Below are 55,995 nucleotides of genomic sequence, written 5' to 3' on the forward strand. Positions count from 1 at the left end.
AATATCCTATAAATCAATAACTTAGATTACAAAATACTCCGCAATCAAGGATATATAAGGTGCTTAGAAGTCAATGTCTACACGGCACCATTTTATTTGCGGAGCAAGTCCTCACCGCTAAACTTACCTCTACTTTTAACGCAGCTTAATAATTAAAAGTTTACGGTTTTGGTGACGTTTTGAGTCTTTTCTGATAATCGTCGATCACTTCGATCATTCTATCTAGGATAGGCGTAAAGTTATTGAAGTTGATTATATTTGCGTTTTTAGCTACAACATTGATGGCAAACGCTGACTTTCCATAATGAGTTGGGTTTTCCATATCATTACGACGACTAAATTCTTTACCGTTAAGTTTCGTTGCCAAGATAGTTTTATCAAAAAAATCCTCAATGGCTGTTTGTTCGCGTTGAGGGCCGAAAGGAGTCGGGATCACGTAAAGGTTATCGAAAACATGGATAAAGTTTGCTCTCCCTGCTGGCTTAGTTTTTTTTGTAATGCCAGCAATGGCTCCATAAATGCTGTCTGCGCCAGAGTCATTATCAATAATAACGATAACCGGATGCTTCGGAGCAGGTGCCTTGAACTTCGTTTTCACGTCTTCGTGATAGTTTTTCAAAAGTTTGCATATGCCGCCAACACCTCCCGTAAGCTCAGTAATCTGACTTATTCGTCGGTCAGCATACTTTAAGAATTGCACCTTAAGTTGCGGGATCTTGCCTGGCACTATCAATTTAGGGTACGAAGGAGCCAGGCTTTTGATGGCGCATCTCAGGTACACATTATCCGTCTTTCCTTCACAAACAATGATTGGCTCATCTGCGGCATAAAACGCGTCAAAATAAAGGAAACGTCTGAAAAGTGTGATGCGACCTGTTGTTGAATCCGGCTCTAATTTATTGTCTTCACGAAGTTTTTTGTTAAATCGATCAACTTGGTCAATATAAGAAAGCATTCCAAGAAGCTGGTTCCGTTTACCTTTTGATCTGTAGACGGATTCATTTCCGGAAATGTCCCGCTTTTTATTGATGAATTCAAACTCCCCCGTATTGAAAAGGGCATGAGCCATTGCACGAACTCTGTTGCGATAAGTCGCAGGAACGTTCACCTTGCGATTTACAGTAAGTCCGGTAACTTCTTGACGCGAATCTTGGTATTGCATTCGAGTCTTTCGGTCGTTAAAGCTAAATCCACTCCTCGCAACAATTTTCTCTAGACTACGACCGGGCATCCATTTATCTCCGCCAGCCGGTATCGCGATCAGACTTGAAAAAATTGGCTTATTCGTACTAAATGTTAAGTCGTCCGCATATCGAGTGTATGTCAATCCCTCACTGAGGGCTAGACGCACAAGGGGAATGTCCATCGTATGCCCGATTAAATTTGATATCACTGGCGAACAAGGACTTCCTTGCGGCAGTTTGTTTTCATGGCAAGCGATTTGTGCGATGACCGTCGCTACATTGGGGTGCAAATTAAAATTTTTGTCCTTCATGAAAAAGCCACGCACTCGACCAAAATTCATACTACCGAAAAAGTCATGCAAGTCCACGTTAAAAACGTAACGACGAGCAACGTGTGGCCGTCCATTCGTCATAATCGTGTGATATCGCTTGAAACCGTGGGCTATACCTAGATTTTTTTCGTTCTCAACATGTCCGTGCGTTACGTTTATCTCGCTGATACACTCTTGAAGAAGGATCGATAATCGATGTTGTAGCAGTTTGAGATTTCGTTCCGGTGCGTGAATTTCCCGTACGCCGCCATGTCGCTTAGGGATGTCGAATTTTTGATAGAGATCCAGCTTGGGTTTCTTGAAAAGTAGAAACGACAACATCCTCGCTGAGATTTTTAGGAGAGGCGCTATTTCTGATAATGACGTTGCTTCTTGTAAATTTCTTAGACTTGGCATGGGTCGCAAACTGAGGAAGGGATTCGCGGATACTCCTATGCGTTCACCGTGAGCTCATCGTCACCGTATAGAGGGATACCGAGGGCATATCCCAGAACATTTTTCTCACATGCCATGATACATGGCAAAAAATCTATCCGCGAATCGATATTGACTTTAACACATTAACAATATTGTTTTGAGAATACTTCTATCTAGCAACGGATGCCATGGAAAAAGCATCATGTCAGCAAAAATCTTAACTTGTCACCATTTACCTTGTCATAACTCATAATTGCTATTACCTCCCCTATATAATGGGATCACTTTAGACGTAGCCTCTCTCTATCACACCAGAAAAACGACATCCCGCTTTTTCCCATATAAATCAATAACTTACTATAACCATGAGCAAACATTGGATAGCACAAGCAGTGTCTCTGCTCAAAACAAGTCGGCAGCCGGTCCCTCATGAAATCAATGAGCTTGACTGGAAAATTAACCTATCAGATAACAAAGACCGGTTAACCGAACATCTGATTGCTTTTACTAACCATCCGAATGGTGGCTATCTAATCTATGGGATTGCCGACACTGGGGCCAGGATGATAGGTGTTGATCAAACTCAGGTCGAAAGTATCATCTCTCGGTTAACCAACTTGGGTCGCGACGCAATCGAGCCTCCTCTCATATTGGATCATGCCGTCGTTGAATATGATGGGGTTCCCTTGCTTTTTGTCTATATTCGCGAACAGACGATCAAGCCAGCACACCGTAAAGGAAAGAGCATCGAAGAGGCTTGGATACGCTCCGGGGGAACGACCAGAAAGGCTTCGCGAGCGGAGGTCGGCTCGCTCATGCTAAATAGCCATGCTCCTCGCTGGGAAGAGCTGCGAGCCACTTCCCTTTTGTCTGCCGATGAAGTCCTTGCTCGCCTTGACTTGGGGGTTATCTCCAAGCTTCTACAACGTCCTTTACCCGGCGACATTAGTGAGTTGATGCACTGGCTGGCAGACGAAAAGATGATTGTGCTCGACGGCAACGGTTACTACATCACGAACCTCGGCGGTATTGCAGCGGCTCGCGAGTTAAATCAATTTGACTTCCTGAGTCGGAAGCCTATACGAGTTATCCGTTATCGCGGCACCAACAAGGTTGATACCATTGATGAGATGCTGGGAAACAAAGGATATGCCGTCGGTTTTGAGGGATTGATTGGCTATCTCAAACGGATGTTGCCACATTCCGAGGTTATTCAGCAGTCGCTCCGGGAGCAGGTAAGTGTCTACCCAGAAATCGCGCTACGAGAACTTATCGCCAACGCCTTGATTCATCAAGATTTTAGTGTAACGGGGGCTGGTCCGATTATCGAAATATACGATGATCGAATTACCTTTATTAATCCTGGCTCGTTACTCCCCAGTAAGCGGCTTGACCGCTTAATTGGTACCACGCCTGAGTCACGTAACGAACTACTCGCGTCGAAATTCCGCTTGTACCGTATTTGTGAGGAAAGGGGTACTGGATTCCAAAAAGTAATATCTGCCGTGGAGCTATTCGGGATGCCACCGGTTTTATTCACACCATTGGAAAACGCATTTCAGGTCACCCTATACGCACCTAGACAATTCGCTGAAATGGGACAAAGCGAACGAATCGAAGCTTGCTATCAACATGCCGTCTTACAGTATGTTTCTAGTCAAACACTGACCAACACCACGCTGCGAACCCGCTTCAAAGTAAGTGAGCGGCAACGTAATCAAATCACCAACCTGATTGCGGATGCAGTCGACGCCGGGCGCATCAAGCGTAAGGACGCTACCAGTGGTAATAAATTTGCTGAATATGTACCCTATTGGGCTTAAAAAAAGAGCATGGCATTTTGATATTTCCATGTAATAAAAATATCGATGTGATCACCCAACTTTTATCCTTCCAGGTGCATCAGAGCGCATTACCCTGATGCAGGATCAATCCCTCCACGCCCCGCTCAGGGCGGGGCTGTGGCGGCGTTGCACGGTGCACTAATACCGGTGCGTTTAACAAAGCCCGCAGGCGTGGTGGGTAGTGCGCGGCGCAGGTACTGGTTGATAAGTGATAAATGGTATTAAAAATGCAACTAAATATATGGAGTAAAAAGAGCGTTCACTGCGGAGGGGGTGGCATGATCGGCGTGCCCATTCCTTTTAGAGTTATCGGAGGACGGAGAGTATCCGTTCCGACAAGCTGGCATGCCGTCATTTATCCAATGAATTGTGCTACGATATACGAAACCTCCCTGAATTTAATCCGATAAGGACTGAAGTCATATTGTCACGACCTAGCGCTCCTTAAGATCGCACACTATTCATGAAATATAATAAATCCGCCTTGGTAGTAAACTCAGGCGACAGCGTCGACGATAAAGCCTCCTTTAACCCCGGACACCTTCTAGATGTGTTACTCGAGATACTCCATTTAAAAAACGACGCAGCGTTGTGTCGCGTACTGTGTGTCAGCCCGCCATTGATAAGTAAAATCCGGAATGGAAGTTTGCAAATTAGCGCAGCATCACTAATCCGTATGCACGAAGAAACTGGGCTAACAGTCGGCGAATTAAGGGGGTTAATGGGCGACCATAGAAAAAATTTCGGTGTCAGCGACTAGAATTCCCGGACTAGAGCCCCATTCAAAAAGAACGCGATTTACCTTTAAATAGAACCAAAAAGATTTCCTGAAAGAACTATTTCCGCATATTCTTTTTCAAAATCATCCCTAGATTCCACGTCACAAAAGCGCCCAGGAAAAACCAACGGCTCATCACAAAAACAGCATTGACTGTCTGGTGCAATGATTTGTCTTTGACGTGCTGCCGCCAAGGAGTGTTGTATGGCCAGCGCGATCACCTGATCGACCGGTTAAATCCACCATCGGTTTCTGCCCTTCAGTAGGGCAGAAATAATTCGATTCAATAACATTATCTTAGTCCCCTGATGTCATCCGCTTTTCAATGTCCGACATTAAAAAAATACATCAACGGCATCCAACATCTTCGCTGTAAACCATCCCGCAATTTCGCTGGCAGCATAATTGCAAGGCTTACGCAGTCCCGTATAGCTTTGGCTGGACAAATTGTACGACGGCATTTGCCATGTCCGCCATCTTCATGACGCCATCTACGGCAACGCGTTCGATCGCGTTACTCGGCATAGAACGATAAGGTGCCTCATCTAGCGACTGGACTAACGCAATCCCGCCATGCTTTTTGATTACCTCCAGTCCGGCAGTTCCATCATCCAGAGCGCCCGACAGCACAATTCCGATTACTCTAGACCCGTAACATGTCGCGGCCGAACGAAACAACACATCAATACAGGGACGTGAGAACTTTTCTTTGCAAGCACACGACAATAGAATTCGGCCATTTTCTACTAAAAGATGCTTGCCAGCTGTTGGCAGATAGATATATCCATTGATGACGGGATCACCATTAACAGGATGTATTGCAGGAAGGGAACCAGTGCGGTTAAGTATCTCTCCCAAAAAACTACGCATATTCGACGGTATGTGCGTAACGATAAGCAAAGCTGCCGGTAGCGTTGACGGCAGGCCGGCTATGAGAATTTTCAATCCCCTCAGACTGCCAGCCGATCCACCAATTACTACTATGTCTCGTCGGGTCATCAACTTTCCTTCATTGCTAACATGGAGGTATCGCCATAACAAGGGCAGCTTATTAAATCGACCCGGCATCATGTTGAAATAATTTGAGCGATATATTAAACAAAGCTTCATCGCATAAAATTATCCATAATTTTAATAATTTAAAATATATACCCACTGAAAGCGCCTTGGTGCCATCGAAGAATAAAATATATTCACCAATCAACAAGAAAGCCATCACTTTGATAAGAATCCCTACTAACATCGACAGGTGACCTCAACAATCTCCTAAACATTATTAAAAAGTCAGTATCAAGCCCGGTCAGTGGGAGGTATGCTTTGTAAGCATCTTAAACATTTGATTTTTCCCGTCGGATGTAGCCGCTTTAGCCGAACCAAACGAAAGAGCCGAAAGCTCTTTCGTTTGAATATTTTGGCCCCCTCGATGTTCAGTAATTACAATTTGCCAAGAAAAACCTGGGGCTCCACGGATAATTTTCAAGGTAAGCAGGTAATTTTCATCGCCACGAATGAATGACATCTTGCCCTCCAAAAACACGATTGAGAAAAAATTTTAGGATCAGATCAGACGAAATCAGGGACGGGATAATGTGCTAGCCGGGGTAAATTGATGGCAGGATTTCGCTTCCACGAACGAGGACGGAATGTGCGTCGATAAATTTTGGGTGCATGTGCTAGTACAAAATTCTGTCACATAAAAGTTTTTCGTACAAGTAATAAATTACTGAGTAAAATCGATGAAGTCGGCGCAACATAACTGCGCCACAACCGTTTTTAGTATGTTGCATTCACCGCTTGAATCCCCCATTGCAGACATTCATCCGTTATACAATCAACGCTGATATCCCTCAAAAGCACTTCCCTGCCCGTACCAATGCGGCCTGTTCTCCATCGTAATCATCCCGACAATCCACGTCACAAAATCGCCCTGGAAAAACCACCGGCTCGTCACAAAAGCAGCAATGACCATCTGGTGCAACGATTTGTTGTTGACGTGTTGCCGCCAGCGAATGCTGTATGGCCAGCGCGATAACCCGATCGGCACGGTCTGCGATGTCGCTCATGCTGATGTCCTTTCGGTAGTCTTCACGTCACCGGTGACCAGTACATAGTCGTCAAACTTCACGACCTCTTGTCCGGCCCAATCATTGATGGCTAAAAACTGCGATTGCAGCGGGACCAGTTCATTGCGGGCGAACACCCGCGCTGCCGGTTCGACGGCTCCGAAGCCGCCGGTGTTATTGGGCATGATGCCGAGCAACTGGGGCGGCACGCGGTGTGCAGCCAGCACGTCGTCGCGGGTCACGCCTTTGATGTTGAAGAATTCATCCTTCGCCGCCACGTCCGAGACCGGCAGAATCTGAATGCCGTCTTTCTTCCCATTCGGTGCATACATGAACAGGTTGCGGAAATTGCCCGGCCCCTTGCTGTCACGCATGGCCTGGCGCAGGTTGTCCACGTCGGCGTTGTTTGCGGCCGCGTCGGTCATGTAAAAGATGAATCCGGCGTGGGAACCGTTCTTGTAATACTTGCGCCGAAATAAGGTCGCTGCTTCGTTGAGCCACGCCGACTGCAATGCACTCAGATATTGCGGCACGCCGTAGACTTCCTGATTCACGTCGGGGTCCATCAGGTGACACAGTGAGCCGGTGCGAAACGCATACTCTTCCTGCCAGCCGCGCACGAAATAATACTGGTCCAGATCGCGCCCGCGCCGCACGTACTTGGCTAACGCATGCGCCAGCGCCAACAGCTTGCCGCTGCGGCTGACCCGTTTCTCCAGGTACGCATTGCCAAAGGTTAAAAAATCCAGCGTCAGCCGTTTGAACGCATCGCGTGACAGTAGAGGTGTCGGCACAAACGTCGAGGTCAGGATGTTGGCTTTGAAGTAGATCGCGCTGCTGTGGTGGACGCTGGAGTTAAACGATTTTGTCAACCCGGCATAATTGACAGGTGGCTCATACCAGCGCCCGTTCGACCAGCATTCCAAACTATCGAGGATCTCGGCGTGATCGAGTACCGGCGTCGGATCGCCAAACGTGAAGGCTTCGAAGCCTGCCGCGGCGTTTGCTGCCTTGTCGCTCGTCGTCGGGATTGCGGTGGTAGCGAGGTCGGTGGCGGTAGCCGTGGCCATGTTGTTGGCACGGGATCGTGCCTGTTGCTTATTGCTCATGAGGTATAAATCTCCATAAAGGATTGGGTATTGGAATGACCGCCTTCAAACGGCTCGTGGTCGAGTGCGTGCATACACGCCCACGCCAGATCGGCATGGCCGGTGGCATCGGTGCGACTTGCTTCGTAGGTAGCTTGCCGACCGCTGGCGGTGAGCGTTTTATGGATCGACATAAAGGCCTGCGCGATATCGATCGATCCGGCGTCGAATTCGAGCCGGGCTTTGCTGATGATGTTTTTAGCTTTGAGGACCATCCGGGTTTTGACTTCGAGCGAATAGGTAATGGCGGTCGCGGCCGGGAAGAACTGGCGCACCAGCGGAAAGACGCCAATGCCCATGCCGGTGGTATCGATGCCGATATATTCGACGTTATAACGGAGCGTCATTTGCCGTATGGCCTCGGCCTGCGCTTCGAAATCCATATCACGCCACTGATGCCGCTCCAGGATGCGGAACTTGCCACCAGCAACCAAGGGCGGGGCCAGCACTACGCACCCGGCACTGTCGCCCGTCAATGACGGGTCGTAGCCGATCCAGACTGCCCGGTTGCCGAAGGGCCGGTTTGCAAAGACTTTGAAATCGGACCACTCGACCCAGGTATCGACCATGCAGCGCTGTAACTCCATCAGCGGAAAGATCGACTGGGTATCGTCGATAAAATTGCACATCAGCAGGTTTTCGAACTGGTCGGGGCTATATTCGAAATTGCGCAATTCGTCGATATCGAACAGATTGCAGCCACCGCGCTCGGCGTCCAGAATGGTGACGATCTGGCGCCAGATTTTGTCCTCGCCAGTGAAGCCCGCCGCCAACCGTTTGTGCGACAGATCGATGGCGATCTGATTGGCCACAGCGCGGCGTTTATTGAACCCGTCGCCGCTCCAGAACGGATAGGCCTGATGGGTAATCGACGACGGTGTCGAAAAGTAGGTCTTGCGCCATTGCTTATGCAGCGCCATGCCGGAGGCGACTTTGTTCAACTCGGCAAAGTTATGCGTCCAGAAAAACTCATCGAAATAAAAGTTGCCGTGATAGCCCTGTGCGGTGCGCGCATTGGTGCCGAGGAAATACAGGTGCGCGCCGTTCGGTAACACAATCGGGTCACCACTCAACTCCACCCCAGCGGCGTCCTTGGCGAATTGAATAATGTATTGCTTAAAGACATGGGCCTGTGCTTTGGACGCCGATAAAAAAATCTGATTGCGCCCGGTCTCAATCGCATCGGCCAGCGCCTCGCGGGCAAAATACCAGGTCGCCCCGATCTGCCGCGATTTGAGAATCACCCGCGTACGCTGGTCACTGTTGCGGTGCCAGACCTTTTGATAATCAAACAGGGAATCCTGAAAGGCGTCCAGCAACTGGATGCGCTGTTCGTCGCTGAATTCATTGCGGATCGGCTTTTTCTTCGGTCCCGCGTTCCGGTTCGCCAGCTTCGGATTGAGATCCACTTCATTGCCGCCGGGTGCTTCATAACGGCGCACGCGGGCAGTCTGCACCACCTGACGCATTAATAAATCGATCTCTTTAAAATCACCGCCGGATTTGCCGTCTTTGCCGATCAGCTGCACTAAGCGGGCGTCCAGTGCCGCTTCCACCTTTTCCAATACGGGCGCACTGTCCCAGCTATCGCGCTGCTTCCAGCTTTCGACCGTGGAACGTTTCAGTTTCAGGTAATCGGCGACGGCCGAAATTTGCCATCCCTGCCAATATAAAAATTTGGCGAGTCGGCGCGGATCCGTTTTGGGATCAGTTTCAGTGAGGGAGAGAGGGGCGATTTCTGACATGCCGCAAGCGTAGGGGTCACGCGCGCGTAATGCTTCTACCAGAGCGCCACTAAGCGCCTTACTAACCCCCTGCAGATTGAATCAGGGCGCGCTGTCGTTGACCATGGCGACATCTGACCACTTTTACGCTGACCAGCGCACACCATGCCTACTAAATCCACATTTTTCCGTGTCGCCATCGAAGGTGCCACCACCGACGGGCGCGAGATCACGCGCCAGCAAATTGCGCAAATGGCGAAGACCTTTAATCCCGACAAATACGGAGCACGAATCTGGATGGAGCATATCCGCAGTGCGCTACCCGATAGTCCGTTTCGTGCCTACGGTGACGTGACCGCCGTCAAAGCCGAAGAAATTCAACTCGATGGCGTGACCAAACTGGCGCTATTTGCGCAGATCGACCCGACCCCGTCGCTGGTGGCCATGAGCAAAGAACGGCAAAAGATTTACACCAGCATTGAGATCAATCCCACCTTTGCTGGCAGCAATGAGGCTTATCTGGTGGGTCTTGGCATCACCGATAGTCCGGCCAGTCTCGGGACCAGCGTCCTGACGTTCGCTTCCACCAGCGCCATTAACCTGTTCGCAGAACGCAAACAACATGCCGATAACGTATTTTCTGAAGCGGTCGAAGTCACGCTCGAATTTGAAGAGAGCGCCAATCCGGTACCCAGTAAATTTACGACGACCATCAACAATATCCTGAAACGTTTTACCCAAAAAGAAAACGGGGACGATGCCCGTTTTAACGATGTCAGCGAAGCCTTAGAAGCCGTCGCGCTGCATGCCAGCGACACGGCGCAATCGTTCACCACCCAATTCACCGCCGCACAAAAGCAGATTGCCGCACTGCAAGAGGAACTGGCGGGCGTAACGTGCGCGTTCGACACGTTCAAACAGCAGATGGAGTCCCAGGACGGTAACCCCTCCAAACGGCCAGCCGCGACCGGTGGCAGCGGCATGGACCAGACCGAGTTTTAAGCGCGCATCGCTAGTGAACGCAAGGTTCCCTTTAAACAAACATTATTGCCGGAGTGTATAAAATGAAAAAAATTACCCGCGTTGCCTTTGACCATTACACCGCCCGCCTGCAAGTATTAAACGACACGGCCAGCGCTGCATCGACCTTTGCCGTCGCCCCGACCATCCAGCAAAAGTTGGAAACCAAGATGCAGGAGTCGAGCGAATTTTTAACCAAAATCAACATCATTGGTGTGACCGAACAGGAAGGAGAAAAGCTGGGTCTCGGCATCTCCGGACCGGTGGCCAGCCGCACCAATACCGCCAATAAAGACCGCCAGACCCGCGACCTGACCACGCTCGACGGTCATAAATACCGCTGCGAAAAGACCAACTTTGACACCCACATCAAGTATCAAACGCTGGATGCATGGGCCAAGTTTGCCGACTTCCAGAGTCGCATTGCCAACGTGATCCTGACCCGTCAGGCGCTCGACCGCATGGTCATCGGCTTTAATGGCGTGAGCATCGCCGCGGACACCGATATCGTCACGTATCCGATGCTGCAGGATGTCAATAAAGGTTGGCTGCAGCACTACCGCGAACAGGCACCGGAACGCGTCATGCAGGAAGGCAACACGCCAGGCAAGCTGTACATCGGCAGCAACGCCGAGATTACCGGCGATTATGTCAATCTGGATGCCGCCGTGTATGACGCGATCAATCTGCTTGATCCGTGGTATCAGAAAGATAATGGCTTAGTGGCTATCGTCGGTCGATCGCTGTTACACGACAAATATTTTCCACTGATCAACATTAATCAGGCTCCGACCGAAACACTCGCCGCCGATATCATCGTCAGCCAGAAGCGTCTCGGTGGCTTGCAGGCAGTCAGCGTCCCATATTTCCCGGACAACGCGATTCTGATCACCCGTTTTGATAACCTGTCGATCTACTGGCAAGAGTCGGCCCGCCGCCGCCGTGTAGTCGACGAAGCCAAGCGCGACCGCATCGAAAACTACGAATCGTCGAATGACGCGTATGTCGTCGAAGATTTTGGCCTCGGTGCGATGATAGAAAACATTGTGCTGGTTGACGCCACGACGCCGAAAGCATAACCATGGGCCACCTTTCCCCCGCATTGCGACACAAGGCCAGGGCGCTGGCCGCGAAAGCGGCAGCCAACTCTCCGGAAGGGCAACTGACCGCAGGCAGCGCCTATGAATTGATGCTCTACAAGCTGGCCGAAGATCGCCGTCGCCTCAAACAGATCCAGTCGGTCAAGCAAAAGATTGCCCTGAAGGCCGAGATCCTGCCCGAATATCAGGACTGGATCGACGGGGTATTAAGCGCGGGGAAAGGCGCACAGGATGACGTACTGACGACCTTGTTAGTCTGGCACATCGATGTCGGCGACTATGCGCAGGCGTTACGCATTGCCGCCTATGCCATCACCCATGCGCTGACCTTACCGGATCAGTACAACCGCGATATTCCGACCCTGCTGATGGACGAGTTTGCGGAGGCGGCCCTATCCGGCCAGATGACACCCGCTGTCGGCCGCACCATCTTGCCCGAAGTCATGACGCAGACCGAACGCCTCGATGCGCCGGATCAGGCGCGGGCCAAATTGCATAAAGCACTGGCCTATGCGCTGCTGGACAAAAGTGCCATCGCCGCCGATAACGTCGCCGATGCCGCACCAGCGGCGATCCATCTGGCCTTGCCGCACCTGACCCGCGCCCTCGCACTTGACAGCCGAGTCGGCGTTAAAAAAGATATTGAACGCCTGACCTGTCGTCTCAAAAAGACCACCGCCACACTGGCAAAGGGTAAGGCGTAATCCCAAGCACCCAACGGCGCACGGCGGCGCGGGTCGATGAGTTGCACATTGATGTGACAGCTCTGACTCCCGCCCACCGCCGTCTATTTTGAAAGTGATCATGAGCTTTATCGCCAGGTCCCCCATGCCCTTGACCACCAACGAGACCACGGATCCGACTATCGTCGAAAACGACGGATGGTTTCCGGCTATCGATCTGCATCACATGCGGGACGCGATGCGGCTCGACGGCACGGTCACCACGCCGCGCTTAGTCCAGGCCGTGGCCGAAGCGATCCTATACGTGAATGGTGAACTGGACGCATGGCAGGACGAACAGCTAGAGAACGGCTTCAGCACCTTGGAAGTTGTCCCCGCTAAAAAGATCAACCGTGAAAGTAAGTTATTGATTCATTACCGGCGTGCCGTCTACAGCATCGCCAAAGCCGACCTATTGGAAAAATACCGAGATTACGACACCACCGCGTCATCCATGGCCGACAAGAAATCCATGGGGTATTTGGACGACGGTCCCGGTGAACAACGGCGTAACGCGCACTGGGCGATTGCCGACATCTTGCAACGGCATCATTTAACGGTCGAGTTGATTTAACAAGGATAACCATGCTGGTCCGCGCTCAACAATACGACACGCTTGATTTGCTGTGCTGGCGGCATCTGGGCGCAACCGCCAGCGTGGTCGAAGCCGTGCTGGAAATGAATCCCGGTCTGGCCGACGGCGGACCGTTTATTGCCCACGGTCGGCTCATCACCTTACCGGAACCTGCTGCTACCGCCACACCTCCCCGCCAGACCATCAGTCTGTGGGATTAACTTGTGATTTTTAAGGGAGAAACACTATGGCCGAACCTGGCAGTACCTCTTTATTCATCACCACCGCCGCAGGCATCGGTCTGTCCTCGATCTTTCCGGGGATCGATGGCAATGCCTTGATCGGTGCCTTTGCCGGTGCCACCTTGGTGGCTATTACCAGCAAGAATTTGCCGCTGTTGCAGCGACTGGTCTACATGGTCATTTCGCTGGCGATTGGTTATCTGGCCGCGCCGGAAGTCATGAACAACACACCACTCAAACAATCCGGTGTCGCCGCTTTCTTAGCTTCGGCAGCAGTGATTGCGCTGACCTTACACGGTATCGATTTAATCAAATCCATTGCGTTGCCAGAATGGTTACGCAAAGGAGGACGCCATGATTGATACCGTGCAACAAGTCGTGACTGCTATCGCGTTGTGCTGCTATCTCGCGGCGTGCGGGCAACTGCTGTGCTACCGGCGCGGTCTGGCGAACTACCGGATCCACCTGTCGTCGCTGGCATGGTTGCTGATTGCCCTGACCGGTAGTTGTGCCCTGGATATTCTGCTCGGGCACGCGCCGGTGTCATTGGCGCAAGCCGGACTGGCGCTTGCCTTATGCATCATCGTGTGCCGTGCCAGGGGCAATGTCGCCCACCTTTTGAAAGATCCGTATGGCTATCTCGACTGACCACCTCACTGAACACTTTACGCTGACAGAATTCGTGCGCAGCGACACCGCCCGCACCCTCGGCATCGACAACACGCCACCACCAGCCATCACCGTGAACCTACGGCGTCTGGCCAAGTTTGATGAACTGGTCCGGCTCGAACTGGGCGGTGCAGCGATGCGCATTTCGAGCGGGTTTCGTTGTTCCTCATTGAACCGGGCGGTCGGCGGCGCACGCAACAGTGCGCACCTCGACGGGTTAGCCAATGATTTTACGGCAGGCGAATTCGGCACACCGATGGCGATCTGTCGCAAGCTCGAACACTCCTATTTACAGTTCGATCAACTGATCTACGAACGCGCCGGATCCGCAATCTGGGTCCATCTGGGTATCGCGGCCGAAGGGGTTACACCACGGCGTCAGGTATTGACCATCGATCACAAAGGGACACGGGCCGGGTTATGGAGCTGATCGTTAAAATCCTCGTTGGGGTGTTGTTAATGGGTAGCATGGCAACCGTCATTGTTAGTCAACGCGCCAGCCTGATCACCGTCAAGGAACAGGCCACTCGCGCCGAGCAAGGGAGGGATGAGCGGGACCGCATCATCGCTACTTTACAAGCCGCCGACGTCAAACAGCGTCAGGCAACTATCAAACTACAAGCGGCGCGGGCCAGCATGGCCGTCACATTGTCCGAACGTGAAACCCTGATCGAGCAACTCCATCATGACCTCTCCATTCGCCCTTGGGCTGTTACTCCTTTGCCTGACGCTATTGCCCGGCTGCGCAAGCGTGGGTCCCTCACCGGTGCCGACGCTTATCGTCAATGGCTGTCCGCCAGTCACCCGCTGCCAGTTACCAGCAACGGCACCGACCACTAACGGCGCATTGCACCTTACCCTCGAACGCACCGAGGCTGCATGGGCCATGTGTGCGGCACAGGTCGACATGATCGTTGCATGCCAACAGGAAGAACATGATGCTCAAGCCCACTAGCCTGCAAAACCATCTGATCGCGGCCAATCCGGATTTGCGTCAGAACCCCGACAAGCTGCTGGTGTTCGCCGACGAGGGTAACGTGGTCGCTACCGGATCCGCATCGCTCTCGTTTGAATACCGCTACAAGCTCAACATCATCCTCACCGATTACAGCGGCGATCCGGATGCGATCATGGTGCCGTTGCTGGCATGGATTGCGCTGCATCAAAGTGACTTACTGAATAATCCGACGTTACGACAAACCGGCATTGGTTTTGAGGTGGATTTTAATAATCATGAAACGATTGATCTGTCGATCAAGCTGGACCTGACCGAATGCGTGATCGTCAAGCGCGATGGCGGCAGGCTCACTATCCGTCATCCACTGGAGGTACAACCAACGCCCGTTTATACCGATGATTTCTGGACTCTTTATCAAGGCGAGTCGTTACTCGCCGAATGGCATACTCCGGTAAATCCGTCATGAGCGACGACCTGCAGGGGATTGAAGAATGGGCCGGTGCGCTGTTATTAAGACTTGTACCGGCCCAACGCCGTGCCGTCAATAAGCAGGTCGCGCAGGACTTACGTCGCAGTCAGGTGAAACGCATTGCCAGCCAACAAACACCGGATGGCGAGGCCTATACGGCGCGCAAACAACGCAAGAACCTACGGGGAAAAAGCGGTCGCATTAAACGCCAAAAGGCCGCGATGTTTGCGAAGATACGCAAACAAAAAAGCCTCACAATTCAGCAGGATGAAAATCAATTATCGGTGGGCTTCTTTGGACGCGTGGCGCGCATTGCACGGGTGCATCAGGAGGGATTGATAGACAAGGTATCAAAGAAAGGGCCGGAAGTCCGCTATGCGGCCCGGCCTTTATTGGGATTTAGTGCTGAGGATCACACGTTGATTCGTGAATCTTTACTCAAACATTTGACGCCATAGCATCGATTAGTCTAGCGATACTTCACGCAACAATTCAGGATGACGGCTAGCTATTTTTAGCAACGTTTGGGCGGGGCCGGAAGGAGATTTACGGCCTTGCTCCCACTCTTGCAGCGTTCGCACTGAAACACCGATAGCTTTCGCAAATTCAGCCTGGGACATACCGGAACCTGCACGGGCCGCCATCAACTCCCACTTCGGTCCCGTCAAGACCTCATCTTTTTCGATAGTGCCATCCGAGCGCACGATCACACGTCGCATCGATCCATCCGGCAACGCTTCGAATGTGGTTTTTCGCGCCCACTTGCCACCACGTAATTCTTGCACCGCTTGTAACAGTTCAGCGCCGATGTCACGTTGCGCATCCCGCGCCATTAATGCCTTCTCAGTCAGTTTCATCGAGAATCTCCTTCAATTGTTTAAAAATATGGCCGGGGATGGAAGCGCGATTGCTCTTTGCATAAATCACCAGCATTAAAATTTGTCCCGCTCGAGTACGTGCGTAATAACAGACCCTCACACCGCCAGACTTACCTGCGCCTGCACGTGCCCAGCGTACTTTGCGAACGCCCCCTGAACCGCGAACAACATCCCCAGCCTCATGATTATCAGAAAGATATTCCTGTAACTCTTTATATTCGTCATCATTAAGGTAATCATAGACGTTGGAGGAAAATAGGGTTGATTCAATAAATTCATATCGCATGCGGTTAATATACGCCATAAGCGTACATTACGCAAATGATCGGATGTCAGAACAATCCCACAACCGTGGCACTATCCCAATTCGTAATCACCAGTTCCCGACTACTCCCCGGCTGGCCGTGCACGCTGCCCAAGCTATATTTGATATCCAACCCCATCATCGTAAAGCCGTCAAACACCGCCCGGATATCCGGATGATCGTTAATGCTGACCATCACTTTTCCCTTACAGCTGCGCATAAAATCCGCCATCTGCTGATACTCGTGGAAACCAAAGTCGACGCCATACCCTTCAGTTTGCCAGTACGGTGGATCCAGATAAAAGAATGAATGCGGCCGGTCATAGCGCGTCATGCATTCCAGCCACGGTAGATTCTCGACATAGGTCCCGGCCAGTCGCACCTGCGCAGCGCGTAGATTATCTTCAATGCGACACAGATTAATCTCGGGACCGGTGGTGGCGGTACCGAAACTTTGTCCAGTGACCTTGCCGCTAAAGGCATGCTGTTGCAGATAATAAAATCGCGCAGCCCGTTGGATGTCGGTCAGCGTCTCGGGACGCACCGACTGGTGTGCCTTAAAAATTGTCCGGCTGGTCATCGGCTAGGCGCCCCCGCCCAGTCGAACTGCCGCACAAACTCGGTCATGTGATGCTGAACGACCCGGTATAAATTCACCAGTTCGCCATTGATATCGTTGATGACTTCGGTGCGCGCCGGTACCGGTCGCAGGAAATACAGCGCTGCACCACCGCAAAACACTTCGACATAGCAGTCATGCGGGGGAAACAACGGAATGAGTTTGTCAGCCAGTCGGCGTTTGCCGCCCAGCCACGGAATGATCGGTGTGCCATCCATGGGGAGATTCTTTATCGGACGCTCGTTGGCATGCTGGTACGGAGCGCGTGGCTCTCAAGGAAGGGATCGTAAAGTGGTTTAACGTGCCGCAACGCGGACATTTAATGGCAAGAGAAATATATTCTCCCTCGCCGAGTTTGCGAGCACAATGCCCGCAGCGAATCGTGTTCATTTGGGTAAACCTGCGAAATATGCTAGCCTTGCGCCGCCTGTACAGGTGCGCGGCCTTGGCTTTAATTGCAGGTGTCTCTGCTGGTACGGTGGCGTGGTCAGTGTTGAAGCACTGTTCACGTCGCCGCGTCTTAAGCGCTACTTTCTCACGCGTGCGCACGGTGCCATAGCGCCTCTGAGCTGATAAGCGGCTTACCAACCCGCTGCCTGATGCGCTGGGGACCACAACGCGGCACCATGCATCGCATGACTGCTGACCTCTCCGAAATCCTCCGCTTACTCCTGAACCTGATCCGTCTTGGCACCATTGCCGAGATCGATCATGACGCGCATCACGTACGGGTTCAGGTCGGCAACAATCTGACCAACTGGCGACCATGGACGACGACGCGGGCGGGTGACGCACAAACATGGTGGCCACCCTCACTCGGTGAGCAGGTTATTTTGCTCTCTCCGGAAGGCAACTTTGACCATGGGGTGATTTTGCCTGCCGTGTATTCTGATCAGTTTGTCCCACCCTCAACCGATCCGGCTCATCACACCACGCGCTATCGCGATGGCGCACTGATCCAGTACGACAGCGTCGCCCACACATTGAGCGCCACCTTGCCGGATGGCACCAGCGTGACCGTCACACCCGGCAAGGTGACCTCCAACGCGGACGACACGGTCTGCACGGGCAATCTCACCGTTTTAAAAAATCTAATTGTGACCGGCATGAGTTCACTCAACGGCGGCATGGCGGTCACCCCCGGTGCGGGTGGTGGTGCGGCGGCCGTGATCAACGGTACATTGACCGCAACCGGCGATGTGGTGGCGGGAAACATCAGCCTGATGAACCACCCCCACGGCGGTATTGAGCGTGGTAGCGACGTGTCGGACGGTCCAAAATGAGCGGCATGCACCGCAGCACTGGCCGTGCATTAACCGGCCTCGCGCATATCCGTCAATCGCTGGCTGATATCCTGACCACACCGATAGGATCCCGCGTGATGCGCCGTGGTTACGGGTCCGAAGTGCCGGATCTAATCGATCAGCCATTACATGGCGCCACGACCTTACGCATTTATGCGGCGACCGCCCATGCGGTGCGCCTGTGGGAACCCCGCATTAATTTAACCGGCTTACAGCTACAGCGCGACGCCGATGGCAAAGCGACCCTGCTGCTCGATGGCGTGGCCGCTGAACAAAGTGTGCAACTGACGGTGCCGGTTAGTCAGGGTGGCGTATGAGTACCTCGGCGATTGACCTCTCGCGCTTACCGGTACCGAACATCGTCGAAGCGCTGGACTTCGAGACTATACTCGCTGAACAGCTGGATGACCTGATCGTTCGGGACGCGACCTTCGACGGCTTGCAGGAATCCGATCCGGCCATGAAGGTTTTACAAGTCACGGCTTACCGCGAATTACACATACGCCAGCGCGTCAACGAAGCGGCCCGCGCCCTGATGCTGGCGTATGCAATGGATAGCGATCTGGATCACCTGGGCGCATTGATGGACGTGCCGCGTCTGGTCGTCACGCCTGCCGATCCCGACAAGGGAACCGATGCGGTGATGGAATCGAATGCAGATTTGCGCAAGCGTATCCAGCTGGCTCCGCACGGCTTCTCGGTCGCCGGTCCGGAAGGCGCGTATATCTTTCATGCACTCGGTGCCGATGGCCGCGTGCTGGATGCGTCGGCGACCAGTCCGTCTCCAGGTGAAGTGATCGTCACCATCCTGTCACGCGACGGTGATGGAACGGCCACACCCGATTTACTGGAACTTGTTGCGTCACGACTCGGGGCCGACAACGTGCGCCCGCTCACCGATTACGTCCTGGTCGAATCGGTCGAGATTGTGCGCTATCAGGTTCGCGCCACCTTGTTTACGTTTCCCGGTCCGGATGCGACCGTCGTCCTCCTGGAAGCACAGAAGCGCATGGCGCAATACGTGATCGATACCCACCGCATCGGACGCGTGCCGACCTTGTCAGGCATCTATGCCGCCTTACACGTCGACGGCGTCGAACGCGTGGAGTTGACATCGCCCACCACGGACCTCCCGGTGACACGCCGACAGGCACCGTTCTGCGACGATATCGTAGTCGACTATGGCGGTGTGTATGAATAAGCCGGTTCCTTCATCATATCGGTCGTTACTGCCACCCAACACCACGCCACAGGAACGCGCACTGGAAGCCGCGACCGCCCGCATCTCCGCTGTCCCAGTGCCGTTACGGTCGTTGTATCAGCCGTACGCCTGCCCCATCAATTTACTGCCATGGCTGGCGTGGCAATTGTCCATCGACAGCTGGAAACCGTACTGGAGCGAAGAAGTCCGGCGCGCCCGCGTGCGCAGCGCCATGGCAATCCACCGCCAGAAGGGCACCGCCCAATCCGTCAAAGATGTGGTCGCCGCGTTCGGAGGCGCGATCCTGCTTAACGAATGGTGGCAACAATCGCCCAAGGGTGAACCGCACACCTTTGATTTGCTGATGACCTTGAGTGGCGCAGGCGGCGCATCCGCGACCGCTGCCTTTGTCGACGACGTCATCGCCGAAGTCAACCGGACCAAGCCGGTGCGCAGTCATTTTACGTTCACCCAAGGGTTGAATACCTTTGCTGCGATTGCAGTCGTCACCGCGCTGCGTCCTGTGATCTACGCCCGACTACACCTTACGGAAGCACCCTAATCCTATGTCCGGAATCTCCATCATCACCACCAAAGCCGGTCGCGCCGCCTTAGTCAACGCCGAACACAACGGCACCGCACCACTGACCGTAACCCATATTGGTCTCACCGCCGCCGTGTTCACGCCCGACGACGACCTGGTTGATCTACCCGGCGAATTCAAACGGCTCGATACGCTCTCAGGGGAAGTCGTGGCTGCGGACACGATCCACGTCACCATCCGCGACGATGGCACCGACACCTATACGGTGCGCGGGATCGGCTATTGGTTGAGTAATGGTGTCTTGCTTGGTGTCTACGGTCAGCCTGACCCGATCCTGGAGAAGTCCGCGCAGTCGATGCTGCTGTTGTCGGCCGACACGATTTTTACGACGATTGATGTCACCAATTTAACCTTTGGCAACGCCAATTTTACCAATCCCCCGGCCACCACCTCCCGCCAAGGCGTGGTCGAACTGGCGACTTTTACTGAGACCGTGGCAGGAAGCGATCCGACCCGTGCGGTGACGCCAGCCGGACTGACACCGGCGCTGGCCAACGCTATCGATCACCACAAAGAAGAAATCGATCCGCATCCTGGTTATCTCACTGATGCACGGGGTGACGCACTGTATTTCCGCACACTCGACGCCGTGACCGACAGTGATACCGATTGCGACACGTTACTGACGACCGGCGTACGCGACGTGCTGGTGGCCAATGACCGCGGCATCCTCGCGGCCACCCATTTACCGCTGGACGGCGATGGCTTTGGTACGCTGGTCACACTCGTCGGTGGTCAGTTTGTACGCCAGCTCTATACCGAAGGCGGCATCACGCAACGTAGTTGGGAACGCACCGGCTTTACCGGACAGGAGCCGACTTTCAAGGGCCGTGCATGGAAACTAATATGGGACACGGTGACGTTTGATCCTGCTCACAAGCAAGACACGCTCGGATATACGCCGGTCCAGCAAGGCACCGGCATCGGACAGACCCAGAACCCGGTCAAGATCGGCTGGAGCGAGAACGACGGTCTGAAGGTGACGGTCGATGTTTCCGACCTTGGCACGCTGGTGTTGCAGAGCGCGCTCAACGATGCATTGCGCTACAAGGTCACCGGCAACGCAAATATCCGGCTGCAATGGGACGGACGCGGCGGTCAGCCGACGTGGGTGCATGGCGGCTATGACAATCCCAGTGATTGCGCGTTGTTTAATCCAGCCACCTTCAATGTCAATTACGCCAATAGTACGAATTATGCCAACAGTGCAGGCGTGGCGACGTATGCCCATCAGCTGGTCGGTGCGGGCCTGCAAGAAAACAGTATCGGCTCCTACCGCTTAAACAAAAACCATGGCTCACCGGAAGTCGGCGGGGCATGGCAGTTACGCGGCTGGGCGTATGACAACGGCACCGGCAACGATGGTGGTATCGGCACACGGGCAGCACTATGGCAAAGGGTCGGATGATGGCAACGCGCAACAAAGTAATAAAAACAAACAAGAACGCTATAGCAACGGCCATGCCGGACGAAGCGACATCACCGGCGTCCATCGTGCCACTGGCGCTGCCGGTCGACCGCTTTACCTACGCGGATGTGCGCACGCCAGTGCGGCAGGCCAACGGGATCCGGTGCGACGTCAAATTTGACGCCAATGAAAACTATTGGTCCTTTTTAGCGACGCCTGACGATGTCGAACCGCACGGACGCGTGATTTATGCCGAATGCAACAGCGGTCGGTGGGGGCCGGTACCGGATTATTACCCGAGCGATGCCGAACTGATCGCCACCGCCATCGAGCGCATCAGCAACGGTTTGCGCATCGCCACCACGGCGATTACCAAATATCAGGACCGGGTCGATATCGACGACACCACACCGGCCGATAGCGCCTTGCTCAAAGCATGGAAAACCTACCGTGTCGGTCTCAATCGGATCATCGACCAGCCCGACTATCCGCATCGTCTGACGTGGCCGGTCTGTCCGGACGTCATCTCTTTTTAATCACGCATTACTTATTACTTACAGGAGTTGTTATGGCAGACGATTATCACCATGGCGTGCGCGTCCTCGAAATCAACGACGGCACGCGACCGATCCGCACCATCAGCACCGCCGTCATTGGCCTCATTGCCACCGCCGACGATGCCGACCCATTGGCGTTTCCGCTCGACACACCGGTCCTGATCACCAACGTGATCGCCGCCCTCGGCAAAGCAGGGAAGACCGGCACCTTACGCCGCACGCTGGACGCCATCGGCCTGCAAACCAAACCGTTCACCATCGTTGTCAGGGTAGCCGAAGGCGACGATGAAGCGGCCACCACCACCAACGTGATCGGCACAGTGACGGCCAGCGGCAAATACACCGGCATCAAAGCCTTACTGGCCGCGCAGGGAAAACTCGGGATCAAACCGCGCATCCTCGGCGCACCGGGACTCGATACCCAGGCGGTGACCAATGCGCTGGTCAGCGTGGCCCAGCAGTTGCGTGGCTTTGTGTATGCGTCGGCGTGGGGTTGTTTGACCAAAGAAGATGCAGTCGCCTATCGCAAAGACTTCGGGCAACGTGAGTTGATGCTGATCTGGCCGGACTTTGTGAGTTGGGATACGGCGATTAATGCCGAGGCCAGCATTCCTGCTGTCGCCTATGCACTGGGATTACGCGCCAAGATCGACCAGACCATCGGCTGGCATAAAACCTTATCGAATATGCCGGTCAACGGCCCGACCGGTATTTCCAGCGATGTGTTCTGGGACTTGCAGGATCCGGCTACCGACGCCGGATACCTGAATGGTAAAGAAGTCACCACGTTAATTAACAATGGCGGCTTTCGCTTTTGGGGGTCGCGCACCTGTGAAGTGCCGGAATTCTTCTTTTTTGAAAACTACACCCGCACGGCCCAAGTGCTGGCCGACACGATAGCGGAGGCGCATTTTACGTATGTCGATAAACCGCTGCATCCGTCGCTGGTAAAAGATTTGATCGAAAGCATCAATGCCAAATTCCGCGACTTGAAAGCACAGGGCTACATCATCGACGGCAGTGCCTGGTACGACGAAGCGTTCAACAGCAAAGACACCTTAAAAGCCGGAAAGCTGGCGATTGATTACGACTACACGCCAGTACCCCCACTAGAAAATCTGGTATTCCAGCAACGTATTACCGACCGCTATCTGGCCGATTTCGCGAGCCGCATCACCGCGTAAAAAGCCGCTACAGGCAACCTTTTATTTGGAGAAAGACCCATGGGCTTACCCAACAAACTCAAAGATTTTAATCTGTTCAACGATGGCGCGTCCTACATGGGACTGGTGCCAGAATTGACGCTCCCCAAACTCAGCCGCAAGATGGAGGAATATCGCGCCGGTGGCATGAGCGGCCCGATCATGGTCGATATGGGGAATGAAGCGCTCACCCTCGAATGGACCGCTGGCGGCTTAATTGTCGACGCCTTAAAACAGTACGCCGCCAAGGCCCACAACGCGGTGCAACTACGCTTTGCCGGTGGCTACCAAAATGACGATACCGGCGAAGTGGCAGCGGTCGAAGTGGTGGTGCGCGGACGCCATAAAGAAATCGATATGGGCTCCAGTAAAGTCGGCGACGACACCACCCACAAGTACAGTACCGCCGTCAGTTATTACAAACTGACGGTCGATAACGTCGATCTGATTGAACTCGATTTTATGAACTGTATCGAGAACATCAATGGCGTGAGTATGAACGATGCGTTGCGTGCAGCCATCGGTTTGTAAACACCAGGTCAACCGTATCAACCCTTTATTTATTCCATTTAAAAAGAGCACACCATGTCAGCCGTCAAAACTTCCGTCGCACCTTCCACCAATCACGTCACCGTCATCCTGGACGAACCATTACAGCGCGGCGACACCGTCATCACCGCGATCCAATTACGCAAACCAAAAGCCGGAGAGTTGCGCGGTGTCTCGCTGGTCGATGTTGCCAACCTCGATGTGATGGCATTACAAAAAGTGTTACCACGCATCACGCAACCAATTCTCACCACGCAAGATGTCAACAATCTGGATTTAGCTGACCTGATGGCTTTAGGGGCCGAGGTGGCCTATTTTTTAGCGAAGAAAGCGGATCGGAACATGGTCTCCCCGACCGCGTAGAAAACGCGATGGCCGATATCGCCGTGGTGTTCCACTGGGACCCGGCGGCGATGGCAGATTTTACGTTAAACGAACTGATGGACTGGCGCGAACACGCTCGATTACGCAGCACCGCAGAGCAATAAATAAAGAAGTTATAGAAAGCAACCATGGCGGACCTCCGACTCCAAGTGATCATGACCGCGCTCGACAAAGTCACCGGTCCGCTCAAAAAAATACAGGCCGCAGCATCGCCGACCGCGAAAGCCATCAAAGCCACCAGTGACCGCCTCAAAGAACTGGGTGGCCAGCAAAAGAAACTCAATGCATTTTTAGAACTCAAGCGCGGCCTTAAAACCACGTCGGTCGAACTACGCAATGCGCAGCAGCACGCCAAAGCCATCGGTGATCAACTCGGTACGCTGACCACCCAAGCGACGCCGGCCGCTGCCGCAGTAAAAAAACTGAGCGCCGAATACAAGAAGTCACAAGCCGTCGTTGAAAAATTGAAGAACACCTACCGCGCCAATCTGGAAACCAATAAGCAACTCAACACCGCGCTCACCGCCACCGGCATGAGTACCAAAAATTTAAGCAAGGCACAGACGTGGCTCAAAGATAGCGTGGCCTATGCCAACGCCGAATTAGCGGCGCAACAAAAGAAACTGACCAGCATTGCACGACAGCAAGAGCGCATGGGCGCAGCACGGCAGCGCCTGCATACGACCCGTGCCACCGCGGGCAATGTCGCCATGGCGGGCGCAGGCATGACCGCCGCAGGCGTGGCCAGCGGTATGCCTATCCTTAAAACGGTCAAGGACTTCATGCGCTATGAGGACAGCATGGTCGGGATCGCCAAACAGGTCGACGGCGCACGCGATGGCAATGGCAAGCTGACTGCCACCTATTACGACATGGGCAGCGCGATGCGCGAACTGGCGACCCGCATTCCGATGGCGACGACGGAACTGATCGACCTGACCGTGGCCGGTGCGCGCATGGGCATTCAGGGCAAAGACAATCTGCTGGCCTTCACCACCAATACGGCCAAAATGGCGACGGCGTTTGAGATGCCTGCGGGTGAAATCGGCGACCAGATGGGCAAGATCGCCGGGATTTTTAAAATCCCGATCCAGAGCCTCGACAAACTGGGAGACGCGATCAATTATCTGGACGATAACGCGATCTCCAAGGGGGCCGATATCATTGGTGTGTTACAAGGCGATCTGGCCGGTGCCGCGTCCACCATCGGCCTGTCGGTAAAAAATGCCGCTGCCTTGGCGTCTACGCTGCTAACACTGGGCGAATCCCCTGAACGGGCCGATACCGCCTCGTCCGGCATGCTGCGCCAGTTGCAAATAGCGAAAATGAATCCTGAACGGTTTCAGGTCGGTGCCAGGATGATCGGCATGCGCAGTAAAGATTTACAACTTGGCATGATTACCGATGCGCAGAAGACCATCCTGACGGTGCTCGATAAGATCAACGCACTACCGACCGAATCCAAGATGGAAGCGGTGACCCGTTTATTCGGCAAAGACTGGGGCGGCGCGATTGCCAAGCTGGCCGGTGGCGTCGGCGAATACCGGCGACAGTTAGAACTGGCCAATGGTGAAGCCGCCAAGGGCAGTATGGACCGCGAGTTTCAGGCGCGGCTCGATACCCTATCGGCCAAATGGCAACTTTTACAAAACAAAGTATTCGGCTTCTCGGCCATGACCGGCAGCACCTTAAAACCGGCACTGACCGACATCATGGAGACGGTCGGACGGGTGACCGAACGCCTGTCCATATGGATCGAAGCGAACCCGCAACTGGCGGGCACGCTCCTCAAAATTGCCGCCGTGCTGGCCGTCATACTGGTGGTGCTGGGCGTGCTGGCACTCGGTATCGCTGCCATACTCGGCCCGTTTGCGATCATGCGCTTTGTGCTGAGCGCCATCGGGTTACAAGGTGGGATCGTGATTCCGGTATTAAAAGGTATCGGCGCAGCCTTGCTGTTTGTCGGCGGTGCCATGAAAGGCGCGTTCCTCTTCCTGCTAACCAATCCCATCGGCTTGACCATCCTCGCCATTGTCGCGGCGTTAGCGGCACTCGCAGGAGCGGCCTATCTGATCGTCAACAACTGGACGTCGATCAAGAGCGTGTTATCCGATGCGTGGGCAGGCATTGCCGCCGTGTTTAGCGGTGGTATCGGTGCCATCAGCGCCCGGATTCTGAACTGGTCGCCGCTCGGGCTATTTTATACCGCCTTTGCGGGCGTGCTGCGCTGGTTCGGGATCGATCTGCCCGCCACCTTTACCGGTTTTGGTAGCAACATCATGCACGGCTTAGTCAACGGCATGTCCGGCGCACTGGGGGCAGTCAAAACGACGATCACCGGCGCGGGAGCAAGCGTCATTGGCTGGTTCAAAGACAAGCTCGGCATCCGCAGCCCGAGTCGGGTCTTTGCGGCATTGGGTGACGACACGATGCAAGGTCTTGCCCTCGGTCTGCAGCGCAGCGAAGATGCACCCGTCAGGCAGGTCGGTACTATGGCAAAACGCCTCACGCAACTCGGCGCGGGTATTGCCATCGGTGCTGCCGCCATCCCCGCGATGGCGTTTGATACCCGCCCACCGATGGCAGCGCGTGCCAGCAACAGCGGCACCGTGTTCCAGGGCGACACGATCCAGATCATCATCCAGACCACACCCACCATGGATGGCAACGCGATTGCGCAAGCGGTGGCAAAAGCACTCGACCAGCGCGACCGCGAAAAGCGCGCACGTCAGCGTTCCAGCCTCCATGACTATTAATTTACTATAAGGACTTACCGCATGATGATGGCCCTCGGCATGTTCGTCTTTAGCCTCCCCACGCTGGCCTATCAGGAACTGCAACGCCAGACCGAATGGAAACACGTCAGCAACGCCCGTGTCGGGGCGCGTGACGCGTTTCAGTTCACCGGCAAGGGCGACGACACCATCACGCTCTCCGGCTGGATAGCGCCCGAACTGACCGGTTCGCTCTATGCGCTCGATGCATTACGGCTGATGGCCGACACCGGCAAGTCATGGATTCTGATTCAGGGAACCGGACGGATTTATGGTGCCTATATCATCACCAGCATGACCGAGGGTAAAACGCATCTCGGAGCCGACGGCAATCCGGGCCGCGTCGAGTTTGCGATCACCCTCAAATGCACCGATGACGATGTGCGCAATACGTTGCGCAATCTGGGTAACATCGGCACGCTGCGCGATATGCTCACCCTCGATGGGCTGGCTAACAATGTGAACGCGGTCAATGGGATTGGTGGCATCGTAAGTGGACTAGTCAACCGATGAACGATCTTATCCCAGACTTCCGTGTCACCCTAGATGGACGTGACCTGACCGCCATCATCCGTCCACGCCTGATCAGCCTCACGCTGACCGAATGCCGCAACGAATCCGCCGACCAGCTCGACCTTGCGCTCGACGACACCGACGGTCAACTTGCTATTCCCTCCAAAGGCGCAAAGATCCATTTACACATCGGCTGGAAACATAGCGGCCTGGTCGACAAAGGCACGTTTACCGTCGATGAAGTCGAACACAGCGGCGCACCCGACACCATCACGTTACGCGCACGGACTGTCAACCTGATCGACACCTTTCGGCAAGTCGAAGAACATAGCTTCCATGACACCACGCTCGGGGCGATCATTGAAGTCATTGCGTTCCGGCAGCAACTCATAGCCGGTATTACCGACGGATTACGTCAAGTCGTGGTCAAACACATCGATCAGACCCGCGAGAGTGACGCGGCGTTTTTGCGCCGACTCGGCAAGCAATTCGATGCGGTCGCCACCGTCAAAAACGATACGCTGATCTTTATGCCCGCCAGCCGCAGTCAGACTATGTCCGGTAAACCATTACCCCCAATCGATATCACGCGCCAACTCGGTGACAGCCACCGCTATCACAGTGCCGAACGCGATAGCTATACCGGTGTACGAGTGTTCTGGCAGGATGACAAGCAAATCCTGCGTCGTAGCGTGGTGGCAGGCACGGCGGGCAACGCCAAACGTCTGCGCACCACCTATGCCAACGAAGCGGATGCCCGCACGGCAGCGGTCGCGGAATGGCTGCGCATCCAGCGCGGGCTGGCGACATTCGAACTGACGCTGGCCGTAGGTAATCCAGAACTGATGCCACAGTCACCGGTCACGGTATCGGGCTTTAAAGCAACCATCGATCGCGTGGACTGGCTGACAGCGAAAGTCACGCACAGCATCGGCAGCAATGGCTTTACCACCGCCATCGAACTGGAAACCAAAACGGAAGAAGCGGAAGTGGAACGCGAAGAACAGACCGACCCGGATGACGGGATCACTGGCGTCACGGCAGCGTGGCGCGATAAGGTCAGCAAGTACCAAGGGGAAGAACTGGCGGGCGCTCGTGGCAATACGAAAGCACTACAACACCTCTACGTCAGCAAGCAAAGCGCTTCCCGCGCCGCCAAACTCGAATGGGAGAAAATACGGGAGCGGCGGGAGATTATTGAAGAAAATAGCACGCAATGAAGTGTTTGTAGATGGAGGCAATGCACAAGATTCTTTTGTGTATTAGCTTGGATCAATCGCGATAGGTGGAATATAACAACACTCTGAGAGTATTTTAAACAAAGGATCAATGATTTTCAATATTAAAATGTACCGTCAAAGGTACTGTCAAAAGTAATTCCTTAAACCTTAAAAAGCAAAAAACCCGCACAAAGCGGGCGTAGAGCAAACCGTGGTGATTTTACGCGTTTTTGTTATTCGAGGCTTTACGACGGGATACTGCAAATCCGAACAATCCGAAACCAAACAATGCGAGTGTGGCTGGCTCTGGAACCTCTCCTGAAAAGATATAAGTGTCGCCAGAATAAAGACCATTAAAACCAAAATGTACCGAGTTAGGGCCAGTCGAAGTAATATTATCCAGGCTGGATGAGGTAGTTGGGTATGTTGTTGTATAGGAGGAGAGGGAAAGCAAGGGCACTACCGACGAGGCAAAACTTAAGTCGAAACCGAATCTTCCATTTCCGGCAGAAATGTTGCCATTCCCGTTTCTTGTACTTTCGGTCCAAGAAAGTTTGATTCCATCGTCAAAAACATCGCCCATCATATTCCAAATTTGACCAAAAACATCGGTCCCCTGACCACTGAATTCAACATTGTTACCAACGGTGCTTGGAGAAGAGAACACGACAGGTGTATTAAAAGCAAAATTATTATAGGTCAGCGTTGCACTGTCTCCGATGAAGCTCGCTTGAGCCATCAAAGGGAAAAAGGCGGCCACGAGGGTAATCGAAGCAATAAGGGATGACTTGGATAATTTCATAATGTAGGTGCAAATCCAGAATTGGTTGGAGAAGGCTTTATCTAAGCAAAAATCGAACCAGATAAATATCCTTATATTTATCAGATACTTAACTTCTATTTATTTTAGAAATTATTTTTTATGTAAAAAAATCCGACAAAAACATATCCTCATCAATCTTATAGATCTGTCACACTTTCGAAAACGACCGTATTTGAACAGGTAAAAAACTACATGATTTTTACGTTCATAAAATAGCCTTTTACATTTTGCTCATGTTCATATGTGTTCATGTCCTTAATGAAAGTGTTTAGACGCTCTTGTACGTTAATGGATAAGTTCGGATATTCGAGTTCAGGTGACATAAGTGTCGTAGTTCAAACAATATATGACACTTGTACGAATCTCCGTACGAAACGATCCAGTACGACCACACAAAATTGACTAGCTCGTTGCCTGCAATGCAGCGTAAGTGGTTTGAAGATTTGCTGTAGCGATCGGCATCAGCCGCATCAAAGCGACCAGACATGTTTCGCAAAGCAGACGGCCAACGGTTGAGGTGTGCGGCAAAGGAAAAAGCGCAGCCTGTTAGCCGTCTGCTCGACCGGAGTGCTGTGCTCGTTAATACCTCAGTTCTTCTCTGGCATTGCGGAAGAGTGGTGACTTGTAATCAACCACTGCTTTCCGTCCCACTTATAAGTATATGTAAAGCGGGCCTTGACTTGAGCGCCAGTAGCACCAAAGGTAAACGTATAAAGTCCAACGTCAACCGCAGTGTTACAACCAATTTCTATTGTTCTAGAGTCAATCTTTCCCACAGGCTTGTTTTCTAGGAAGTGCTGGAAGTAGTCTTCCTTATCGGCCTCAGTTAGTCGCGGTTTGTTCGACACGGTGGCAAGGAGGACAGAGCGCTCGGCGTAATTGGCGACAACTTTTTGGGGATCGCCGGTCTGCAGCGAGCGATTCCACCGGTCAAACAAAGCCGAGATTTCTTGCTCACTGGTCGCTTTGCAAACTTCCGTTCGTGCTGACGCGTACCCGGATTCAGATGGGGCTGAAGCGCAGCCTACAAGAACGAAGGCAAAGGCTGCTGACAGTATAGAATTGTTTCTCATTGGCGATCCTCTAGGGGAAGTAGAAAAAAGACAGCGGCATAATCAAATATGTCCGAATGAGAATGCCGTACAACGTTTTTCAAAAAAACGTGCAGCTCCCGTGTAGCTTGGCTTGGATAAGATATGCAGAAATTTCGAATGCATAAAAATTATCAAAAGAATCACTACAATTGTTATTCTACTATCTATTTTCCTATCATAGGGAGATATCAAGCGGCAACGATTAATTTAGTGGATATAACACGTAAAGAGCTGTGAAATATTAGCGGATCCGCGATCTTTCAATCTGGTACCACTGCGGCGTGAGGCTCTTGCCGGGACTCAAACACTCCAAAATCTGGCCGGTGACCAACATCTTGGCGCGTCCTACGGGATAGTCTTTGCGCTCTACCGTGCAAACCAATAACGGCGGCATGACCCCTGCATCTGCGTCTGGCGATATCTGATACATCGCCCAACTGCTGACCAAGGTTAAAACAACCAGGACGATGGATAGGGGTTTATCGAGGAGGTGCGATTGATGTAAATCACCCATCACTACTTGGCCAACGTCACCTTGAAATGCTGGCCTGTTGCTGGCTAATAGACGGTCACTCTGGAATAGTATTTTTCTTTTTTTTCCGACCACCCATATTAATCGTTTGGGGAGCGTTTATTCCGCCGGTAATGTGCTGCGCGATCTTGCCGTGAAACTGCACGCTACCAATGTTATGCCTACCTGATACGATAGGTTGTGCTGCGGACGTCGTGCTGACGACATCCAACATACCGAGCATATTTGCTTTAGCGCGAATATCCAAGCCACGATAACCCGCAAGTAACTCCGCCTCGTCAGGTGCGAGAGCATTCGATGACCTTACGCCAGTGAGGACATATTGAACGTCCCCACCTACTGCAGCAAATGCACTTAATGCATCCCCACCGGGTACTGCTTGGCCGCGCTCATACTTGCTCGACATTTCCCTGCGCACGCCCATACGATCAGCCATTTCTTGCTGAGTAAATTCAAGACGATCCCGCTCTTCGCGCAGACGCTCACCACAATTAGCGTTAAAAGACACAATATTTCCTTGACTCTGTGCATTTAAATGCACATAATTACGCCATCCCTAGCAATGACGATCATTACACCATGAAAATACAACAAAAACTTAGTCGTTCCCCAAAAGGCGTTCTTGGCGGCCCGCTCTACCTTCGTCTTAAGACCGAAGAGATGGCCCGCGTCGAGCAACATGCCGCCGCTGATAATCGGTCACGTGCTAATTTTTTACGCATTGTGACGTTGCTCGGTCTGGACGCGTACGAGAAAGAAACCGCCCGTTTGTCCGATCTCTCCACCCAGTTGACCTCTTCCAGTCATCCATAAAGGACGCGTCATGTATCCCGACACCAAGCGCATTCGCCATAACCGGCTGACCCTTCGTTTTGATGATTACGAGCATGACCTGATTCAGGCACTTGCCAATTATCAGGGCGAACAGCCGTCCACTTTGCTGCGCCAGATGGTATTGCGTGAAGCAGCGTTCGCATTAGGCCTTGGCGACAAGGACATAGTAGTCGGCAATGCGGCCTAAACCCAGACCGCAGTGCGCTAACAAAGAGCCGACGAAAAGATGCCAGATCAAGAAATTATCGTGACCGATGCAGAACATGACTTGTTGGAACGTGTGCGCCAGCAGCAAGGGCTGCACAGTGTGGAGCAAGCGGCAGAGTGGCTGGTGAAGTCGCGCATACGTAAGCAATCGAAGCAGATATCCGGCAGAGGCCGGGCGCTGTATGCGGTGGACAGGAAGCCATTATGAGAGTCATCAGTTTGCCTTGCCCCCATTGCGGCGAACGGGTGCGCGCCGCTAAAAGCCGCACGATGTCGAACCTGATGAAAGAGATCACGTACATGTGCCAGAACCCGGAATGTGGTCACACCTTTGTGGCGAGTCTCGAAGTATTGCGCACGTTATCGATGTCCGCGATTCCGAACCCAGATGTACGGATCCATTTGTCGCAGCACGTCCGCAACGCTTGCGCCAATCAACTGGCGTTATTTAAAAGTGAATGAGGCCGTCATGACTGCTCACCACCTTACTGCGCCTTCGTAATTATCCGCTAGCGAGCTTCCCTTTTTACGTTGTAGCCGGTCATGCCTGAATTCAGGCATGCGGGATTTTTTCGCCCTTAAATAAGGAAAACACGATGGAATATGTGAATACCCCAGTACTGCAGGATCAGGACAGCACGAAAAAAATGGCGTTAGCGTGCGCTAAAGATAGCGTCATAACCATCCTGTGGGTGGTCCAGGGCTTCCAGCTCATCGATCATATTGAGTTCAACCAATTGATAGATGGCATCCATAAACAGCGTCAGTCCGGTGACGCCGATAACACGGTAGATCTCGCCCTGTTCGTTACGGATGCCGATGATCATTCGTTCTTTTCTGACGGCACTTATTTCCAGGGAATGCGGTTTAAGTTTGTTGAGAATTTCAGCGTCAAATTTCCCAATTTGTTGAGTGGCGATGAGGGTAGTTTTCAAGAGATGCCTTCCGTTGTTTTAAAAGACGTACCACGACCAGACTTGGCCAGGTACGCACGCAAGTATCTCCGCAAGGAAACTATGTTCAAGAAAACAGCTCACGTGATAGCTGACTCCCTATGAAAACCCATCTTAAAACTTTTGGCTCCGGCCTGTTGTGTGGCTTCGTCATGTTTGCCCCGGCCTTTGCGGTCGCGCTCGGTTGGGTTAAGGGCTAGGCCATGTTCGCCAAAAGTACCCATGCCCTCCTGATAGACAAACTGGACCTGCGTAACTGGTTCATGTCCCGAACTCATTTGTTAAGCGACAGCCATCGCATCGCGGTCGGTGAGGTACTCAATGAACAGCTGGCGCTGTACATGGCGCGGCTGGGCGGCATGGCGGGGGTCTGGTGATGGGCGTCTCGCTGATTGATCACCATCCGTCGTTTATGCCGGTCACAGACTTGTTTGCCGTGTGGGATGACGCAACGGCCACGCTGACTACCCCGGATCATGCGCGGGCCAATCTGCTATTAGCGCGGCAGCAGATTAAAACCCGTCAGGATGGATCGCGCTTGCAGCGCCTGACCGCGCAATCGTGGGGAACGACACCCGAACACGCACGGCGCTATGTGCTGTTTGTGGCTGGCCTGTCAATGACACGGTGGGAGAGTCCGATTCATTCTTTTAAGCCATCGGAACGGGCCGCCATTAAGGCGGCGGTCGTGGCCTCGGTCGGCATGTTTGAACGGGTGATGCATGCAGTCTAAACACGTCGTTCTGCCTGCCCGTCAACGGCATTTGACCTTTTTACAATCGGAAGGATTTGCGCCGGAATTGGCGCGGTTGCCTTACAAGTGGCGTAAGCGCGTCATCGGTCAGGCACTCGACAAGATGGCGTGGTCCTCCTGGTACAAAATTTATGAGTCGGTGGCGACGGACTTTGTTCGTGAGTTTGCTGACCGCTATGTGCCTGCTGGCGTCGATCTGTCGCAGCACGATGCGGACATTGTGGCAACGGCGAAGAAAGCGGCAGCGCATGTGGTCGAGGCGTTGTGGGGCGCGCAATCAGACTTGCATGCATTGCAGGTCATCCGCTGCGAATGTGCCGAATACGGGATCGATGCACCGGAATTTGACGAACTCAAAGATGTGATCGCACGGGCGGTGAATCCGCACTGGTGGCGCGGTCAGTTACGTAAGCGCATCGGTCGGGCCTTTGAGGCGGGCAACATCCGCCTCGGCTATGTCCACTATCACGGCGAACCCTATGCCAGCCACGACACGGTGATCGCCCGACTGGCGCAAAACCGCTGTAACGAACTGGCGCTGGACGGCCAGAAATTAGAAAACGAACTCGGTCAGCAATTCACGCTGGCTGAACTGGCCGGTACCACCACGGCAAATAAAGCGATACGACGAGGAGAGTTAATACTGCGATTAAATGGTTTCGAGACCATCGCAAAAGAACTGGGCGATGAAGGCTTGTTTGTGACGTGGACCTGTCCGTCTCACTTTCATGCAACCTTGCATAGTGGCAAGCCGAACCCGAAATTCAGCGGGGCGACACCCCGTGAAGCGAATGCGTATCTGCAGAAAGTCACAGCGCGTTTCCGATCGGCACTGGCACGGCGCGGGATTGGGTTATATGGCTTTCGCATTGCCGAGCCGCATCACGATGCGACACCCCACTGGCACATGCTGTTATTTGTGCGACCGACCGCCAGGTATAAAACGACGCACATTGTGGATGTGGCCAGTCGCGCCACGCGCCTGATGAAGCGCTACGCGTGGACCGCTGAACGGGGCGAACCGGGTGCGTTTGAGCGCCGCCTGGAAGTCGTCCGGATTGATTGGAACAAAGGTAGCGCAGCCGGATATATCGCGAAATATGTCGCCAAGAATATCGACGGCGCACATGTGGGCGACCATAAAACCAAGGATGGCTATGTTGTCGTGCCGGATTGCGTCGGCGACTTAGAGCTGGTCCCGTCGGCAAGGATTGAAGCATGGGCCGCATGTTGGGGCATCCGCCAGTTTCAGCAATGGGGCGGCGCACCGGTAACGGTCTGGCGTGAGTTGCGTCGGATAAAAGACGACATGCTGGTGGAAGCACCGGAACCGATGAAGCGTGCATGGAATGCTGTGCAAAAGATCGAAGGCGAAAAGCGCGCTGACTTTGCTGAGTACATACGGGTGCAAGGCGGTCCCATCGTGCCACGTAAGAATCTGGTCATCACGCTGGCCAAGGACGTCACCACCTGCATCGGACGCTATGGCGAGACGGTTAAGTCGACGCCATACGGTGTGCATTGTGCGGCCTTGTTTGGCGTGGTGTTCAAGTCGGTCAGGCATATCTGGACCCCGGTCGCAACGGCTGCCACCGCATCCGACGGGGCGGCAGTTGCCCTTCCTCGGACTCGTGTAAATAACTGTACGCACCCCGAACCGGCACCGAGAGAAAAACAGCCGGACTGGATGATTCCTGATGTGAACCGACTATCCCAGGACGCAAAATCCACGCTCATTGATGCATGGGCGGCGCTGAAAGCCTGCCCGTATCCCCGAATTTTTGATGAAAGGAAGGAATGATGAAATTGCTTATGCAGACGTGCGTCTTTTTATTCATGGTGTTTGCGGCTTGGGGGATTTCTGACGTGCTGAGTTTGATCCTAGATCGATGGAAATTCGGGTTTCGTGCCTTGATCAATGTGGGCTTGACGCTGACTCTGGTAAGTTCATTGTTGGCCGGGATGTTGTTGGGTGCCGTCAGTGGATAAGCAAATACCTGACATCGGTACCGTGGTCGAATTTGAGAATGACTACGGGCTCCAAACTGGCGAGGTGGTAGGGATCAAACGCGATATTTCGAACGGTAAACAATATGCGCTGGTAGAAATCGGTCCCCGTTCCTGGCAAATAGTAGAAACAAATTCTCTCAAAAGACTATTTCCACTGAGCAGACAAGGATCACCAATATGTTCCTGAGTAAAACTGAGATAACGACTTTAACGGGCCGAAAGATGAATACCTACCTCACTACGACTCAGCTAGCCGCGCTGATCGATTGTAGTCCCACGAGTTACACATGCATGAAAAAGTGGCTGGACAATAACGGCTGGCCGTATGCTGTTGGCAGAATCGGATACCCTAAAGTCAGCCTGGCGTATCATGACGCGAGACTGAGCGGGGCTGCCAACCCAGTACTTGAGGTCGAATTCGAGCCCAACTTCGGAGCACTGTAATGATCGGTAGACGCAACTCCCCTGATGGTCTGCCCTTTCGCTTATACAAGCGGGAGGGCAAGTTCAAGGTCAGCTACTGGTATAAATTGCCCTCTGGATCATGGGCATTTTGCCTATCCGCCCAAGCCAATGATGCCGAAGCCGTGGCCGAGATCCGCAAGATTGCGATCCAGCAAGCCGAAGAACTCAACGGCAATACCGTAAAGTCCGGTACCGTCGCAGACCTGATCGGGCGATATTTTATTTGGCAGTTAGGATTAAAGCTTGGTGACGCCCGCCGCAAAGCGGAATCGACGCTTGATGAAAACCAAAATGAGGCAAAGAAACTGATAATAGCGTTTGGTGCTGCGCCCCCTACGTCGATAAAGCCCAAGCACATTTACGGTTATTTGGCTGCGCGGGCAGATAAAGGTGCACCCGCCAAAGCGAACAAAGAAATCGCCTTGTTATCGGCGATACTTGAATATGGTCGTACCCGGGGTGAATTGGAAATAAACCCATGTCGCGGCATCAAGTACAACCCGACAAAGCCCAGCGATAAATACGTTACATCGCATGATTTGGATTACGCGATGGCAGAAGCCCGGGTTCGGGGCGGCAGTTACCTAATCCTGGCGCTTTGCGTCTATACCGCCTATCTGACGGCCAGCCGCCCTGTCGAAGTGCGTGCACTGACACGCAGCGATATACGCGAAGGCGTCGGCTTGGAAATCACAGTTGGAAAGCGGCGGGCCACACAAGTCGTCAAGCGCAAGCTGATCGAGTGGTCGCCGAAACTGAAGGCCACAATAGATGAAGCGAAAGCATTGCAGAGGACTAGTTCGATGTTAATTTTTGGCAATACTGCAGGGCAACAGTATACCCGCAGCGGCTGGACGACCATCTGGACAAGGTTGATGGTCTACTGCGAAGCCAAGGCCAAACTGGAAGGCGTGACGTTTGAGCGGTTTGCGTTACGCGACATGCGACCGAAAGCAGTGACGGTGCGGAAAACTCGGGGGGATGTGAACATCATCGATGCAACAGGCCATGCGGACGAGCGGATGATCAATAAAGTGTACGATCGACGCACCGTTAAACGGTCCAAATCCACCGAATAGAGAGCATTTCAAAAAATGATCTTCCTAAATTAGGAACTTGATCTTCCTAAAAAAACAAAAAGCCCACTATAAAGTGGGCTAAGTGCTTGATTTTATTGGGGTGGCTGATGGGGCTCGAACCCACGACAACAGGAATCACAATCCTGGACTCTACCAACTGAGCTACAGCCACCACTGTCTTACTATTTCTATTTGATCTTGTGGACCAGAACAGCTCGCTATTATACAAACTAAAATTAGTACTGGCAATTCAAAAATACGAAAATGATGCGATTAATAGCGTTATTTTTTCATCATGGTACCGTCGGGACCTGAAACACCCTCGGTTGCCATCCCAGCAAACTAAAAAAGGTGTTTTTCAGCACAGTTGGCTTGCCAGTGGTGAACGCAGTCAAAGACCCACATTCGGGATTAGTTTGGCCCAAATCGTATTCCGCAAGTATCCGGATCAACTGTTTCGTTACCGCATCGCTGGTGTCGATGAGCGCAACCTGTGTGGAGGTAAGGCGTTTGACAATTTTTTCGATCATTGGCCGAACGAACGGGTAATGGGTGCAGCCGAGCACTAATGTATCAACGTTTTGTTCAATTAAAGGCGCCACATACCGAAATATCATGGAGTCCGTTGTTTCTGTATCCAGTTCGCCTTTTTCTATCTGATCTGCGAGGCCAACGCAGGCTTGCAACGTGAACTGGACGCCTGTTGCGGCTGAAATTTTTTGAGATAACATGTTAAAGCTAGCACTGGACAATGTGCCCTTCGTCGCTAAAACACCAATCTTCTTTGTCGTGGTTTGCAGCGCAGCAGGTTTCAGCCCGGGTTCGATACCAACCACGGCCAACGTGGGATAAGCGCTGCGAATCGCCTTAATTGCAGCGGCCGTTGCCGTGTTACAGGCGACTACTATCGCCTTTGCATTTTGTTCGAGCAGAAATTCAGCGATTGACAGCGACCGTTCCAGGATCGCTTGCTCCGTTTTATCGCCATAAGGCGCATGAGCGGAGTCTGCAAAATACAGCAAATTCTCTGACGGCATGGCGTCACGAATATGACGAAGAACCGATAAACCACCGATACCGGAATCAAAAATGCCAATGGGCCTCTCTTTTTCCATCGGCATTCTCGGAGTCATCATATTGTAAGACTATTAGTAAGGACTATTAACTAAGACTATATAAGAGGCGACAACGCGGCATCACTACGGCCAAATAAAACGCGCGTTCCTGCGTCCTTATAAGTAACATCAGGAAAGCGCTTACCAACCGCAATAAACCTCGTCAGGCAGCAGTAACCGGAATATTCGCCAGCGACGCCGATTGAATCTTCGCCTGCCATTCTTTCGGCCCGGTATTATGAACCGAAATACCATTCGAATCGACCGCGACTGTCACCGGCATATCTTTTACGTCAAACTCGTAAATTGCTTCCATACCCAAATCGGCGAAACCAAGAACGCGAGCGGATTTAATCGCTTTCGATACCAAATACGCAGCGCCACCAACCGCCATTAAATAGGCCGACTTGTGCTTCTTGATCGATGCGATTGTTTCCGGGCCACGTTCTGCTTTGCCGATCATCGAAATCAGACCGGTTTGCTCGAGCATCATGTCAGTAAATTTGTCCATCCGTGTCGCTGTCGTCGGACCAGCCGGACCAACCGCCTCGTCGCGCACCGGATCAACAGGACCAACGTAATAAATCACGCGGTTAGTGAAATCGACTGGTAATTTCTCACCTTTAGCCAGCATCTCCTGAATCCGCTTATGTGCTGCATCGCGACCGGTCAGCATCTTGCCGTTTAGCAGCAACGTTTGACCCGGCTTCCAGGATGCAACCTCTTCTTTAGTCAACGTATCAAGATTTACTGACAGCGATTTTTCGGTGTCCGGCATCCAATGCACTTCTGGCCAGTCGGACAAGGAAGGCGGCTCCATGAACGCAGGGCCAGAACCATCCAGAACAAAATGTCCATGGCGCGTGGCGGCACAGTTTGGAATCATCGCCACCGGTTTTGATGCTGCATGCGTCGGATGCATCATGATCTTGACATCCAGTACGGTGGTCAAACCACCCAAACCTTGCGCGCCAATACCAAGCGCATTTACTTTCTGGAACAATTCAATGCGTAATTCTTCCGTTTTGCTTTCCGGACCGCGCTTGAGCAAATCGTACATATTGATATCTTCCATCAACACTTGCTTCGCCATCAGCATCGCGCGCTCAGCCGTACCGCCGATACCGATACCCAGCATTCCCGGCGGACACCAGCCGGCGCCCATGGTCGGCACAGTCTTCATGACCCAGTCAACCAGTGAATCGGATGGATTGAGCATCACAAATTTGCTTTTATTCTCAGATCCGCCGCCCTTGGCCGCGATCTGAACGTCAATAGTATTACCCTGCACCAGCTCCATGTGCACCACGGCTGGCGTGTTGTCTTTGGTGTTTTTGCGCTCAAAATGCGGGTCCGCCACGATCGATGCGCGCAGCACGTTGTCTGGGTGAAGATAACCACGACGTACGCCTTCGTTGACCGCATCCGTGATGTCACCTTTAAAACCTTCAAAGCGCACGTCCATACCAATTTTTAGGAAAACGTTCACGATGCCGGTGTCCTGACAAATCGGGCGCTTACCCTCAGCACACATACGTGAATTGGTCAAAATCTGCGCGATGGCATCTTTGGCGGCCGGACTTTGCTCCGCCTCGTAAGCGCGTGCCAAATGCTGAATGTAATCCGCTGGATGGTAATAGCTGATGTATTGCAATGCTGCAGCTACCGATTCAATAAGGTCTTCTTGCTTAATTGTGGTCGTGGTCATGGCGTATCTCGGTAAAATCCTAGGTAAAACCCCGGGAAAGGTTTCTAAAATTAACAATCAATCGGTCAAGCGTGCGAATCGTTACGCACCGTATAGTCAGAATTGCGATATATCGACATCTTGCATCTCCATCAAGGCGTCGATCATCAGAATCAGTAATCAAATTTGGCGTATCGGTAAAGAGCGCAATTTATTCCGCATCCATTACCAGCATTTAATGTTCGCCACCGTTCATCCGCTGGCTTTGTTGGGTGGCGGTCATAATACGGTCGCACCACGCAATCGCCAATGCGGATAGCAAAAACGTTATATGAATACCGGTCTGCGCCAATAGCGTCTTAGTATCGTACGCATTGGCGTTAATAAAGGTTTTCAGCAAATGAATCGACGAAATGCCGATAATTGCCATCGCCAGTTTAACCTTCAACACCGACGCATTAACGTGCGAGAGCCACTCGGGCTGATCAGGATGATTCTCAAGATTCATGCGAGAAACAAAAGTTTCGTATCCGCCGACAATCACCATGATCAACAGATTCGAGATCATGACCACATCAATCAAGCCCAACGTCACCAACATAATGGTCGACTCGGTAAGCTTGGTCGGCCGTATCGCCCCGTCAATCGTAACGGCGTCAAGAATATGCTGGAGCGACGCCGCATTGCCAAAAATAGCACCGATCAAATCGCTTAATTCGACCCAAAAATGGAATACATAAACGCATTGCGCCAGAATCAGGCCTAAATATAGCGGCAATTGAAGCCAACGACTCATGAAAATGACATTGGGGAGCATGCCAATCGGTTTTTTTGCTACAGGATTCAAGTCGTTGCTCATAGTCTTCTGAAGTGTTGAAAAGTGCGACTGCGCTATTTTACACGTCAAGCGTGGCCAGAATTGGCCGAAGAGGCGTTTGCCCGCGTTGCCACTAACAAACCCGTTTAAAATTGTTCAAATACGCTCGATCGTAGTCAACGATTAAGGTCATATTTAGCGTAATCTATTGGAATAAAGCCATGTGATGTTATCAAAAGTTGATATACAGAACGACTGTTTTCCTCGGGAAATTCCATAACCGCTCTATTAACAAACCAGAACCCCTGAATACCATGCAAATTTCACCAATGCGCTGGCTGTAAGGCTTGAGTAAGTGTAAAAGCCTACTTTCTGGCATCAATAATTTCTAATAGCAGGAGACCACCGAATGGCCAACATCGAAACTTTGTCGCACGAAACGCGCGTTTTTCTTCCACCCGCAGACTTTGCCAAGAACGCGGCGATTTCTGGCATGGACGCCTATAACGCCTTATGCCAGGAAGCGGCAACCGACTATGACGGATTTTGGGGCAGACTAGCCCGTGAAAATCTGGAGTGGCATAAACCCTTCACCAAAGTGCTGGATGAAACCAACGCCCCCTTCTACAAATGGTTCGAAGACGGTCAACTCAATGTCTCCTACAACTGCCTTGACGTTCACCTGAAAAATGGCAACGCCGACAAAGTCGCTATCGTTTTTGAAAACGACGGCGGTGACGTAGTCAAAGTAACCTATCAACAGCTATACGAAAAAGTCTGCAAGTTCGCCAACGGCCTAAAATCGCTCGGTGTACAAAAGGGTGATCGCGTCGTTATCTACATGCCGATGTCAGTCGAAGGCGTCGTCGCCATGCAAGCGTGCGCCCGTATCGGCGCCACGCATTCAGTCGTATTTGGCGGCTTTTCTGCAAAATCGCTACAAGAACGCATTATTGACGCAGGCGCAGTAGCCGTCATCACCTCCGACGAGCAAGTCCGTGGCGGCAAACGTCTGCCACTAAAAGCCATCGTTGATGAAGCGCTCGCCCTCGGCGGTTGCGAATGCATCAAAAATGTCATCGTCTATCAGCGCACGGGCGGCGACATCAACTTTAACCCCGGCTTTGATCTCTGGATGCATAAATTGGTCTCCGACCAGCCTGAGCATTGCGAACCAGAATGGGTCAGCGCAGAACATCCACTGTTCATCCTCTACACATCCGGCTCAACCGGCACCCCAAAAGGCGTTCAGCATTCATCCGGCGGCTACCTCTTGTGGGCCGCGTTGACCATGAAATGGACCTTTGACATCAAACCCAATGATGTCTACTGGTGCACCGCCGATATCGGCTGGATCACAGGCCACACCTATATTGCCTACGGACCGACAGCAGTTGGCGCCACGCAGATCATTTTCGAAGGCATTCCGACTTACCCGAATGCAGGGCGCTTCTGGGACATGATTCAGCGTCACAAAGCCACCATTTTTTACACAGCACCGACAGCGATTCGCTCGCTGATCAAAGCCGCAGATGCCGATGAAAAGATCCATCCATCGCAATACGATTTAACCTCGTTGCGCTTGCTAGGCTCCGTCGGCGAACCGATCAACCCAGAAGCATGGATGTGGTATCACAAACACATCGGCGCAGAACGTTGCCCAATCGTCGACACATTTTGGCAAACCGAAACCGGCGGTCACATGATCACGCCACTACCGGGCGCGACGCCATTGGTACCGGGTTCATGCACCCTGCCATTGCCAGGCATTCAGGCAGCGATTGTCGATGAAACCGGCCATGATTTGCCAAACGGTCAAGGCGGCATCCTCGTGGTAAAACGTCCGTGGCCCGCCATGGTCCGTACCATCTGGAACAATCCAGAGCGCTTCAAAAGCACCTATTTCCCACCAGAGTTTGGCGGCAATTTGTACCTTGCTGGCGATGGCGCAGTCCGCAACAAAGATACTGGCTACTTCACCATCACGGGCCGTATCGATGACGTGCTGAATGTATCAGGCCATCGCATGGGCACCATGGAGATCGAATCAGCCTTAGTAGCCAACCCGATGGTGGCCGAAGCAGCCGTCGTCGGCAGACCCGATGACACCACAGGCGAAGCAATCTGCGCCTTCGTCGTCCTCAAACGCAGCCGCCCAACCGGCGAAGAAGCGAAACAAATCGCCAAAGAACTGCGTGACTGGGTAGCCAAAGAAATCGGCCCGATCGCCAAGCCAAAAGAAATCCGATTCGGTGACAACCTGCCAAAAACACGCTCAGGCAAAATCATGCGCCGTCTATTGAGAATCCTAGCCAAAGGCGAAGAAATCACGCAAGACATCTCCACTCTCGAAAATCCAGGCATTCTGGATCAGTTGAAAGAGGCGCAATAACGTCGTAAAAGGAACCGTTAAGGCGACTCAAGTAAGTTGTCACCCTGACGGTTTTGTGGATTTTGGCTACCTGATTCAGATTGTCGTTAGCTTCCCTTAACCTTTGGACCAAGCCGAAAAATTTAGTTTAAGTCCGCTTGAGGCTAGGTAAATCGTTAAAAGTGAACTGTTTAAAACCGAAAGTCGCCAGACCACCAAAAACATTGTTATAATCTGCGGCTTCGCGAAACACGGCTTCGGTAACATCGAGTCAGTTAGAGAAGAGTAGTAAAACAGGAGAGATGGATGAGTGGTTTAAGTCGCACGCCTGGAAAGCGTGTGTAGGTTCATAACCTACCGGGGGTTCGAATCCCCCTTTCTCCGCCAAGAACATAGCGCGTAAGTCTTTGATTTCAAAGACTTACGCGCTTTTTTTATGGGCGTTCGATAGGTATAAGGTTAAACGAGTTAAAACGGACATACACAGGCACTGACAAGGGGCGTACAAAGTTGCACATGCGGCGGGGTCAACAACTTTATGCGACGCCCGAATTTGGGTACTCACACCTCGGAATGCCGGGCGCACCTTCGACGCACTATCGCTTGGATAAGTGAAAAGCGGATGTGAACCAGGCATCTTGCGGATCCCCGCCTAATTTTACAATTTAGCGGTATTACCTCGAATTTGAAGGATGTATCAACTTTACTTCGCGCATTACCGAAGCAAAATACAAGCAAACCGCAGCTAAAACAGGCGTAATTGCTGCGAATTCAATGACTTCTGGCTTTCGTATTGTTTGCAGATTGACCTCAATTGAGGCAAGCCCTGGAGGATGTTGATTTGGTACACAACACGCCAGGAGTAACCCGCCAGGTTTTCCATTAAGAAATAGCAACTCTGACCGGTATCCCGCAGTGCGCCGTTCATTTGATCCGGTGGATCTGGTGTGTTTTGGCCATACCTTAGCTAAGGTCCAGGCTTACTGCTGGTTCAGCGATGCTGCCGATTTGCAGACACTTTCTATACTGCGCATCAAAATTGAGGGATGCACGTATTAAAATCCCAAAAATGCTATTTTTTTGGGACATCACTGCTTCTTGTAGCGCAACCACACACCGCCGCCTTCTTGGATATCTGCCGACTCTAATGTAAGGTAAGTTGGCTGCGACCAGACATCTTTGGCGATCTCAAACGATGCGGGATGCTCACCACGTCCATCAATCAGCGGCAAGATAAGAACACTGACCTCATCGACAAGCCCTGCGTTTACAAATGACCCGCTCACCGCGGGTCCGCCTTCGACGATAAGACGCTTAGTGCCAAGTTCATTTGCAAGGGTTGCAATGACATGGGCCAGATCAATTTCTGTCTTGCCACCAAAAATATAAGACACGTTGATGGATTTCAGATAGGCCAAATAATCATCCGACACCGCTTCTGTCACAACCGCGACGACATGCGAAGCGAGCGCTACGTTGCTCTTCCAAGCCACTTTGCCGTGAGGGTCAATTGAGATGGCATAGCAGTCCGCATTGCGGTTGGCAAAATAATGAATGCGTGGAACGGGTGCTTTGGCCAGGCCTCTCTGATAATCGTCACCGTGCGCGATTTCCTGCATTGTGACCCTACCGCAGATCCATGCATCGAACTTGAATTGCTGAGCAAGCTTCTCATACAGGTCGCCAGCATTTTTTTTAAAAGGGCGCGCCCAGCCGTCAGTGAGCGCGTGTCCATCAATGGAGGACAACATATGACAGATGACATATGGCTTCATGAAAAACTCCCAATAATCTTTGATGGTTTATAAATTCTTATCAAGTTGATCCACCTAATCGGCAGGCGGTCAGATTCGCGTAAGACTACCACATCTAATTTTTAGTATAGACGCCACCGTTTTAAGCGCGTCCGGATGAAGTCGGTAAAAATTGCACCCCGATATGAAGTCCCATCGCGTCGAGGATAGCCGACAAGCAGCGAGGGACGGGATTCCCATCTGATGACAACCTGCGGTAGAGCCGGGCCGTACTCAGGTGAGACGATTTAACCGTGAGTTTTACTGTCAGTTTTGATGTAAAACAGCGTCGGATACTTTCCATCAATCAGCGCTGCAGTCTTCGAATTCACTGGGCCAGACGCGCAGGTCGCTTAACAATCCCAACCGCACGCAGTTCACCAATCGGCTCATTCAACACATCAATCGTTCTTGGCGCTCTATATGCGCTCATGACCAGGTCGCGGGTGTGTTCCAGATGCGTGCGCCAAAACTTCTCGGCGGCGGCGGGCGTGCCGCTGCGCATCAGCTTCACCATTTTTTGGCGGTCTTTGATGCTGTCTTGACGTAGCTTGTCGACACTGGCTTTTTCGATTGTGCGTTCTGTTACATGCTCGTGCTGGCGGCGGATGATGTTGTAGATTAGTGAAGCGAGAAGATGGATCGTTTTGTTGCCGCAGTGGCGAGTAATAAGCATTGAGAACTCAGCGCTGAGATCGGCGTAGCGTATCAGATCAGACTGCGCGGCCTCGCGTGCTTCGGCGATGTTTGCCTCAAGCTCAGCTAAGGCGATGGGGTTGCGCGACGCCGCCAGCAATCCGGCGGCTGGTGGTTCAATGACGATGCGAGCGAGCCATATGTCTTCTAGTGTCGTGCCTTCGATTTGTAGAAACAGACCGACTTGGCGGGCCGCGGCACCGACATCGATTGAGTTCACACGTGCCCCACCGTGTCTGCCGCGGGCGATGGTGATGAGCGACTCAGATTCGAGAAGGCGCAACGCTTCGCGAAGCGTTGGACGCGAGATGCCGAATTCGATTTGTAGTACGTTCTCGGGATGTAACTTGTCGCCAGGTTTGAGCTTACCCGTGACAATTTGACGGCGTAATGCCTCTGCTACTGTAGCGGCGGCTTTTTGAGGTTTACGGGATACCGTAGTAGTGGTTTTGCGGGGCTTGGTTACAGTATTTGTCATGCAAATTATATTAGCACATGTCGTTATTAAACGATAAATGGAAAATCGTTTTAGGTAGATAAATTGGCCTGATTTTTTGACGATTTCAAACGTGAAAAAGCAAGCGTTTGTGTGCATTCCGTAAGCAGCGACGTTCACTACTTTTGAGATTAAATAATGGCAATGACAAGGCGAAAAAAGATGGGAACAATTACCCGAAGGCCACCATTTTTAACAAAAGATAATCCTTCTTTGCAATCGTTGACATTCGAAATATCAGTTTTCTTTTACCTATCTGGTGACAACAATGGGAGAACGCAAATTTCGCCACCGAATCCAGCAAGGCTAGTTCGCCATAAGGCGTTTGCGCATGCACAGCTAAAACAAATCGATCACCTAAAATGCAGCACAAGTCACCTAAAGCGATGCAACATCACGACATTGATTAAACAAATGTCGCTAGTTGCATCACAACCCAAAAAAGCCCGAATTTTCAAGATGCAGATTTACGCAGCGCCGCCAATGGGTATCGTCTTGTCCGAGCCGGTATGACGCGAGATATCTTCCTGTGTTGCTTCTTTGATGGTGCCATCCTCCTGGAGTTTTGCGATCTCACCTTCCGAATAGTGCAGTTCACGCAAGATCGCTGCCGAATGTTGCCCGAGCGCTGGCGCGTCGAAGCGTGTGTGTCCCGGTTCGTCCGTGAATCGGATTGGATTGCCGATATGGTCCCAGCCACGTTCATCGGTTATGACAGCACCACGCTGCCTGAAGTGGGCGTCTTCGAGCATTTCAGGCAGCGTTTGCACGGGTGCGAAGGGTATATCTCGACCCTTGAAATAGGCCACCCACTCGCTCTTGGTTTTAGTGCGAAAGGTCTCTGCCAGAAAGTCACGCACAGGATGTTGCCCCTTACCTGGCGGCAGCTTGCATATATCGATCAGATCGGGCCGGCCCAGCATGGTGAGAAGATTGACAGCGAATTTCATCTCTTGCCCGCCGAGCGCGATCCAGTCGCCATCCTTGGTAGCGTAAATGGCGTAGAGCGCGTTGCCGCCGAGCGAGCGCGCCTCGGGGACGTTAGGTTGACGTCTCCCCGCCATCGCTGTGTCGAGGTTGTTGGGAATAGCGGCAAGCAAGCAATCAGCCATTGCCATGTCGATAAAATCCCCGCGGCCGGTTTCTTTGCGACGAAGCAGCGCCATCATCACGCCTGAGAGCGTGACCATCGACGCCAGCATGTCTGCTGCCGGCAATCCGGGAATTGCAGGCTCGCCATCCCTGCCCCGGTTCAGCGACAGCACACCGGCCATCGCCTCAATCGCGAGGTCGTGGGTGGCGAGGTCACGGTACGGACCGCTCTGCCCAAAGGCAGAGATTGATGCATATACGATGTGCGGCGCGCGCGCGCTGATCTGTTGATAGCCGACGCCGATGCGGCCGGCCACGCCGGGCCGAAACGCCTCAATGACGACGTCCGAGACCTCGATCAGCCGCATCAATGCCTCCAGTCCGGCCGGTTGCTTTAGATCTAGCGCCAGGCTCTTCTTGCCGCGGCTGGAGTTGGCAAAGAATACGCTGACCCCGTCGCGCATCTCGCCAACGGCGCGAGTCGGCTCGCCCTCGTCGACTGACTCAATCTTGATGACCTCGGCGCCGTGATCGGCCATGAACTGCGTCAACATTGGTCCGGGCAGAAAGCGCGACAGGTCAATGACACGGATGCCTTCGAGCTTCATAAGTACTCCCTCTTGCTGTTAGTCCCCGCCGTCATCACAGCATCCGATTGTGCGCGTGATCCCATCATCGGGCGGATTTCCATGCATTTATATTGCAATGTGGTGTTGGTTCAAAATGGGGCGAATTCTTTCCCGAGTATGTCACGCGCAATGATGCCCAGATGCACCTCACGCGGTCCGTCCGCAGACTCCATTCCCAGACAATCCCGAAGTCGTTGCTCGAACGGCAAATCTTTCGCCCAACCGTAATGGCCGTGCAAACGCATACACGTATAAAGGACTTCGTTGGCCGCCTTCACGCCCCACCACTTGGCCATCGACGATTCTTTATCATGGCGCAGTCCCTTGTCCTTCAATGACAAAGCGCGGTAACACAACATACGTGCCGCCTCCAGCTTCGTTGCCTCCATTGCCAGTTCGTTTGCCACGCCTTGCCATTTTGAAAGTGAACGCCCCATAACTTGTCTGATCTTGACGTACTCGATTGTTTCGTCGAGGGATTTTTGGGCAGCGCCGATACAAGCCAATGGAACGAAATTGCGGTTGTAACCGATGATCGTCATCGCCCAGATGAAACCTTGGTTCTCCTCGCCGATCATATTACGTGCTGGTATCCGCACATTGTCAAAGAAGAAGCTACCCGCACGATCAATCCGTTGTCCCATGCGCTCGAAAGGCGTGGCGGTAACGCCAGGCGTGTCGGTTGGAACCAGAAAGAATGAAAGTCCCCGAGGTCCGGGTCCGCCGGTCCGAGCCGAGACGAACACCACCTTCGAGACCCCACAAAAGGTGATGCTGGTTTTCTCGCCGGTGATGATGTAATGATCGCCATCCTTAACTGCCTTAGTTGTGATGTTGCCTGCATCGGCACCACCGCCGGGTTCGGTGAAGGCCAGCGACATCATTTCGCCGTTGGCAATACGTGGAATCCACTCTTCTTGCAACTCTGGCGCCATGGACGAAGCCATTTCACCGAGGTGAATGGCGTTGCTGATGATGTACCGGATGTTATGGTCACAACGACCAATCTCCTCACACACGATCCCGCAGTCGACGAACGAATAACCCTGACCACCGTACTTTTCTGGAAGGCGCAACCGCAACAATCCCATATTGATCAGCTTGTCCATGAAATCCTTGGTCAGCCACTCACCGGTTCTGTCCCATCGCTTGTATTGGGTAAGAAGTTCCGCCTCAGCGTATTTCCTCACCGAATCGCGGATCATCTCTTGATCATCAGAATAACTAAAGTCCATTTGTCTTCTCCTTATGTCCATCATTTATAGATTCTCGCGGCCCTTGATAGTAAGGACCAGAGATAGGATGCTTCCACGGGGTGTAACCCTCTTTTTGGTATGCTTGCGGCCCCAACTTAAAATGCTTGGCCGCTTCCAGACTTTCTAAACCCGGAATGTTCGGATCGTAAAATGCATCCGGATGCATTGGTCTTGGGCCAGCCTTAGCCACGTGACCAAATACGGCGCGACCAATAATTTTCTCCAGCATCCATACGCAGTCGATGATCTTATCCAGATCCACGCCGGTATCGATGCCCAGTCCTTCCAGCATATGGATGACATCCTCGGTCGCCGCCATTCCCGATGCACGACCGTTCCCGCCGAATTGCCCGCCTCCGATTCCTCCGAGCGTTCCCTCAATGATCACAGTGTCGTCTTTATCCAGAGTGCGCAAGGCGGTATAAATCGCAGGCAGCGCCATGCCGCGCGCGTTATGCATATGCAGATTGAACTGTTTGACCTCGGGCCAACGAAGTTTGATTTTTTTGAGATCCTCCTCCATCTCGGGAGGCAAGCACCAACTCTGCGAATCGTGCAGTGCGATCTCAACGACGGCTATTCCGGCCGCATTTAACAAGGCCATTTGCCGCTCGAGAAAAGAAAAGCGATAATCCTGAGAAAACTTTCCCAAGAAGTTGGAACCCCACGCGGAGCCGATTCCAATGCGGGCTTTGCTGATGCCACGTTCCTTTGCATCCTGAATGACCTCTGGCCAACCTTCCATCATCTGCTCGACCGAGCGATTGACGTTTCTGCGCTGATGAACGTCGCAGATATCGAGAAACAGCGTACAGAACTCCTCTTCGATTGTCAGAGGGGGAGAATATTGCTCAGCGCGCTTCTTGGCCTTCTGATTGTGAATAAAGGTCAAGTACGTCACGCCCTCTTTCGGGTGGAATGCGCGCAACAGTTCCTCAAAGCAAGCCATCTGTGGAACGAAGAGCGGGCTGACAAAAGCGCCGACTGTTATCCGTTTCAAGCCGGTCTCGGAGAGTGCATCTAAAAACGCCACTTTGGCTTCCAGAGGAATGCACACGTCTTCTATTCCGAAACCTTCTCTCATCACCTCTTCGTTGTAAATCACGGTTGGCCAATTCACAGATGCGCTCCCAGTTTTCAGTCGTTTAATTTTCAGTCGTTTAACTTACTCCAGCGGCCACAGTTGTCGCATCTGCGCAATGGTCGGGGAGCGGATAATCAATCATCAAATCTAATTGTATAACTATTTAGATTATTGTGCGTTAAATCGTCTAACCTTATTTTCTAATATTTTTCACATAAGAAAATTAAGCTATTCAAATAGGCCAACTAGCGTCGCGCACTTTTCACCATATCACCATTTCGAAATGGTTTTTCGAGTGTGGCGCAATGAAATTTTTTTCTCAATTACCTCCCATCATGCTGTCATTCTTTAAACAACATTTGTCGCTTGATCAACTCCTCAATATAGATTGAGCATTCAGAGACAATTAATAACGATAGCCACCGGGGCCTAATTTTTAGAGACCTTTCTTTAGCGCCATCACCCCTACCAGCTTAGCTTACAGAGCTATTACCGTATTTTTTTACACGATGTGTGACTTCCAAAGAGATTGGAAACAGCGTCAAAAAAACAGGTACTTTGATCCACTCGCATGAAAACGATCAATCCATGACGTGATTGGATAATTGATCGGACACTATTTTTTTATATAAAGATTCTTTCGATGAAGAGAAAGAAATAGCCCGACAAACTGATAGGGCGTTTGCACAATTAAGTCCCAGTAACGCCTGTCATTTTGGCGTGTCGGACAACCTATCAAAAGGTAACAACATCATAAAATTGACTTTTTAAAAGTCCGCGGCTTCGGACCGAATCGGTTTATTATTACATCAGAAAGTTAAATAGTTATACAATAAAAAAATACCGCAGACCCGCAAAGGGCGCGGCGTTAATCAAGTTCAAGTTGATTTTTGAGGAGACAGCAATGGATTCATGGAATATCGGAAGAACAAACCGCAAGATTAAATTAGGAAAGGTATTGTCGTTGGCGTTGGCACTATCGCTGGCGAGCGCAGCGATCATCGCCCACGCCAGCCCCTATCCAAATCAGACAATCAAGATTATCGTGCCGTATTCGCCGGGTACCGGGAGCGACGTCATGGCCCGCACGATCGGCGAGAGCATATCCAGGAAATCACATGTATCAGTGATTGTCGAGAACCGGGATGGTGGAGGTGGTTTGATCGGCTCCCTGACTGCGTTGCAATCGGCACCCGACGGATACACAATTCTCATCGCCGCGAATCCATTCGTGATCGCACCGATCCAAAAATCTACACCGCCTTACGATCCGGTCAAAGACTTCGTTCCCATCGCAAAAGTGGCTACCATCCCTCTGGTGCTGGCTCTCTCCCCTGCTTTGCCGATCAATAATATAAAAGAGCTAGTGGCCTATGCCAAGGCAAACCCGGGTAAATTGAGCTATGCTTCCTCCGGTCCCGGCACAATCAGTGAACAGGAGATGGAGATTTTTAAACAGGCCACTGGCATTGATGTCGTTGAGATTCCGTACAAGAGCACTGCACAGGCTATGACCGACCTGCTCGGGGGCCACATTGCGTTGTTTCCCGTCGTGGTGCCTTTGGTGCAGCAGCATCTGCGCGCAGGAAAGGTGCGTGGGCTGGCTGTGTTTGACACCCATCGCTCGGCGCTTTTTCCAGATATCCCTCCCATTGCGGAAGGACTCGGCTTACCGACATATCTCCCGACGCCTGTCTGGTACGGTTTTGTAGCACCGGCGGGAACGCCAAAAGAAGTCGTAGCGACCCTGAGCGCCCTTATTAACGGCGCCATGCAGGATCCCGAAGTCAAAGAGCGTTTGGTCACAATGGGTGCGCAGTCGATCACCCCAACCAATGCGCAATTCACGGTCGACCTCAAAGCGGAATCCGAAAAGGCGAAGCAGCTCGCCAAGAGACTTGGCATCATACAATGACCAAGATTGGTTATCCCTCTCGGCACAGCAATAGCAATGCTAATTCATCACGTAGATATCTAATGAAATCACGCTCTTTGCCATGACACAACCTATACTCCACAAAGACACGCCCCTCAAACCAGCGCTAAAAGGAATACGCGTAATCGAGCTTGGCACCTTCATTTCTGCTCCGTTTGCCGCCACTCTATTGGCAGACTTTGGCGCTGATGTCATCAAGATAGAATTGCCAGAAGTGGGTGATCCTATGCGTACACTGGGCGCCTTTCCTTCCGACGGTGAAAGCGATAGCGGCTATTGGTGGTCAACAATCGGACGCAATAAACGGTCCGTCGCGCTCGATATTCGTACACCAGAAGGTCGCACCATCCTAGGCCAACTTCTTAAAACGACTGAACTTCTCATCGAAAACTTCCGGCCCGGAACGCTTGATCGATGGGGAATTACTTCGGCCTGGATGAAAGAGCAACGTCCCGACATTACCATCGTGCGTATTAGCGGCTACGGCCAAGACGGACCTTGGCGCGACACGCCCGGCTTCGACCGCAACGCCCAAGCCTTTTCAGGGCTGGTGTACGTCACGGGCGAAAAGGACACGGCACCGCAGCAAGCCGGATTGCCTGTTTGCGATTTCACCGCCGGATTATGGGCAGCCTTTGGCGCGGTCACCGCATTACTAGGCAAACATCTGCACAAAGAGAATGTTGGCGACGAAGTGGATCTGGCGCTCTATGAGACCATGATTCCCTTCCTGAAAGACATCCCGATGAAATACCGACATCAGGGAAAGGTGACGGAGCGCACCGGCAATACGCCCGACTACGTGTCTCCAGGTGGCGCTTACTTAACCGGCGACAATGAATGGATCTTCGTCAGCGGAACAGGTGACCGCGTCTTTGGTCGGCTCATGACCGTTGTCGGTCATCCCGAAATGCCGGAACAACCGATGTTTAAACTCAACAAGGATAGAGTCACGCATCGGCCGTTGCTCGACGCCGCCATCAACGCATGGTTGAAAACTCGCACAACCGAAGAAGCACTCGCCGCTTTTCAACTGGCAGATGTTCCTGCGGTAAAAATTCAAAGTATTGATGATTTGATGCATCACCCGCAAGTGATCTCACGCGGCAACTTTATCGACGTGCCAGATCATGACCGTGGCGACGTATGCCTTACGTCACCGGTTCCCAGACTGTCACGCATGCCCGGCACCATCCGCTGGGCCGGCCAGCATTTGGGTGAGTCAAACCAAGAGGTTCTGCAGGGTGAATTGAATTTGTCCGAAGACACCTTGGCTGATCTGCGCGAGCGTAAGATAATTGGTCGTTAGGTTCAACATATTAGGAATTACTAATAAATGCTGAATATTAGGTATTACTAATATTCAGCGAAATATTTGCTATCCACTTTTTATGTTGCATGGCCCCTACGTGAACGTTTTTTTGACGCTTCACTTCAAGCAAGCCGTACTGAATCATTAATCTGCACATGAAAGAAATACGTCATGCGCGTTTTGACTTATACCCAAACGCGTAACAATCTTAAAAGCGTTAAAAGCGTTAAAAGCCTATTAGATAGCGCAATCGATAACACACACGTTATTGTCATACAAAGGCGCGGGGTGAGGACGCAGTCCTTACTCATTAAATTTCCCCCAAGCTACATACCAATATAACTCCCAAGACTCCCCCTCCGTCGCGTAGAATTAAGCTTCATTTATGCCAAGTAAGGGATGTCGCGGATGCACAACCTTCACACCAATTTGGATGCTTTTCCTCCGGCCGGTGGCATCAAACTGTCGGAATTGATCGGTTCGCTTAGCTATGCACTTGACATCACGGAAGGTCAACCGCCCGGGCATTGTATGCGTTGCTGCTGGATTGGAATGCACATTGGGCGTGAGCTGGGGCTTTCTGAGGACCAGCTATGGGATCTTTACTACACCTTGCTGCTGAAGGACTTGGGCTGCAGCAGCAACGCCGCACGCATCTGCGAGCTGTATCTCACCGACGACATTAACTTCAAGCGTGACTTTAAAACTGTCGGTGAAAGTCTACCGCAGGTGCTTAAATTCGTTCTCAACCATACCGGCCTTAAGGCTGGACTAGCCGACCGTTTTCGTAGTGTGTTGACGATCTTGCGCGACGGTAGTCAAATTGCGCGCGAATTGATTGCCACCCGCTGCCAGCGCGGTGCCGAAATCGCACGGCTGTTGCGATTTTCGGAGGCTGTCGCTGGCGGTATTTATAGCCTGGATGAACACTACAACGGACAAGGTAAACCTGATGGATTGGCGGGCGATGCCATACCTGTTTTTGCCCGTATTGCACTGATGGCGCAGGTCATTGATGTCTTTCTTACAGCCGATGGCATTGAGGCAGCAATCAACGAAGTACGCCTACGCTCAGGTCGCTGGTTCGATCCACAGTTAGTCCAAGCCTTTGAACGCGCAGCCCAAGCCAGTGAATTCTGGTCTACCCTGATCGCGCCAGATATCGCGCCAGCAGTTCTTGCGCTTGAGCCCAGCAGCTATGAAGTGCCAGTTGACGATGATTACCTTGATGATATTGCCGCCGCTTTTGGTCAGGTCGTCGATTCTAAAAGTCCCTACACTAGTGGTCACAGCACACGGGTAGCGTTTTATACGGATTTGATTGCCGAAGCGCTCGGGCTCTCCCTCGCCAGGCGCCGATGGCTGAAGCGTGGCGCGTTGCTGCATGATGTAGGAAAGCTGGGTGTCAGTAACAGTGTGCTGGATAAGGCAGGCAAACTTAATGCAGAAGAGTGGGTAGCAGTGAAGCTTCATGCCACCTACACCGAAACCATCTTATCGCGCATTGGCGCTTTTGCCGAACTGGCGCGGGTCGCCGGAGCGCATCATGAGCGACTGGACGGGCGCGGCTATCCTCGCGGAATCAATGCCGACGAGATCAGCCTTGAAACACGCATCATTACAACCGCCGATATTTTTGATGCCATTACCGCCGATCGCCCTTATCGCGGGCCAATCCCAGTACCGCAAGCACTAGAGATGATGGCCGCAATGGTCGGTAGCGCAATCGACAAGCAATGCTTTGACGGACTGAAAGCTGCACTGAAAAACTTATCCACCCAGCCCGACGTTCCCGACACTACCGAATTAATAGTCTAAAGCCAGCCAACCAAGTCGCTCTTCAATCGTCATCGCTTCATTATTAAACACGATGCTGACAAATCTAGTGCGTGCAGACATGTAAAGCTGATAGGTGAGATTAGTACAAACTGAATCACATCAACCATGACGGCTGTTGATGTTGCGGTTGCGGTTGCGGTTGCGGTTGCGGTTGCGGTTGCGGTTGCGGTTGCGGTTGTTTTTGAATTTGCTTTTGCTTTTGCTTTTGCTTTTGCTTTTGCTTTTGCTTTTGACGTACCCCGACATAGATGCTGCCAAGTTTTTCGGCTGTTAGTCGGGAATTGTTGGAAGACATGTTTGAGCGAAGCGAGTTGGTCTTTCAACCCGACTGACGGTCGAAAAACTTGGGGACCCGAAGGG

The 55,995-nt window shown here is 52.3% G+C and carries 63 protein-coding genes, 2 tRNA genes and 1 pseudogene; 41 read left to right on the top strand and 25 right to left on the bottom strand.

Translation table 11 applies throughout. The features are described 5' to 3' along the window. Positions 1–160: 160 nt before the first annotated feature. Positions 161–1,912 carry a retron Ec67 family RNA-directed DNA polymerase/endonuclease gene (locus tag QN379_RS17975; protein ID WP_323507225.1) on the bottom strand — a complete coding sequence of 584 codons (1,752 nt, stop codon included), beginning with the start codon at positions 1,910–1,912 and terminating at the stop codon, positions 161–163. A 413-nt stretch (positions 1,913–2,325) separates the two neighbouring features. Between QN379_RS17975 and QN379_RS17980 the strand changes: the two genes are divergently transcribed. Beyond that, on the top strand, positions 2,326–3,756 hold the full coding sequence (locus QN379_RS17980; protein WP_323507226.1) for an ATP-binding protein: 1,431 nt from the start codon (positions 2,326–2,328) through the stop codon (positions 3,754–3,756). A 1,213-nt stretch (positions 3,757–4,969) separates the two neighbouring features. Here QN379_RS17980 and QN379_RS17985 read toward each other — a convergent pair. The 5 genes from QN379_RS17985 to QN379_RS18005 all read right to left on the bottom strand — a co-directional run bounded on the left by QN379_RS17985 (position 4,970) and on the right by QN379_RS18005 (position 9,511). Continuing rightward, a complete protein-coding gene (locus tag QN379_RS17985; RefSeq protein ID WP_323507227.1) occupies positions 4,970–5,554 on the bottom strand; it encodes a chemotaxis protein CheB in 585 nt (194 codons plus the stop codon). Positions 5,555–5,855: 301 nt separating this feature from the next. After that, positions 5,856–6,074, bottom strand: a complete 219-nt coding sequence (locus tag QN379_RS17990) for a hypothetical protein (protein WP_322236798.1) — start codon at positions 6,072–6,074, stop codon at positions 5,856–5,858. 328 nt (positions 6,075–6,402) lie between these two features. Beyond that, positions 6,403–6,618: a hypothetical protein gene (locus QN379_RS17995; RefSeq protein WP_323507228.1), complete on the bottom strand. Its 216-nt coding sequence runs from the start codon at positions 6,616–6,618 to the stop codon at positions 6,403–6,405. Beyond that, complete coding sequence (locus QN379_RS18000; protein ID WP_323507229.1) at positions 6,615–7,727, bottom strand: phage portal protein; 1,113 nt, start codon at positions 7,725–7,727, stop codon at positions 6,615–6,617. The genes QN379_RS17995 and QN379_RS18000 overlap by 4 nt, the downstream gene beginning before the upstream one ends. Then, complete coding sequence (locus tag QN379_RS18005; protein ID WP_323507230.1) at positions 7,724–9,511, bottom strand: terminase ATPase subunit family protein; 1,788 nt, start codon at positions 9,509–9,511, stop codon at positions 7,724–7,726. The genes QN379_RS18000 and QN379_RS18005 overlap by 4 nt, the downstream gene beginning before the upstream one ends. A 144-nt stretch (positions 9,512–9,655) precedes the next feature. On the opposite strand from QN379_RS18005, the gene QN379_RS18010 reads away from it, so the two are divergent. The 12 genes from QN379_RS18010 (at position 9,656) to QN379_RS18065 (ending at position 15,702) form a co-directional block, all read left to right on the top strand. Beyond that, positions 9,656–10,492, top strand: a complete 837-nt coding sequence (locus QN379_RS18010; RefSeq protein WP_323507231.1) for a GPO family capsid scaffolding protein — start codon at positions 9,656–9,658, stop codon at positions 10,490–10,492. A 62-nt stretch (positions 10,493–10,554) separates the two neighbouring features. Further along, entirely contained in the window at positions 10,555–11,589 is a 1,035-nt protein-coding gene (locus QN379_RS18015) for a phage major capsid protein, P2 family (protein ID WP_323507232.1), read from the top strand. Positions 11,590–11,591: 2 nt separating this feature from the next. Next, complete coding sequence (gpM, locus tag QN379_RS18020) at positions 11,592–12,314, top strand: phage terminase small subunit (RefSeq protein ID WP_323507233.1); 723 nt, start codon at positions 11,592–11,594, stop codon at positions 12,312–12,314. Between the two features lie 124 nt (positions 12,315–12,438). Beyond that, on the top strand, positions 12,439–12,906 hold the full coding sequence (locus tag QN379_RS18025; RefSeq protein WP_322236785.1) for a head completion/stabilization protein: 468 nt from the start codon (positions 12,439–12,441) through the stop codon (positions 12,904–12,906). An 11-nt stretch (positions 12,907–12,917) separates the two neighbouring features. Beyond that, the gene (locus QN379_RS18030) at positions 12,918–13,127 is read left to right on the top strand and encodes a tail protein X (RefSeq protein ID WP_322236783.1); all 210 of its coding nucleotides are present in this window, start codon (positions 12,918–12,920) and stop codon (positions 13,125–13,127) included. Between the two features lie 26 nt (positions 13,128–13,153). Next, positions 13,154–13,510 (top strand): putative holin, encoded by a 357-nt coding sequence (locus QN379_RS18035; RefSeq protein WP_323507234.1) that lies wholly within the window; start codon positions 13,154–13,156, stop codon positions 13,508–13,510. Continuing rightward, positions 13,503–13,796, top strand: coding sequence for a phage holin family protein (locus tag QN379_RS18040; RefSeq protein ID WP_323507235.1), 294 nt, complete (start codon positions 13,503–13,505; stop codon positions 13,794–13,796). The genes QN379_RS18035 and QN379_RS18040 overlap by 8 nt, the downstream gene beginning before the upstream one ends. Further along, entirely contained in the window at positions 13,780–14,247 is a 468-nt protein-coding gene (locus QN379_RS18045; protein ID WP_323507236.1) for a D-Ala-D-Ala carboxypeptidase family metallohydrolase, read from the top strand. Before QN379_RS18040 ends, QN379_RS18045 begins: the two co-directional genes overlap by 17 nt. Further along, positions 14,238–14,657, top strand: a complete 420-nt coding sequence (locus QN379_RS18050; RefSeq protein WP_323507273.1) for a hypothetical protein — start codon at positions 14,238–14,240, stop codon at positions 14,655–14,657. Before QN379_RS18045 ends, QN379_RS18050 begins: the two co-directional genes overlap by 10 nt. Further along, positions 14,551–14,772, top strand: coding sequence for an Rz1-like lysis system protein LysC (gene lysC, locus QN379_RS18055; RefSeq protein WP_323507272.1), 222 nt, complete (start codon positions 14,551–14,553; stop codon positions 14,770–14,772). Before QN379_RS18050 ends, lysC begins: the two co-directional genes overlap by 107 nt. After that, entirely contained in the window at positions 14,753–15,241 is a 489-nt protein-coding gene (locus tag QN379_RS18060; RefSeq protein ID WP_323507237.1) for a phage tail protein, read from the top strand. Before lysC ends, QN379_RS18060 begins: the two co-directional genes overlap by 20 nt. After that, positions 15,238–15,702 carry a phage virion morphogenesis protein gene (locus tag QN379_RS18065; protein ID WP_323507238.1) on the top strand — a complete coding sequence of 155 codons (465 nt, stop codon included), beginning with the start codon at positions 15,238–15,240 and terminating at the stop codon, positions 15,700–15,702. Before QN379_RS18060 ends, QN379_RS18065 begins: the two co-directional genes overlap by 4 nt. A 6-nt stretch (positions 15,703–15,708) precedes the next feature. Here QN379_RS18065 and QN379_RS18070 read toward each other — a convergent pair whose 3' ends face one another. From QN379_RS18070 to QN379_RS18085, 4 genes and pseudogenes are all read right to left on the bottom strand, one after another. Continuing rightward, positions 15,709–16,101 (bottom strand): helix-turn-helix domain-containing protein, encoded by a 393-nt coding sequence (locus tag QN379_RS18070; RefSeq protein ID WP_323507239.1) that lies wholly within the window; start codon positions 16,099–16,101, stop codon positions 15,709–15,711. Beyond that, on the bottom strand, positions 16,088–16,426 hold the full coding sequence (locus tag QN379_RS18075; RefSeq protein WP_323507240.1) for a transcriptional regulator: 339 nt from the start codon (positions 16,424–16,426) through the stop codon (positions 16,088–16,090). Before QN379_RS18075 ends, QN379_RS18070 begins: the two co-directional genes overlap by 14 nt. Before the next feature lie 28 nt (positions 16,427–16,454). Next, positions 16,455–17,263 (bottom strand): annotated as a pseudogene (locus QN379_RS18080) (DNA adenine methylase). Further along, positions 17,211–17,435 carry a Com family DNA-binding transcriptional regulator gene (locus tag QN379_RS18085; protein ID WP_323507241.1) on the bottom strand — a complete coding sequence of 75 codons (225 nt, stop codon included), beginning with the start codon at positions 17,433–17,435 and terminating at the stop codon, positions 17,211–17,213. Before QN379_RS18085 ends, QN379_RS18080 begins: the two are co-directional and overlap by 53 nt. Positions 17,436–17,644: 209 nt before the next feature. Here QN379_RS18085 and QN379_RS18090 point away from each other — a divergent pair, with 209 nt between their 5' ends. Genes QN379_RS18090 through QN379_RS18150 form a run of 13 tightly spaced genes read left to right on the top strand, consistent with a single transcriptional unit; the run spans position 17,645 to position 28,761 of the window. Continuing rightward, positions 17,645–18,328: a phage baseplate assembly protein V gene (locus tag QN379_RS18090; protein WP_323507242.1), complete on the top strand. Its 684-nt coding sequence runs from the start codon at positions 17,645–17,647 to the stop codon at positions 18,326–18,328. Next, positions 18,325–18,666 (top strand): GPW/gp25 family protein, encoded by a 342-nt coding sequence (locus QN379_RS18095; protein ID WP_323507243.1) that lies wholly within the window; start codon positions 18,325–18,327, stop codon positions 18,664–18,666. Before QN379_RS18090 ends, QN379_RS18095 begins: the two co-directional genes overlap by 4 nt. Continuing rightward, positions 18,663–19,550 carry a baseplate assembly protein gene (locus QN379_RS18100; RefSeq protein ID WP_323507244.1) on the top strand — a complete coding sequence of 296 codons (888 nt, stop codon included), beginning with the start codon at positions 18,663–18,665 and terminating at the stop codon, positions 19,548–19,550. Before QN379_RS18095 ends, QN379_RS18100 begins: the two co-directional genes overlap by 4 nt. Beyond that, on the top strand, positions 19,543–20,112 hold the full coding sequence (locus tag QN379_RS18105) for a phage tail protein I (RefSeq protein WP_323507245.1): 570 nt from the start codon (positions 19,543–19,545) through the stop codon (positions 20,110–20,112). The genes QN379_RS18100 and QN379_RS18105 overlap by 8 nt, the downstream gene beginning before the upstream one ends. A gap of 4 nt (positions 20,113–20,116) precedes the next feature. Continuing rightward, positions 20,117–21,562, top strand: coding sequence for a hypothetical protein (locus tag QN379_RS18110; protein WP_323507246.1), 1,446 nt, complete (start codon positions 20,117–20,119; stop codon positions 21,560–21,562). Continuing rightward, positions 21,544–22,098: a tail fiber assembly protein gene (locus QN379_RS18115; protein ID WP_323507247.1), complete on the top strand. Its 555-nt coding sequence runs from the start codon at positions 21,544–21,546 to the stop codon at positions 22,096–22,098. Before QN379_RS18110 ends, QN379_RS18115 begins: the two co-directional genes overlap by 19 nt. Positions 22,099–22,130: 32 nt before the next feature. Continuing rightward, a complete protein-coding gene (locus QN379_RS18120; RefSeq protein ID WP_323507248.1) occupies positions 22,131–23,303 on the top strand; it encodes a phage tail sheath protein in 1,173 nt (390 codons plus the stop codon). A 39-nt stretch (positions 23,304–23,342) separates the two neighbouring features. Beyond that, positions 23,343–23,852, top strand: a complete 510-nt coding sequence (locus tag QN379_RS18125) for a phage major tail tube protein (protein ID WP_323507249.1) — start codon at positions 23,343–23,345, stop codon at positions 23,850–23,852. Between the two features lie 54 nt (positions 23,853–23,906). Beyond that, positions 23,907–24,233 carry a phage tail assembly protein gene (locus QN379_RS18130; protein ID WP_323507250.1) on the top strand — a complete coding sequence of 109 codons (327 nt, stop codon included), beginning with the start codon at positions 23,907–23,909 and terminating at the stop codon, positions 24,231–24,233. A gap of 8 nt (positions 24,234–24,241) precedes the next feature. Further along, positions 24,242–24,358, top strand: a complete 117-nt coding sequence (locus QN379_RS18135) for a GpE family phage tail protein (protein WP_323507251.1) — start codon at positions 24,242–24,244, stop codon at positions 24,356–24,358. Positions 24,359–24,409: 51 nt separating this feature from the next. Next, entirely contained in the window at positions 24,410–27,010 is a 2,601-nt protein-coding gene (locus QN379_RS18140; RefSeq protein ID WP_323507252.1) for a phage tail tape measure protein, read from the top strand. Positions 27,011–27,031: 21 nt separating this feature from the next. Continuing rightward, positions 27,032–27,541, top strand: coding sequence for a phage tail protein (locus tag QN379_RS18145; RefSeq protein ID WP_323507253.1), 510 nt, complete (start codon positions 27,032–27,034; stop codon positions 27,539–27,541). Further along, positions 27,538–28,761, top strand: a complete 1,224-nt coding sequence (locus QN379_RS18150; protein WP_323507254.1) for a phage late control D family protein — start codon at positions 27,538–27,540, stop codon at positions 28,759–28,761. The genes QN379_RS18145 and QN379_RS18150 overlap by 4 nt, the downstream gene beginning before the upstream one ends. Positions 28,762–28,981: 220 nt before the next feature. Here the strand turns inward: QN379_RS18150 and QN379_RS18155 are convergent, their stop codons facing one another. From QN379_RS18155 to QN379_RS18170, 4 genes are all read right to left on the bottom strand, one after another. Continuing rightward, positions 28,982–29,563, bottom strand: a complete 582-nt coding sequence (locus QN379_RS18155; RefSeq protein WP_323507255.1) for a PEP-CTERM sorting domain-containing protein — start codon at positions 29,561–29,563, stop codon at positions 28,982–28,984. A gap of 608 nt (positions 29,564–30,171) precedes the next feature. Beyond that, positions 30,172–30,657, bottom strand: a complete 486-nt coding sequence (locus QN379_RS18160) for an SgcJ/EcaC family oxidoreductase (RefSeq protein WP_323507256.1) — start codon at positions 30,655–30,657, stop codon at positions 30,172–30,174. Between the two features lie 262 nt (positions 30,658–30,919). After that, positions 30,920–31,192 (bottom strand): hypothetical protein, encoded by a 273-nt coding sequence (locus tag QN379_RS18165; RefSeq protein ID WP_323507257.1) that lies wholly within the window; start codon positions 31,190–31,192, stop codon positions 30,920–30,922. 55 nt (positions 31,193–31,247) lie between these two features. Further along, positions 31,248–31,718: a helix-turn-helix transcriptional regulator gene (locus QN379_RS18170; RefSeq protein ID WP_323507258.1), complete on the bottom strand. Its 471-nt coding sequence runs from the start codon at positions 31,716–31,718 to the stop codon at positions 31,248–31,250. 71 nt (positions 31,719–31,789) lie between these two features. Between QN379_RS18170 and QN379_RS18175 the strand changes: the two genes are divergently transcribed. From QN379_RS18175 to QN379_RS18190, 4 genes are read left to right on the top strand one after another with little or no spacing between them, the layout of a single operon-like run. Then, positions 31,790–32,023, top strand: coding sequence for a hypothetical protein (locus QN379_RS18175; RefSeq protein ID WP_323507259.1), 234 nt, complete (start codon positions 31,790–31,792; stop codon positions 32,021–32,023). 10 nt (positions 32,024–32,033) lie between these two features. After that, positions 32,034–32,231 carry a hypothetical protein gene (locus QN379_RS18180; RefSeq protein ID WP_323507260.1) on the top strand — a complete coding sequence of 66 codons (198 nt, stop codon included), beginning with the start codon at positions 32,034–32,036 and terminating at the stop codon, positions 32,229–32,231. 39 nt (positions 32,232–32,270) lie between these two features. Further along, positions 32,271–32,459: a hypothetical protein gene (locus QN379_RS18185; RefSeq protein WP_323507261.1), complete on the top strand. Its 189-nt coding sequence runs from the start codon at positions 32,271–32,273 to the stop codon at positions 32,457–32,459. After that, positions 32,456–32,713, top strand: a complete 258-nt coding sequence (locus QN379_RS18190) for an ogr/Delta-like zinc finger family protein (protein ID WP_322236725.1) — start codon at positions 32,456–32,458, stop codon at positions 32,711–32,713. The genes QN379_RS18185 and QN379_RS18190 overlap by 4 nt, the downstream gene beginning before the upstream one ends. Before the next feature lie 191 nt (positions 32,714–32,904). Here QN379_RS18190 and QN379_RS18195 read toward each other — a convergent pair whose 3' ends face one another. Beyond that, on the bottom strand, positions 32,905–33,186 hold the full coding sequence (locus QN379_RS18195; RefSeq protein ID WP_323507262.1) for a hypothetical protein: 282 nt from the start codon (positions 33,184–33,186) through the stop codon (positions 32,905–32,907). A gap of 221 nt (positions 33,187–33,407) precedes the next feature. Here QN379_RS18195 and QN379_RS18200 point away from each other — a divergent pair, with 221 nt between their 5' ends. From QN379_RS18200 to QN379_RS18225, 6 genes are all read left to right on the top strand, one after another. Then, positions 33,408–33,581: a hypothetical protein gene (locus QN379_RS18200; protein ID WP_322236721.1), complete on the top strand. Its 174-nt coding sequence runs from the start codon at positions 33,408–33,410 to the stop codon at positions 33,579–33,581. Then, complete coding sequence (locus tag QN379_RS18205) at positions 33,581–33,937, top strand: hypothetical protein (RefSeq protein ID WP_322236720.1); 357 nt, start codon at positions 33,581–33,583, stop codon at positions 33,935–33,937. Before QN379_RS18200 ends, QN379_RS18205 begins: the two co-directional genes overlap by 1 nt. After that, the gene (locus QN379_RS18210; protein ID WP_323507263.1) at positions 33,927–35,759 is read left to right on the top strand and encodes a replication endonuclease; all 1,833 of its coding nucleotides are present in this window, start codon (positions 33,927–33,929) and stop codon (positions 35,757–35,759) included. Before QN379_RS18205 ends, QN379_RS18210 begins: the two co-directional genes overlap by 11 nt. Beyond that, on the top strand, positions 35,756–35,947 hold the full coding sequence (locus QN379_RS18215) for a hypothetical protein (protein WP_323507264.1): 192 nt from the start codon (positions 35,756–35,758) through the stop codon (positions 35,945–35,947). The genes QN379_RS18210 and QN379_RS18215 overlap by 4 nt, the downstream gene beginning before the upstream one ends. 243 nt (positions 35,948–36,190) lie before the next feature. Next, entirely contained in the window at positions 36,191–36,412 is a 222-nt protein-coding gene (locus QN379_RS18220; RefSeq protein WP_323507265.1) for a DUF4224 domain-containing protein, read from the top strand. Further along, the gene (locus tag QN379_RS18225) at positions 36,412–37,512 is read left to right on the top strand and encodes a hypothetical protein (protein WP_323507266.1); all 1,101 of its coding nucleotides are present in this window, start codon (positions 36,412–36,414) and stop codon (positions 37,510–37,512) included. Before QN379_RS18220 ends, QN379_RS18225 begins: the two co-directional genes overlap by 1 nt. Positions 37,513–37,608: 96 nt before the next feature. Here the strand turns inward: QN379_RS18225 and QN379_RS18230 are convergent. From QN379_RS18230 to QN379_RS18245, 4 genes are all read right to left on the bottom strand, one after another. Further along, a tRNA-His gene (locus QN379_RS18230) sits at positions 37,609–37,684 on the bottom strand. 121 nt (positions 37,685–37,805) lie between these two features. Continuing rightward, entirely contained in the window at positions 37,806–38,648 is an 843-nt protein-coding gene (gene murI / locus QN379_RS18235) for a glutamate racemase (RefSeq protein ID WP_322236959.1), read from the bottom strand. 142 nt (positions 38,649–38,790) lie between these two features. After that, positions 38,791–40,335 (bottom strand): fumarate hydratase, encoded by a 1,545-nt coding sequence (locus QN379_RS18240; RefSeq protein ID WP_322236957.1) that lies wholly within the window; start codon positions 40,333–40,335, stop codon positions 38,791–38,793. A gap of 214 nt (positions 40,336–40,549) precedes the next feature. Continuing rightward, on the bottom strand, positions 40,550–41,173 hold the full coding sequence (locus QN379_RS18245; RefSeq protein WP_322236956.1) for a YqhA family protein: 624 nt from the start codon (positions 41,171–41,173) through the stop codon (positions 40,550–40,552). Between the two features lie 367 nt (positions 41,174–41,540). Here QN379_RS18245 and acs point away from each other — a divergent pair, with 367 nt between their 5' ends. After that, positions 41,541–43,523, top strand: coding sequence for an acetate--CoA ligase (gene acs / locus QN379_RS18250; RefSeq protein WP_323507267.1), 1,983 nt, complete (start codon positions 41,541–41,543; stop codon positions 43,521–43,523). 275 nt (positions 43,524–43,798) lie between these two features. After that, a tRNA-Ser gene (locus tag QN379_RS18255) sits at positions 43,799–43,889 on the top strand. Positions 43,890–44,590: 701 nt separating this feature from the next. Here the strand turns inward: QN379_RS18255 and QN379_RS18260 are convergent. From QN379_RS18260 to QN379_RS18280, 5 genes are all read right to left on the bottom strand, one after another. Then, positions 44,591–45,277 (bottom strand): RibD family protein, encoded by a 687-nt coding sequence (locus QN379_RS18260; protein ID WP_322236951.1) that lies wholly within the window; start codon positions 45,275–45,277, stop codon positions 44,591–44,593. Between the two features lie 346 nt (positions 45,278–45,623). Further along, on the bottom strand, positions 45,624–46,469 hold the full coding sequence (locus tag QN379_RS18265) for a FadR/GntR family transcriptional regulator (RefSeq protein WP_322236948.1): 846 nt from the start codon (positions 46,467–46,469) through the stop codon (positions 45,624–45,626). Between the two features lie 485 nt (positions 46,470–46,954). Then, the gene (locus QN379_RS18270; protein ID WP_323507268.1) at positions 46,955–48,187 is read right to left on the bottom strand and encodes a CaiB/BaiF CoA-transferase family protein; all 1,233 of its coding nucleotides are present in this window, start codon (positions 48,185–48,187) and stop codon (positions 46,955–46,957) included. 110 nt (positions 48,188–48,297) lie between these two features. Next, positions 48,298–49,443 (bottom strand): acyl-CoA dehydrogenase family protein, encoded by a 1,146-nt coding sequence (locus tag QN379_RS18275; protein WP_322236942.1) that lies wholly within the window; start codon positions 49,441–49,443, stop codon positions 48,298–48,300. Then, on the bottom strand, positions 49,433–50,584 hold the full coding sequence (locus QN379_RS18280) for a hypothetical protein (protein ID WP_322236940.1): 1,152 nt from the start codon (positions 50,582–50,584) through the stop codon (positions 49,433–49,435). The genes QN379_RS18275 and QN379_RS18280 overlap by 11 nt, the downstream gene beginning before the upstream one ends. Before the next feature lie 868 nt (positions 50,585–51,452). Between QN379_RS18280 and QN379_RS18285 the strand changes: the two genes are divergently transcribed. The 3 genes from QN379_RS18285 (at position 51,453) to QN379_RS18295 (ending at position 55,614) form a co-directional block, all read left to right on the top strand. Beyond that, the gene (locus QN379_RS18285; protein WP_322236938.1) at positions 51,453–52,463 is read left to right on the top strand and encodes a tripartite tricarboxylate transporter substrate binding protein; all 1,011 of its coding nucleotides are present in this window, start codon (positions 51,453–51,455) and stop codon (positions 52,461–52,463) included. A gap of 82 nt (positions 52,464–52,545) precedes the next feature. Beyond that, the gene (locus QN379_RS18290) at positions 52,546–53,793 is read left to right on the top strand and encodes a CoA transferase (RefSeq protein WP_323507269.1); all 1,248 of its coding nucleotides are present in this window, start codon (positions 52,546–52,548) and stop codon (positions 53,791–53,793) included. Positions 53,794–54,204: 411 nt separating this feature from the next. Continuing rightward, a complete protein-coding gene (locus QN379_RS18295; RefSeq protein ID WP_322236934.1) occupies positions 54,205–55,614 on the top strand; it encodes an HD-GYP domain-containing protein in 1,410 nt (469 codons plus the stop codon). A gap of 115 nt (positions 55,615–55,729) precedes the next feature. Here the strand turns inward: QN379_RS18295 and QN379_RS18300 are convergent, their stop codons facing one another. Further along, positions 55,730–55,930, bottom strand: a complete 201-nt coding sequence (locus tag QN379_RS18300; RefSeq protein WP_323507270.1) for a hypothetical protein — start codon at positions 55,928–55,930, stop codon at positions 55,730–55,732. Positions 55,931–55,995: the final 65 nt, after the last annotated feature.

Source organism: Glaciimonas sp. Gout2 (assembly GCF_035018905.1).
Taxonomy (GTDB): Bacteria; Pseudomonadota; Gammaproteobacteria; order Burkholderiales; family Burkholderiaceae_D; genus Glaciimonas.

Bases quoted from the DNA above. Each gene is read 5' to 3' on its own strand.
- QN379_RS18010 (WP_323507231.1), top strand. From the start codon at position 9,656: ATGCCTACTAAATCCACATTTTTCCGTGTCGCCATCGAAGGTGCCACC.
- QN379_RS18140 (WP_323507252.1), top strand. From the start codon at position 24,410: ATGACCGCGCTCGACAAAGTCACCGGTCCGCTCAAAAAAATACAGGCC.
- QN379_RS18205 (WP_322236720.1), top strand. From the start codon at position 33,581: ATGGGCGTCTCGCTGATTGATCACCATCCGTCGTTTATGCCGGTCACA.
- QN379_RS18135 (WP_323507251.1), top strand. From the start codon at position 24,242: ATGGCCGATATCGCCGTGGTGTTCCACTGGGACCCGGCGGCGATGGCA.
- QN379_RS17985 (WP_323507227.1), bottom strand. From the start codon at position 5,554: ATGACCCGACGAGACATAGTAGTAATTGGTGGATCGGCTGGCAGTCTG.
- gpM (WP_323507233.1), top strand. From the start codon at position 11,592: ATGGGCCACCTTTCCCCCGCATTGCGACACAAGGCCAGGGCGCTGGCC.
- QN379_RS18025 (WP_322236785.1), top strand. From the start codon at position 12,439: ATGCCCTTGACCACCAACGAGACCACGGATCCGACTATCGTCGAAAAC.
- QN379_RS18155 (WP_323507255.1), bottom strand. From the start codon at position 29,563: ATGAAATTATCCAAGTCATCCCTTATTGCTTCGATTACCCTCGTGGCC.
- QN379_RS18210 (WP_323507263.1), top strand. From the start codon at position 33,927: ATGCAGTCTAAACACGTCGTTCTGCCTGCCCGTCAACGGCATTTGACC.
- QN379_RS18165 (WP_323507257.1), bottom strand. From the start codon at position 31,192: ATGGGTGATTTACATCAATCGCACCTCCTCGATAAACCCCTATCCATC.
- QN379_RS17995 (WP_323507228.1), bottom strand. From the start codon at position 6,618: ATGAGCGACATCGCAGACCGTGCCGATCGGGTTATCGCGCTGGCCATA.
- QN379_RS18180 (WP_323507260.1), top strand. From the start codon at position 32,034: ATGTATCCCGACACCAAGCGCATTCGCCATAACCGGCTGACCCTTCGT.
- QN379_RS18175 (WP_323507259.1), top strand. From the start codon at position 31,790: ATGAAAATACAACAAAAACTTAGTCGTTCCCCAAAAGGCGTTCTTGGC.
- QN379_RS18060 (WP_323507237.1), top strand. From the start codon at position 14,753: ATGATGCTCAAGCCCACTAGCCTGCAAAACCATCTGATCGCGGCCAAT.
- QN379_RS18050 (WP_323507273.1), top strand. From the start codon at position 14,238: ATGGAGCTGATCGTTAAAATCCTCGTTGGGGTGTTGTTAATGGGTAGC.
- QN379_RS18130 (WP_323507250.1), top strand. From the start codon at position 23,907: ATGTCAGCCGTCAAAACTTCCGTCGCACCTTCCACCAATCACGTCACC.
- QN379_RS17975 (WP_323507225.1), bottom strand. From the start codon at position 1,912: ATGCCAAGTCTAAGAAATTTACAAGAAGCAACGTCATTATCAGAAATA.
- QN379_RS17990 (WP_322236798.1), bottom strand. From the start codon at position 6,074: ATGTCATTCATTCGTGGCGATGAAAATTACCTGCTTACCTTGAAAATT.
- QN379_RS18090 (WP_323507242.1), top strand. From the start codon at position 17,645: ATGCGCTGGGGACCACAACGCGGCACCATGCATCGCATGACTGCTGAC.
- QN379_RS18120 (WP_323507248.1), top strand. From the start codon at position 22,131: ATGGCAGACGATTATCACCATGGCGTGCGCGTCCTCGAAATCAACGAC.
- QN379_RS18185 (WP_323507261.1), top strand. From the start codon at position 32,271: ATGCCAGATCAAGAAATTATCGTGACCGATGCAGAACATGACTTGTTG.
- QN379_RS18220 (WP_323507265.1), top strand. From the start codon at position 36,191: ATGAATACCTACCTCACTACGACTCAGCTAGCCGCGCTGATCGATTGT.
- QN379_RS18215 (WP_323507264.1), top strand. From the start codon at position 35,756: ATGATGAAATTGCTTATGCAGACGTGCGTCTTTTTATTCATGGTGTTT.
- QN379_RS18245 (WP_322236956.1), bottom strand. From the start codon at position 41,173: ATGAGCAACGACTTGAATCCTGTAGCAAAAAAACCGATTGGCATGCTC.
- QN379_RS18300 (WP_323507270.1), bottom strand. From the start codon at position 55,930: ATGTCTTCCAACAATTCCCGACTAACAGCCGAAAAACTTGGCAGCATC.
- QN379_RS18110 (WP_323507246.1), top strand. From the start codon at position 20,117: ATGTCCGGAATCTCCATCATCACCACCAAAGCCGGTCGCGCCGCCTTA.
- QN379_RS18145 (WP_323507253.1), top strand. From the start codon at position 27,032: ATGATGATGGCCCTCGGCATGTTCGTCTTTAGCCTCCCCACGCTGGCC.
- QN379_RS18125 (WP_323507249.1), top strand. From the start codon at position 23,343: ATGGGCTTACCCAACAAACTCAAAGATTTTAATCTGTTCAACGATGGC.
- QN379_RS18085 (WP_323507241.1), bottom strand. From the start codon at position 17,435: ATGAACACGATTCGCTGCGGGCATTGTGCTCGCAAACTCGGCGAGGGA.
- acs (WP_323507267.1), top strand. From the start codon at position 41,541: ATGGCCAACATCGAAACTTTGTCGCACGAAACGCGCGTTTTTCTTCCA.
- QN379_RS18000 (WP_323507229.1), bottom strand. From the start codon at position 7,727: ATGAGCAATAAGCAACAGGCACGATCCCGTGCCAACAACATGGCCACG.
- QN379_RS18240 (WP_322236957.1), bottom strand. From the start codon at position 40,335: ATGACCACGACCACAATTAAGCAAGAAGACCTTATTGAATCGGTAGCT.
- QN379_RS18040 (WP_323507235.1), top strand. From the start codon at position 13,503: ATGATTGATACCGTGCAACAAGTCGTGACTGCTATCGCGTTGTGCTGC.
- QN379_RS18015 (WP_323507232.1), top strand. From the start codon at position 10,555: ATGAAAAAAATTACCCGCGTTGCCTTTGACCATTACACCGCCCGCCTG.
- QN379_RS18150 (WP_323507254.1), top strand. From the start codon at position 27,538: ATGAACGATCTTATCCCAGACTTCCGTGTCACCCTAGATGGACGTGAC.
- QN379_RS18160 (WP_323507256.1), bottom strand. From the start codon at position 30,657: ATGAGAAACAATTCTATACTGTCAGCAGCCTTTGCCTTCGTTCTTGTA.
- QN379_RS18260 (WP_322236951.1), bottom strand. From the start codon at position 45,277: ATGAAGCCATATGTCATCTGTCATATGTTGTCCTCCATTGATGGACAC.
- murI (WP_322236959.1), bottom strand. From the start codon at position 38,648: ATGATGACTCCGAGAATGCCGATGGAAAAAGAGAGGCCCATTGGCATT.
- QN379_RS18290 (WP_323507269.1), top strand. From the start codon at position 52,546: ATGACACAACCTATACTCCACAAAGACACGCCCCTCAAACCAGCGCTA.
- QN379_RS18295 (WP_322236934.1), top strand. From the start codon at position 54,205: ATGCACAACCTTCACACCAATTTGGATGCTTTTCCTCCGGCCGGTGGC.
- QN379_RS18115 (WP_323507247.1), top strand. From the start codon at position 21,544: ATGGCAAAGGGTCGGATGATGGCAACGCGCAACAAAGTAATAAAAACA.
- QN379_RS18035 (WP_323507234.1), top strand. From the start codon at position 13,154: ATGGCCGAACCTGGCAGTACCTCTTTATTCATCACCACCGCCGCAGGC.
- QN379_RS18265 (WP_322236948.1), bottom strand. From the start codon at position 46,469: ATGACAAATACTGTAACCAAGCCCCGCAAAACCACTACTACGGTATCC.
- QN379_RS18075 (WP_323507240.1), bottom strand. From the start codon at position 16,426: ATGGCGTATATTAACCGCATGCGATATGAATTTATTGAATCAACCCTA.
- QN379_RS18270 (WP_323507268.1), bottom strand. From the start codon at position 48,187: ATGAAGCTCGAAGGCATCCGTGTCATTGACCTGTCGCGCTTTCTGCCC.
- QN379_RS18095 (WP_323507243.1), top strand. From the start codon at position 18,325: ATGAGCGGCATGCACCGCAGCACTGGCCGTGCATTAACCGGCCTCGCG.
- QN379_RS18285 (WP_322236938.1), top strand. From the start codon at position 51,453: ATGGATTCATGGAATATCGGAAGAACAAACCGCAAGATTAAATTAGGA.
- QN379_RS18190 (WP_322236725.1), top strand. From the start codon at position 32,456: ATGAGAGTCATCAGTTTGCCTTGCCCCCATTGCGGCGAACGGGTGCGC.
- QN379_RS18065 (WP_323507238.1), top strand. From the start codon at position 15,238: ATGAGCGACGACCTGCAGGGGATTGAAGAATGGGCCGGTGCGCTGTTA.
- QN379_RS18030 (WP_322236783.1), top strand. From the start codon at position 12,918: ATGCTGGTCCGCGCTCAACAATACGACACGCTTGATTTGCTGTGCTGG.
- QN379_RS18045 (WP_323507236.1), top strand. From the start codon at position 13,780: ATGGCTATCTCGACTGACCACCTCACTGAACACTTTACGCTGACAGAA.
- QN379_RS18100 (WP_323507244.1), top strand. From the start codon at position 18,663: ATGAGTACCTCGGCGATTGACCTCTCGCGCTTACCGGTACCGAACATC.
- QN379_RS18005 (WP_323507230.1), bottom strand. From the start codon at position 9,511: ATGTCAGAAATCGCCCCTCTCTCCCTCACTGAAACTGATCCCAAAACG.
- QN379_RS18275 (WP_322236942.1), bottom strand. From the start codon at position 49,443: ATGGACTTTAGTTATTCTGATGATCAAGAGATGATCCGCGATTCGGTG.
- QN379_RS18070 (WP_323507239.1), bottom strand. From the start codon at position 16,101: ATGAAACTGACTGAGAAGGCATTAATGGCGCGGGATGCGCAACGTGAC.
- QN379_RS18200 (WP_322236721.1), top strand. From the start codon at position 33,408: ATGTTCGCCAAAAGTACCCATGCCCTCCTGATAGACAAACTGGACCTG.
- QN379_RS18225 (WP_323507266.1), top strand. From the start codon at position 36,412: ATGATCGGTAGACGCAACTCCCCTGATGGTCTGCCCTTTCGCTTATAC.
- QN379_RS18105 (WP_323507245.1), top strand. From the start codon at position 19,543: ATGAATAAGCCGGTTCCTTCATCATATCGGTCGTTACTGCCACCCAAC.